The 52,808-nt window shown below is 54.4% G+C and carries 47 protein-coding genes (1 of these 47 only partly in view); 41 read left to right on the top strand and 6 right to left on the bottom strand.

Annotated features, from left to right (window positions below; all coding sequences use genetic code 11):
- The 16 genes from ACYX34_RS07080 to ACYX34_RS07155 all read left to right on the top strand — a co-directional run.
- Positions 1–286: the 3' portion of a hypothetical protein gene (locus tag ACYX34_RS07080; RefSeq protein WP_462075850.1), read on the top strand. 1,184 nt of this gene lie to the left of the window's left edge; only the last 286 of its 1,470 coding nucleotides appear in the window; its start codon lies off the left edge, out of view; it ends in the stop codon at positions 284–286.
- Between the two features lie 76 nt (positions 287–362).
- Positions 363–2,189, top strand: coding sequence for a GspE/PulE family protein (locus ACYX34_RS07085; RefSeq protein ID WP_462075851.1), 1,827 nt, complete (start codon positions 363–365; stop codon positions 2,187–2,189).
- Positions 2,190–2,830: 641 nt separating this feature from the next.
- Entirely contained in the window at positions 2,831–3,328 is a 498-nt protein-coding gene (locus ACYX34_RS07090; protein WP_462075897.1) for a GspH/FimT family pseudopilin, read from the top strand.
- A gap of 22 nt (positions 3,329–3,350) precedes the next feature.
- Positions 3,351–3,857: a type IV pilus modification PilV family protein gene (locus tag ACYX34_RS07095; protein ID WP_462075852.1), complete on the top strand. Its 507-nt coding sequence runs from the start codon at positions 3,351–3,353 to the stop codon at positions 3,855–3,857.
- Positions 3,854–4,990: a PilW family protein gene (locus ACYX34_RS07100; protein ID WP_462075853.1), complete on the top strand. Its 1,137-nt coding sequence runs from the start codon at positions 3,854–3,856 to the stop codon at positions 4,988–4,990. Before ACYX34_RS07095 ends, ACYX34_RS07100 begins: the two co-directional genes overlap by 4 nt.
- A 13-nt stretch (positions 4,991–5,003) precedes the next feature.
- A complete protein-coding gene (locus ACYX34_RS07105; protein ID WP_462075854.1) occupies positions 5,004–5,627 on the top strand; it encodes a pilus assembly PilX family protein in 624 nt (207 codons plus the stop codon).
- A gap of 28 nt (positions 5,628–5,655) precedes the next feature.
- On the top strand, positions 5,656–6,018 hold the full coding sequence (locus ACYX34_RS07110) for a hypothetical protein (RefSeq protein ID WP_462075855.1): 363 nt from the start codon (positions 5,656–5,658) through the stop codon (positions 6,016–6,018).
- Between the two features lie 83 nt (positions 6,019–6,101).
- Positions 6,102–10,103, top strand: a complete 4,002-nt coding sequence (locus tag ACYX34_RS07115; protein WP_462075856.1) for a pilus assembly protein — start codon at positions 6,102–6,104, stop codon at positions 10,101–10,103.
- A gap of 87 nt (positions 10,104–10,190) precedes the next feature.
- The gene (locus tag ACYX34_RS07120) at positions 10,191–11,138 is read left to right on the top strand and encodes an Ig domain-containing protein (RefSeq protein ID WP_462075857.1); all 948 of its coding nucleotides are present in this window, start codon (positions 10,191–10,193) and stop codon (positions 11,136–11,138) included.
- Positions 11,139–11,235: 97 nt separating this feature from the next.
- Positions 11,236–12,303 (top strand): PhoH family protein, encoded by a 1,068-nt coding sequence (locus ACYX34_RS07125; protein ID WP_462075858.1) that lies wholly within the window; start codon positions 11,236–11,238, stop codon positions 12,301–12,303.
- Positions 12,303–12,797 carry an rRNA maturation RNase YbeY gene (gene ybeY, locus ACYX34_RS07130; protein ID WP_462075859.1) on the top strand — a complete coding sequence of 165 codons (495 nt, stop codon included), beginning with the start codon at positions 12,303–12,305 and terminating at the stop codon, positions 12,795–12,797. The genes ACYX34_RS07125 and ybeY overlap by 1 nt, the downstream gene beginning before the upstream one ends.
- A 2-nt stretch (positions 12,798–12,799) precedes the next feature.
- The gene (gene ftsY / locus ACYX34_RS07135) at positions 12,800–13,735 is read left to right on the top strand and encodes a signal recognition particle-docking protein FtsY (RefSeq protein WP_462075860.1); all 936 of its coding nucleotides are present in this window, start codon (positions 12,800–12,802) and stop codon (positions 13,733–13,735) included.
- 80 nt (positions 13,736–13,815) lie between these two features.
- Complete coding sequence (locus ACYX34_RS07140; RefSeq protein ID WP_462075861.1) at positions 13,816–14,604, top strand: response regulator; 789 nt, start codon at positions 13,816–13,818, stop codon at positions 14,602–14,604.
- A gap of 11 nt (positions 14,605–14,615) precedes the next feature.
- Positions 14,616–16,826, top strand: coding sequence for a M1 family metallopeptidase (locus ACYX34_RS07145; RefSeq protein ID WP_462075862.1), 2,211 nt, complete (start codon positions 14,616–14,618; stop codon positions 16,824–16,826).
- Entirely contained in the window at positions 16,813–17,937 is a 1,125-nt protein-coding gene (locus ACYX34_RS07150; RefSeq protein WP_462075863.1) for a hypothetical protein, read from the top strand. Before ACYX34_RS07145 ends, ACYX34_RS07150 begins: the two co-directional genes overlap by 14 nt.
- A gap of 74 nt (positions 17,938–18,011) precedes the next feature.
- Positions 18,012–19,103, top strand: a complete 1,092-nt coding sequence (locus tag ACYX34_RS07155; RefSeq protein ID WP_462075864.1) for a phosphatase PAP2 family protein — start codon at positions 18,012–18,014, stop codon at positions 19,101–19,103.
- A 102-nt stretch (positions 19,104–19,205) separates the two neighbouring features.
- On the opposite strand, the gene ACYX34_RS07160 is transcribed toward ACYX34_RS07155, so the two are convergent.
- The 4 genes from ACYX34_RS07160 to ACYX34_RS07175 form a co-directional block, all read right to left on the bottom strand.
- Entirely contained in the window at positions 19,206–20,930 is a 1,725-nt protein-coding gene (locus tag ACYX34_RS07160; RefSeq protein WP_462075865.1) for an ArnT family glycosyltransferase, read from the bottom strand.
- A gap of 87 nt (positions 20,931–21,017) precedes the next feature.
- On the bottom strand, positions 21,018–21,308 hold the full coding sequence (locus ACYX34_RS07165; protein WP_462075866.1) for a lipid-A-disaccharide synthase N-terminal domain-containing protein: 291 nt from the start codon (positions 21,306–21,308) through the stop codon (positions 21,018–21,020).
- Positions 21,298–22,107 carry a glycosyltransferase family 2 protein gene (locus ACYX34_RS07170; protein WP_462075867.1) on the bottom strand — a complete coding sequence of 270 codons (810 nt, stop codon included), beginning with the start codon at positions 22,105–22,107 and terminating at the stop codon, positions 21,298–21,300. Before ACYX34_RS07170 ends, ACYX34_RS07165 begins: the two co-directional genes overlap by 11 nt.
- Positions 22,108–22,222: 115 nt before the next feature.
- Positions 22,223–22,786, bottom strand: coding sequence for a hypothetical protein (locus tag ACYX34_RS07175; RefSeq protein ID WP_462075868.1), 564 nt, complete (start codon positions 22,784–22,786; stop codon positions 22,223–22,225).
- Between the two features lie 144 nt (positions 22,787–22,930).
- On the opposite strand from ACYX34_RS07175, the gene ACYX34_RS07180 reads away from it, so the two are divergent.
- From ACYX34_RS07180 to ACYX34_RS07295, 24 genes are all read left to right on the top strand, one after another.
- The gene (locus ACYX34_RS07180) at positions 22,931–24,361 is read left to right on the top strand and encodes an SAM-dependent methyltransferase (protein ID WP_462075869.1); all 1,431 of its coding nucleotides are present in this window, start codon (positions 22,931–22,933) and stop codon (positions 24,359–24,361) included.
- Between the two features lie 77 nt (positions 24,362–24,438).
- Complete coding sequence (locus ACYX34_RS07185; RefSeq protein ID WP_462075870.1) at positions 24,439–24,645, top strand: hypothetical protein; 207 nt, start codon at positions 24,439–24,441, stop codon at positions 24,643–24,645.
- 222 nt (positions 24,646–24,867) lie between these two features.
- A complete protein-coding gene (locus ACYX34_RS07190) occupies positions 24,868–25,140 on the top strand; it encodes an AbrB/MazE/SpoVT family DNA-binding domain-containing protein (protein ID WP_462075871.1) in 273 nt (90 codons plus the stop codon).
- A gap of 3 nt (positions 25,141–25,143) precedes the next feature.
- Positions 25,144–25,533 (top strand): type II toxin-antitoxin system death-on-curing family toxin, encoded by a 390-nt coding sequence (locus ACYX34_RS07195; protein WP_462075872.1) that lies wholly within the window; start codon positions 25,144–25,146, stop codon positions 25,531–25,533.
- 627 nt (positions 25,534–26,160) lie between these two features.
- Positions 26,161–29,343, top strand: a complete 3,183-nt coding sequence (locus tag ACYX34_RS07200) for an alkaline phosphatase family protein (RefSeq protein WP_462075873.1) — start codon at positions 26,161–26,163, stop codon at positions 29,341–29,343.
- Positions 29,344–29,496: 153 nt separating this feature from the next.
- Positions 29,497–30,360, top strand: coding sequence for a hypothetical protein (locus tag ACYX34_RS07205; RefSeq protein WP_462075874.1), 864 nt, complete (start codon positions 29,497–29,499; stop codon positions 30,358–30,360).
- Positions 30,361–30,423: 63 nt separating this feature from the next.
- Positions 30,424–31,818, top strand: a complete 1,395-nt coding sequence (locus ACYX34_RS07210; protein ID WP_462075875.1) for a toll/interleukin-1 receptor domain-containing protein — start codon at positions 30,424–30,426, stop codon at positions 31,816–31,818.
- 114 nt (positions 31,819–31,932) lie between these two features.
- Positions 31,933–34,287, top strand: a complete 2,355-nt coding sequence (locus ACYX34_RS07215; protein ID WP_462075876.1) for an ankyrin repeat domain-containing protein — start codon at positions 31,933–31,935, stop codon at positions 34,285–34,287.
- Positions 34,288–34,375: 88 nt separating this feature from the next.
- Complete coding sequence (locus tag ACYX34_RS07220) at positions 34,376–35,983, top strand: trypsin-like peptidase domain-containing protein (RefSeq protein WP_462075877.1); 1,608 nt, start codon at positions 34,376–34,378, stop codon at positions 35,981–35,983.
- A 417-nt stretch (positions 35,984–36,400) separates the two neighbouring features.
- The gene (locus ACYX34_RS07225) at positions 36,401–36,733 is read left to right on the top strand and encodes a type II toxin-antitoxin system RelE/ParE family toxin (protein WP_462075878.1); all 333 of its coding nucleotides are present in this window, start codon (positions 36,401–36,403) and stop codon (positions 36,731–36,733) included.
- Entirely contained in the window at positions 36,720–37,007 is a 288-nt protein-coding gene (locus ACYX34_RS07230) for a helix-turn-helix domain-containing protein (RefSeq protein WP_462075879.1), read from the top strand. The genes ACYX34_RS07225 and ACYX34_RS07230 overlap by 14 nt, the downstream gene beginning before the upstream one ends.
- Positions 37,008–37,265: 258 nt before the next feature.
- Complete coding sequence (locus ACYX34_RS07235) at positions 37,266–38,915, top strand: AsmA family protein (protein ID WP_462075880.1); 1,650 nt, start codon at positions 37,266–37,268, stop codon at positions 38,913–38,915.
- A gap of 13 nt (positions 38,916–38,928) precedes the next feature.
- Positions 38,929–39,726: a mechanosensitive ion channel family protein gene (locus tag ACYX34_RS07240; protein WP_462075881.1), complete on the top strand. Its 798-nt coding sequence runs from the start codon at positions 38,929–38,931 to the stop codon at positions 39,724–39,726.
- A 222-nt stretch (positions 39,727–39,948) separates the two neighbouring features.
- Entirely contained in the window at positions 39,949–40,566 is a 618-nt protein-coding gene (locus ACYX34_RS07245) for a hypothetical protein (RefSeq protein WP_462075882.1), read from the top strand.
- 165 nt (positions 40,567–40,731) lie between these two features.
- A complete protein-coding gene (locus ACYX34_RS07250; RefSeq protein ID WP_462075883.1) occupies positions 40,732–42,450 on the top strand; it encodes an OmpA family protein in 1,719 nt (572 codons plus the stop codon).
- Positions 42,447–42,968, top strand: coding sequence for a Rab family GTPase (locus ACYX34_RS07255; protein WP_462075884.1), 522 nt, complete (start codon positions 42,447–42,449; stop codon positions 42,966–42,968). The genes ACYX34_RS07250 and ACYX34_RS07255 overlap by 4 nt, the downstream gene beginning before the upstream one ends.
- On the top strand, positions 42,965–44,767 hold the full coding sequence (locus ACYX34_RS07260; protein ID WP_462075885.1) for a sigma-54 interaction domain-containing protein: 1,803 nt from the start codon (positions 42,965–42,967) through the stop codon (positions 44,765–44,767). The genes ACYX34_RS07255 and ACYX34_RS07260 overlap by 4 nt, the downstream gene beginning before the upstream one ends.
- 945 nt (positions 44,768–45,712) lie before the next feature.
- Complete coding sequence (locus ACYX34_RS07265; protein WP_462075886.1) at positions 45,713–46,039, top strand: hypothetical protein; 327 nt, start codon at positions 45,713–45,715, stop codon at positions 46,037–46,039.
- A gap of 56 nt (positions 46,040–46,095) precedes the next feature.
- A complete protein-coding gene (locus ACYX34_RS07270; protein ID WP_462075887.1) occupies positions 46,096–46,329 on the top strand; it encodes a hypothetical protein in 234 nt (77 codons plus the stop codon).
- Between the two features lie 76 nt (positions 46,330–46,405).
- Complete coding sequence (locus ACYX34_RS07275; RefSeq protein WP_462075888.1) at positions 46,406–47,116, top strand: response regulator transcription factor; 711 nt, start codon at positions 46,406–46,408, stop codon at positions 47,114–47,116.
- Positions 47,117–47,350: 234 nt separating this feature from the next.
- Positions 47,351–48,466 carry a DUF481 domain-containing protein gene (locus tag ACYX34_RS07280; RefSeq protein WP_462075889.1) on the top strand — a complete coding sequence of 372 codons (1,116 nt, stop codon included), beginning with the start codon at positions 47,351–47,353 and terminating at the stop codon, positions 48,464–48,466.
- Between the two features lie 46 nt (positions 48,467–48,512).
- Positions 48,513–48,935 (top strand): large-conductance mechanosensitive channel protein MscL, encoded by a 423-nt coding sequence (gene mscL, locus ACYX34_RS07285; RefSeq protein WP_462075890.1) that lies wholly within the window; start codon positions 48,513–48,515, stop codon positions 48,933–48,935.
- A gap of 62 nt (positions 48,936–48,997) precedes the next feature.
- On the top strand, positions 48,998–49,999 hold the full coding sequence (locus ACYX34_RS07290; protein WP_462075891.1) for an OmpA family protein: 1,002 nt from the start codon (positions 48,998–49,000) through the stop codon (positions 49,997–49,999).
- 76 nt (positions 50,000–50,075) lie between these two features.
- Positions 50,076–50,333: a hypothetical protein gene (locus ACYX34_RS07295; RefSeq protein WP_462075892.1), complete on the top strand. Its 258-nt coding sequence runs from the start codon at positions 50,076–50,078 to the stop codon at positions 50,331–50,333.
- Between the two features lie 311 nt (positions 50,334–50,644).
- Here ACYX34_RS07295 and ACYX34_RS07300 read toward each other — a convergent pair whose 3' ends face one another.
- Together ACYX34_RS07300 and ACYX34_RS07305 are read right to left on the bottom strand one after the other, a co-directional pair.
- Positions 50,645–51,079, bottom strand: a complete 435-nt coding sequence (locus ACYX34_RS07300) for a DUF1810 domain-containing protein (RefSeq protein ID WP_462075893.1) — start codon at positions 51,077–51,079, stop codon at positions 50,645–50,647.
- 603 nt (positions 51,080–51,682) lie between these two features.
- On the bottom strand, positions 51,683–51,826 hold the full coding sequence (locus ACYX34_RS07305) for a hypothetical protein (protein ID WP_462075894.1): 144 nt from the start codon (positions 51,824–51,826) through the stop codon (positions 51,683–51,685).
- A gap of 378 nt (positions 51,827–52,204) precedes the next feature.
- Here ACYX34_RS07305 and ACYX34_RS07310 point away from each other — a divergent pair.
- On the top strand, positions 52,205–52,808 hold a 604-nt coding region (locus ACYX34_RS07310), incomplete at its 3' end, for a calcium-binding protein (protein WP_462075895.1).

Here is a 52,808-nt window from a genome sequence, read left to right on the forward strand (position 1 = left end):
CATCAAGGCGCTGAGTCCTCCGCGGACTGATCCAGAGAGCACTGGCGTTCGAACGCCCGTTCAGCTCTCAGGGATTCAGCTCAACGGTGTGCTCTATGCCACCGGCAATATCACAGTGACAGGAAAGGCGAAGGTGTATGGCGCGGTGGTCGTCGGTGGGACGATTTTGGCAACAGAATCACGGGGAACCCTCGAAGTCTGGTACGCCCATGATCTCGGACAAGGGTGGTTTCGTGGTTTGCCGGTCGTCTATCGCGCTCCAGGCACATGGGTGGCCAAATATTGATCGGCCAAAGTGCGCTCCTTTTCCATAACGAATCCAAAAACACATTCTAGCTATCGAGGAACAAGGAAGAGTTACAATGATTGCACAAGCCACTGGTCCACAGAATAAGCAAGAAATCCTTTCCGTTGCGAGCCTGAAAAGACCCCAGATAAGCAAGGCCTCAAGAAAAAAGGCCATGGAGAGGAGTCTCCTGGATTGTATCGCCTATCGGGAGCTCGTCGGTCCGGTCGAATTGGATGCGGCAGTAGAAGAGTCGCTTTCGCGAGAAATCGATCTGGAGACTGTCCTGATCGATACATATCGTGTCCCGAAGCCGGCACTCGGCCAAGCGCTGAGTGAGTTCTATCAGTGTCCCTATGTTCCGTACGACGAACGGACGATCATTGATCCGGAACTCTTGAAAAACCTGAGCTTCGATTATCTCAGGAGGAACGCATGGATTCCGTTGAAACGTCAGGGTACCGTGCTCGACATTCTCATTAATGACCCGCATGATTTAGAGAAAGGCGTGGATATCCGGAGGGCATTCCCTGCAACCACGATCCGATTTTTGGTCGGGCTTCGGCGGGATATCGAACAATACCTGCTCGTGGCAACAGGTCAAGCGAATGGCGGCTCAATCACGGATATCCTTGGAGAACTGGTTGACGAAGCCAGCATCGAAAGGAATGTGGAATTAGAGCGAAGAGAGATCGACGAAAACGATTCTGCCATCGTCCGGCTGGTCAATCAGATTATCGCGGAGGCCTATCGACTGGAGGCCTCGGACGTTCACGTTGAGCCCTATGCAGATCGTAAAGAAACCGCCGTACGGTTCCGGGTTGATGGAACCTGCTTTACCTACATGCGGATTCCTGCCACGTATCGGCGTGCCATCGTCTCGCGCTTGAAGATTATGGCCAATTTGGATATTGCCGAGCGACGGAAGCCTCAAGATGGGAAGATTCGCTTCAAGTTGGCGAAGGACCGTGAAATTGAAGTGAGGGTAGCAACCCTCCCGACGGCGGGAAACAATGAGGATGTCGTGTTACGGCTTTTGACTGCCAAGGAAACCATGCCGTTGGAAGCCATGGATTTCCCCCCTGGTGTGTTGCAGACCGTGAAAGAGCTCTCAGAACAGCCGTATGGCATTTTCCTGTGCGTGGGGCCGACCGGGTCAGGGAAGACTACCACGCTGCACGCCGTGATGAAACACATCAACACGGATGAGCGAAAAATTTGGACAGCAGAAGATCCCATCGAACTTACACAAGAAGGGCTGCGGCAGGTACAAGTGCATCCAAAGATTGGGTTTACCTTCGCCTCAGCGATGCGGGCGTTCCTCCGTGCCGACCCGGATGTCATCATGATTGGAGAGATGCGTGACAAAGAAACAGCGGATACTGCCATTGAAGCCTCACTCACCGGCCATCTGGTGATGAGCACGCTACACACCAATAGCGCAGTAGAAACCGTGACACGGTTACTCGATATGGGGTGTGACTCGTTTAACTTTGCGGATGCAATGTTGGGCGTCCTCGCCATGCGGCTTTGTAAACGTATCTGTTCCCAGTGCAAAGAAGAGTACCGTCCGACCCAACAGGAATATGACGAGCTTGTGCAGGGCTATGGGGCGAGACATTGGGAAAAGCTCGGTATCAGCAATTCCGATCACCTAAAACTGTATCGCGGAAAAGGCTGCGAAGCCTGCAATCACGCAGGATTTAAAGGGCGTGTCGCATTGCACGAACTTCTGGTCGGCTCAGAAGAGGTCAAAACGCTGATTCAAAGCCGAGCGCGCACAGCAGAAATTCTAAATGTCGCCATGCGGGAAGGGATGGTCACTCTATTGCAAGACGGCATTCAGAAAGTACTGAAGGGACTGACGACGTACCGACAAGTTCGCGCCGTGGCTGTAAAGTAACCGACCTCTTCGGCGTGTGGTCAAGGAGTGTGCTCGAGCACGAAGACAAAGGAATCCAACCGGCTCAGCATCTCTGGGGAGATCCGGATAAACTCGAGCCCACAACGTTGTTCAGAAACCAACCGAACTCCAGCAAGCTCAATGTCGATAGGCGTAGTGCTGTCCGGTAAATCAATCCACAGCGTCAGACTAGGACGAAACTGCTGGCGGTTGTGCTGCCAGCACGGCGTAGCCCTGTTTCGAGAGATTCAGAATCGTTCCTTCTGATCGGTAGGTGCGGCTGTTAAGCGTGCATGGCAGTTGGACGGCAAATCGTAATAGCTGTCGATTGTCTCGAGACATCTTTAGATCTTTCCATTAAAGCCATACAGGTGGACGATCTGTTGCCGTAAAAGCGTCAAACATTCCCTCCTGATGAGATAGCAGGTACGCTCGTCATGATCCTGTCGCCATTCTTTTAGATCTCTGATCAGCTTGTACGGAACTGTACAGCCTCTCTGCCGAAAATTGTTGCTCCTAAGTGCGAAAAATGACCGACTCAAACGTGTCGCCTGATAGCCGGAGTCTCATAAAATCAACTAGTTAGAGAGACATGACCCCCTTTCTCTAGCGGCATGCCCCTTGCTGGGTTAGAAGCCGCCATGTGGTATCGCTTCTTACTAGACAGGCAAGGCAAGAACAACCAGCGTGGATTTACGTTGGTGGAAATGATGATTGTTGTAGCAATCATCTCGATCGTCAGCATGCTGGGCGTTCCAAATTACACAAGTTGGAATGCGAGGCATCAGCTTCGACAGGCCTCCACGGAGATTCAAAGCCAGCTGTCTTTTGCACGTGTCAGTGCCATGAGCCGAAACTCTGTCGTATCGGTCAATGTATCAGCAAGCAGTGGGAAAGTCGTACTGACGGCTACAGACGCGTCCGGGATATCGGTGGTCCAACCGGTTACCCTGCCAGGCGGTGTCATAGGAGTAACCCCTCAGCCTGCGGGGGTGACCTTCTCTCCACTGGGAATCAGGTCAGGTGGCGGAACAGGCAATCAACTAATCGTGATTTCCAATAGTCACGGGCTTTCATACTCAGTTCTTGTGACACCTCGAGGGACTGTTCGATGGTGTCCTGCTGCAACGTGCACGTAACCAGAAATCAGGCGAGGGTGGCATGAGGGAGCGGCCTCATCGAATGAGAGGGTATGGTGAAGAGGGGTTTACGCTGATCGAAGGGATGATCGCAACAGTCCTCTTGGCGACCGGATTACTCGGTCTGGCGAGTATGCAGACGATCGCGATGGGGCGCAACGGCGATGCCAATGAAAAGACACGCGTGACGAACTTTGCCGTCGAGATCATAGAGCGGATCCAATTCAACCGGCGCAATGCGCTTGCGTATAACGGGATCGACACTTCGGTTGTGTGCACCATTAACACAACGACTCAGCCGATGGCTCGAGGGGATTGTGATCAGTGGCGAAACTTGCTCACTGGTCAACTTGCAACCGGTTTGCAGAATCTCCGTGGTCAAGTCGTCGTTGCAACCGTGGGTCCCACGCTGCCTCCCCTCAATCAGAATCGGGTCGTGGTGACGATGTCATGGATGGGAGATGCAGGAGAGCAAAAGTTGGCTACGGCAAGAAGTCTATCGATCACCGCCATGGTGGCTCCGGAATGATGATGGATACGGGACAGAAATGGAAGGATGAAAGCAGCGCTCGCAAGGAGTCACCGTCGGTACTTGTGGGTGAACAGGGCATGACGCTCATTGAGCTGGCGGTGGGCGCAGTGGTGGCGATGTTAGTGGTGGCCGGAGCTTATGCCGTCCTTACATCGAGCCAGAAGTCAACCCATGCTAATGATCAGATTGTGGAGACGCAGCAGAACGTGCGGATTGCGATGGACTTGTTATCTCGAGACATCAAAAATGCTGGGTTTGGTTGGGCAGGGCCGGTGCCGGGTCCTGCGTCGACGACCTGCGCGACGCCCATTGTACCACTGGACAAGAATCCGACGGGAAATGATATGGGCCCAGACAGCATTCGTCTTGCGGTCCCAATCGGGTCATCGATCGCGCCGGCCTGGACCTTGACCAATGCGGTCTTGGGAAAGGTCAAGATTACAGGCGTGAGCATGTCCGCCGGGGCTGTCGCCAATATGGCAACTGAGGCGGGAGGGAGCCTGAATGGATCGGTCGTTACGATTGCAGGAGCCTCCACTGTTACGGTGACAGGCGTTACTACGAGCGGAAGTACCAGTATCCTTAACTTTGCATCGACGCTTCTCCCGGCCTATTCAATTGGGATACCGGTCTATCTATCGCAGTGTGTCACCTATTCAATCGGAACCACGGCGGCAGCATGCGGAGGTGTTGGGCCCTGTTTGTTGCGCAACGGTGTGTCGGTTGCCGACGGAGTCGAGGACATTCAGTTTGCCTACGCGTGCGACGGTTGTGTAGCAACGGTGAATTCTGGAGTGGCGGACCGGATCATTGACGATCAGGGGGGAGCGACCGGTTTCGATCAAGCCGACTTTATCACGAACAACCAATGGACGCTGGCTCCCATGACGGCCGACAAGATCCGTTTGGTGCAAATCACCGTGGTCGCCCGCCAAACGGATGCCGACCTAGGGCTAGGCGAGAAACAGACGACCATGACCTTGTCCTCAGCGCCTTTGCAGGTCAGTGACCACAACCATGCTCAGGGCCTCTTCACTGCCGGAGATCTGACAACGATGAACCCACCCTATACACAGTACCGGAGGAGGATGCTGACACGGACGGTGGAGACCAGAAATCAGCGATCCTAGGGACAGAATGACTATGTGTAGATCGAACAGCAGAAGTGTAAAAGGTTTGAACAATGAGCAGGGTATCGCGATGCTGACTGTCTTGCTCGTCATGATGATGATGACGGCACTTGGTATTGCGGCCCTTACAGCCACAGGCCTTGAAAATCGTATAGCAGGATCCATGAGTTCGATTGAAGGCGCAACTGCGGCCGCTGAATCCTGTACGGGCGTCGGTGTGAATATCATTCAACAAACGCTCGACCCGGATGGTGGGGCGGGTACCGTACCTGCAGCTTTTCTTAGCGATGCCGTCCCCGCAGGGCCGGTTTCTCCAGCAGGTCGGGGAGCCTTAACCACGGAAATTATGGGCGGTTCCGATAACAACACCGACTCCCCTACTACGGCCCCCAACTTTGTACTCAGCGTCGGCTCCTACACCGTCAACGGAGATATAGACCGGCTCTATCTCAAGCCACCCGCCGGTTCAGGCATGCAACAATTCGCCGGGTATGAAGGGACAGGTAATTCAGTGGTCGGCACGGCCCAGGCCTACTATCGAGTCGACTGCATTGCACGTAATACAACGACGGGGACATCGGCTCGGGTAACGGCGGTCTATGCCTGTACGAGTAGTGGAGAGAGTTGTCAGAAATAAGAGGAATGGTAGGAGGATGACTATAACCATGGACATTCCAACGAAGCGTGATAAGCACCAAACAAGAACACACTCGTGGGGATCATGGGGCCTTGCTGGGGGTCTGGTGGTCCTGCTTGGCGTGGCAGGACCGGTGTTGTCCGGCAGCCAGGTCTGGGCGCAAGTCATGGACAAGGTGGAATTGGGATTTCCTACCGAGGGCCAAATCACCAGTGTCGGACCGACCTCCATCGAGATTGAGAATCGTCTCTATCGCCTCCATCAGAAACTCAACATCACAAGCGAAGGTGGCCAGCCGTTGGGGGTGCAGGATCTTCAAATCGGACATGGCGTTCAGTTCTGGTTAAAAGAGGGAGCCGTCGCCAAGATTATCGTAAGAAATCCAAGATAAGGGTAAAGAGACCGGTGCCTGTCAACCCCAGTGAAGGAACCGATCCTCCATTGGGTGAGTGCCGATAGGAACGGGAGGAGTACATGAAAAAATACGAAAAATGGTGGAAGACCTCCTTTGTTGCAGGAGTAGGATGCCTGTCCGTCCTGGGTGCCCTCTGTGTCCCACAGTCGGCTCATGGACAAAACATGGCGGACTATACGGCGATGCCGCCCTTTATCGCCGACGCCGTCCCCCCGAACGTGCTTCTCCTGATGGACAACTCAGGCAGTATGAATCTCTCGGCCTATCACCTGTCCGGCGAGGCTTATGTCCCAACGAAGGAATACCAAGGCTATTTCAAGTTCGACAAGTGTTACAGCTACGGGTCGAATAAATTCACGCCCGGTCCAGATCGAGCGACTACGGGAAACCCCTGCGCGTCAGGCGCACCCTGGCTGGGGAACTTTCTGAACTATCTCGCGATGACCAGATACGAGATCATCAAATTGATCATGATGGGCGGCAAGTGTGCTCCTCGCGCGACCAATGGAACCTGTTATCCCGGCGGGACCTTGAATTTTGAAACAACGGAAGATGTCGACGGCATCACGATGGATGGGACCGGAATCAGCCCCTATTCATCGAGCAAGTGTTTTAGGCGAGACGGGAATTCACTCGAGGTGCGGTCTTCAGGATGTAGCGGCGGATCGACTGATTATACGTTAAAAACAGAAATTGCGGCTGAACCCGCTGGGGTAATCCAGGCCGTCGGAAACAAGGCACGTTTTGGCCTGATGCAGTTCAAGAGCGCTGGGGATGGCGGAAAGATTATGGCCGAGATCGGCACCAATGTGGTGAGCATGGTCAATGCGATCGAAAATACGGACGCCGCGACGTGGACCCCTTTGGCCGAGTCTCTGTACGAGGCGACACGCTATTTTGCACAGGTGCAACCTGCCTTTAGCAATTCAGACTACTCGTACACTGTCGAAGCCAAAGATCCCTATTACTTCAAAACCCCGGACTGGAGCACGAAGAGCCCCGGTGAATATGTGAAGTGCTGCAAAAGCTTTATCATGGTGTTTACGGACGGGGCTTCGACACAGGACACCAATGTCCCGTCCGCCTTGCAAGACTTTGCGCATGGTCATCACGGAGTCCACTGCGTCGGGATCACTACAAGCGCAACTTGCACGGGCCACAAGACCAACTATTCCGACAACGGCAACCACTATCTTGATGATGTGGCCTACTATGCCCACACGACCGATCTGCGGCAAGCCACCTTGCCGGTGTTGAACATCGCGGGGAAAGATTTGGCCGGGTTTCAAAACATCACGGTGTACACGTTCTATGCCTTTGGGGAACCAATCGGACGAGAATTGTTGAAAACAGCGGCCAAGACCGGAGGGTTTGAGGATCGTAACAATAATAATCAGCCGGATCTAGTCGAAGAATATGATAGAGCGAATAACTACACCGGTGCACAGGGAGCCGATGGGCTTCCTGATACCTACTTCGAGTCAGCGGATGCCGATGATCTTCGGGATAAGTTGTTGGCTGCGATCACCAGTATCTTGCAGCGCAGCGCCTCAGGAACCGCGGTGTCGGTACTTGCGACATCTTCGACGGGTGATGGGTCCCTCTATCAATCGTTTTTCTATCCTCTTATCTACGAAGGAACGAGAGACATCAAATGGACCGGCTATACGCAAGGGCTGTTTCTCGACACCTTTGGAAATCTACGAGAAGACACGAACGACGATGGGCGGTTGATCTATAACCAAGATAAGATCATTCGGACCAGGTTCGACGCGGCGACGAATAATGTCTTGGTCGATCGGTTTCACGACAATGACGGAGATGGAAAGGCGGATAGTACGACGCCGTTTGAAACAATCGGACTACGCGATATCAACGGTATCTGGGAGGCCGGTAAGCAGTTAGCCTTGACGAATCCGGACGATCGGAAGCTCTTGACGTGGGTCGATGATGGAGACGGGGTGGTCGAATCAGGAGAACAAATTGCTTTCACCACTGCCAATGCCTCAGCCTTGAGTCCCTTCCTGAGAGCGGGAACAGCTCCGTATACGGCGAACAATATCATCAACTTCATTCGCGGCACCCAGGTGGCCGGCATGCGAGATCGGCAACTCACGGTCAATGGATCGTTAGTGGTCTGGAAATACGGGGACCCCATTCACTCGACGCCGACCATCGTTGGTCCGCCGAGGGAACGGTTCGATTTCCTCTACGGAGATGCTACCTACACGCCATTCTTTCAGAAGTACAAGAACCGTCGTCAGGTGGCCTATGTTGGTGCCAACGATGGGATGCTGCACGCCTTTAATGGCGGGTACTATCACCGGGGAGACGATGCCTCAGCTGGATCGCCTGGCGTCGAACATGGGTGGTACACCAAGACGGAGACTGGTAACTCAAGCGGCAAGGAATTGGGACAAGAACTGTGGGGCTTCATCCCCTATCAATTGCTGCCCCATCTCAAGTGGCTCACACAGGCGGACTATACCCATGTCTATTATGTGGACCTCAAGCCGAAAGTCACGGACGTCAAGATCTTTACACCCGATGATGACCACCCTAACGGCTGGGGCACGATTCTCATCGGTGGGTTCCGCATGGGAGGGAGTTGCCAGGCCTGTGTGGCCTCGACCGGTGCTCCCACGATGACGGTCAACATCTCCGGGACGCCCAGGAACTTTTATACAGCTTATTTCGTGCTGGACATTACTAATCCAGAAGTAGAACCAACATTACTGTGGTCGTTTAGTTCGGCCGATCTTGGGCTTTCCACGAGTTATCCCTCCATTGTCCGGACGAGTCCCGCTAGTGATGCTAAAGCGGACCATACGAACGCCAAATGGTACGTAGTATTCGGCTCAGGCCCCACCGGTTATGACGCGGCTGTCAAGACCGGCGGAACGAACGGCCAATCGGCAAGTCTGTTTGCGGTGGATCTGATATCCGGTCCTGGGGCGAACAACAGTCTGGTCAAGAAACTACCGGTGGGCGATTGGACCTCCTTCATGGCTGATCTCATTACTTTGGATAAGGATTTAGACTTTCGATCGGATTCCGTCTATGTGGGGAGGGCGATCGATCCGAACGGATCAAACGGGCGAGGGAGTGGCATCCCGTGGACCGGGAAAATGTATCGGCTCACGATGGGGTCTTGCGGTGGTGCCGTAGCCTGCTCGACTTTGACCTGGGGGGTTCAAGATGGGAGCAATCGTGTACCGACAGAAATTCTTGACACCTTCCCTCCGTCAGGTACGTCGTATTACATGGGTCCCATTGTATCGGCACCAACCACGACACTCGATGATGCAGGCAACGTCTGGATCTACTTCGGAACGGGTCGCTACTTCAGTGCGGCCGATAAGACTAACGCAGAAACACAATTCTTTTTCGGCATTAAAGACTCCGTCCTAAGCGGGAACTGCTCACAGACCAACGATACAAATTGTCGCGATAACGATTTAGTGAATGTCTCCAATGCACAGGTCTGTGTGACCGGAGTTGGGAGCTGTACGACCTCAAGTCAGGTAAGTGGCATGGGAAGTACCACAACCTATCAAGGGTTAGATGACTTGATTAACAAACCGCAGGGAACGAGCCCTGAAAAGGACGGGTGGTTCACGACGCTTCCAGGATCGCGAGAGCGGGCATTGGCGAATCCTACGTTGATCGGAGGGATCGCCTTCTTCCCATCGTTCACCCCTGACAATGATCTCTGCACGTCTTCGGGCAGCAGTAATCTTTACGCGCTGTTCTATCGCACCGGCAGCGCGAATAAATCACCGGTTATCGGAACCACGACCTCGGGTACCAATCAGGTCGTCAATCGATCAATCGGTCTTGGTACAGGGCTTGCCGCTCAAATGGCGATCCACCTTGGAAGTCAAGGCTCAGGTGGACAAGGTGCCTGGGGTGCGGGCGGTGGCGGTGGTGGCGGCGGTGGTTGTCAGAGCGGCGTCGGAGGTTTTATCAACACCAGCTCCGGAAACATTGTGCAGGCCTGTGCGGGCCTGGCTTCCAACGTGCGGAGCAGATACGTATCTTGGATTAACCAGCGGGAGTAGAGACGGGACCAAGGAGTGAATGGATTCCATCCTAGGTGGTCACGATATAGGCGGAAGGGAATCCTTCCGCCTATGCTGTTTGGAGGCATGATGAGGGTGTCCTTTCTGCTGATCCTGGTTCCACTGATCAACGGATGTACGGCTGAAGCGCCGCATGAAGGTGCCGTGACCTCACCCATACGGGGCAATCATGTCCCTGTCATTCATGAGGCCACGATTACGCCGGCTCCCCTCACACTTGATGCGCCGATATCCGTGCATGTTACTGCAGACGATGCGGAACGGGATCCCTTGACGTTTGCTTATAAGTGGGTGGTCAATGGGCACCCGCTTGAAGGGCAGACGGGTGGTCTCTTGCCGCCACAGCTTCTCAAACAAGGTGATAAAGTCAGCGTGGAGATTCTCCCCGGCGATGGAAAGGCAAAAGGTGCAATCTATCGTTCCCAGGTTGTGACCGTGATGAACACTCCTCCGATAATCTCGTCACTCTTGGTGAGTCCTCAGCCTGGAGTTCCGGGAGACAAGCTGGAGGCGCGCGTCGAGGTGACTGACCCAGATGCAGATCCGACACATATCATGTATCGTTGGTGGCGGAATGGGGCAGTTGTGAAGGAGGGGGAAGACCCGACACTTGACACGGATGGCTTTTTAAACACCGATCAGGTGGAAGTGGAGGCCATTGCTCGGGATCAAAAGGCTGCGGGCAAGAGCGTGAAATCTGGCAGGCTCCTCACGTCCAATAGCCGTCCGGCCATTACCTCGACACCGACGGTCCCTAGTGCAGGAGCACCATTCGAGTACAGAGTGACGGCGGTTGATCCAGAAGGGGACCAGTTGAGTTATCGGCTCGAAACGGCTCCTGCAGGGATGGTCATTGACGAAGCGACTGGGCATATTCGTTGGCCAGTTGCACAAGCGTCCACGGGTACCCATCACGTTCGTGTGGTCGTGGAAGATGCAGGCGGAGGTCGGGCGTTCCAAGAATTCGACCTCAACATTCCATCACCGCCGCCTGCGAATTCGAATGGTACATAGTTCGCCGAATGGACTGAGACATCAGTTCTTGCCAGAGCTTCTCGCCGTTTGTTAAGATTTTGTGCAGGTCTCTAGGGAGGGATACCACCTCGCGCTCGTGCGTAAACTCAAACTACGAGAAGGTACCAATACTGCCGTCCTGTTCGGTCATCATGACCGGCACCTCAAACTTATTGAAGATGAATTGGGCGTACGGCTCTCCGCACGGGGAGAAGAACTGACGCTCGACGGTTTGCCCGAACCTATCCGCCAAGCAGAGCGCATTCTCCTCGAACTTGCATCCCTGACGAACGAAGGCATTACCCTCCAGGCAGAGGATGTTACTCATGTGCTCACCGCGTTGCGTCGAACGCCTGAGGCATCCCTCCGAGACCTTCTTGATAAGTCGGCGATGATCGTCACCAAGAAACGATTCGTCGGCCCGAAATCCCCGACACAAAAATCCTATATCGAAGCGATCGAGCAGCACGATATCGTTATCGCGATCGGGCCGGCTGGGACGGGGAAGACCTATCTCGCCATGGCCATGGCCGTGAGTGCGCTGCTGAATAAGGAAGTCAGTCGAATCATCCTTGCCAGGCCTGCGGTCGAGGCGGGGGAAAAGCTTGGTTTTCTGCCTGGTGATATCTATGAAAAGGTGAATCCCTATCTACGGCCTTTGTACGACGCCCTCTTCGACATGCTGGAGATGGAGCGGGCGAATCGGCTGATCGAACGGGGCGATATCGAGATTGCGCCGCTGGCGTTCATGCGCGGACGAACACTGAACGACTCATTCGTGATTTTGGATGAAGCCCAGAACGCGACGGCTGAACAGATGAAAATGTTTCTGACGAGACTCGGATTTCACTCGAAAGTGGTCGTCACCGGCGATGTCACGCAGGTGGATCTTCCGAATGACCGAGTGTCCGGACTGATCCAAGTCAAGGACATCCTTCGTGGCATTGAAGGGATTGCCTTTGTCTACTTTGATGAGAAGGATGTCGTACGGCATCGGTTGGTGCAAGAGATTATTAAGGCCTATGATCGTCACCAGACCGTGCAGAATGGTGATCCTCGAGAGTCGCGAGAACCGCGCCCATCCTCCCAGCGCCACAATTCCCGATCACGCGTGCCCCCCACGACGGAGTCAGCGGCGTCAGCTGATGCGGGAAGTTCGGATTGATGGCTATTTATCTTCGCGTGAGTCTCACGCGGCACCTCATACGGCAGATGCGGTTGATCGAATTGGCTCAACGGGTGCTGTTGGCGGCTGGAGAATCGCGATCGGAACTCAGTCTCGAACTCATCGGTGATCGTCGTATGCAACGGCTCAATCTTGACTTTCGCAAACGGGATCGAACGACGGACGTGCTGGCATTTCCTACACGCGAGGCCATTATGCCGACGGGGCTATCAAGCCCGACAGGCCTGCTCGGTGATGTCGTGATCTCGCTGCCGACGGCCATTCGCCAAGCCGGTGAGGCGGGCCGATCCGTTGATGATGAGTTAGCGACACTCTTGGTACATGGGGTGCTTCATCTGTGTGGCTACGACCATGAACGGAGCGTCCAAGAAGCGGAGCGAATGTCTCGTCGGGAGCGGGCCGTGATGCGTCGTATCTCTCCGATCCCTCATATTGTGACCCTCCGCGCAGGACGACGGAGAAGGGGCAACTGAGTATGGGATGGTTTCAGCGACTGAGTGACGGGCTTGGTAAGACACGGCATGTGGTTCAGCAATCCCTTGATCGCTTTCTCGGACGCACACCTGACCAAGAACTCCTGGAAGACCTCGAAGCCGCATTGCTGGCGGCCGATTTGGGAGCCCGGGTCGTTGACCGCTTGATGCGGCAGGTCAACGAGGAAACACGTGGAGCTGAGGCGAAAACAACGGAGGGGCTTCAGGGGGTCTTGAGCCGAACGCTCTACGAAATCTTGAAGCCCGTTGCGGATGCTACGTTGGATCGTCTCATCGCTGATGGCCCGACACCATTTGTGCTCTTGATCGTCGGCGTGAACGGGGTGGGCAAGACCACTACGATCGCCAAGATGGCGCAACGGTTGGTGCAATCGGGGCGGAGGCCCCTGTTGGTTGCGGGAGACACCTTTCGTGCAGCGGCGATCGAACAGCTGCAAATATGGGGGGATCGTATCGGCGTGGAGGTGGTTCGTCAGCGACATGGGGCCGATCCCGCGGCAGTAGCCTTTGACGGGATTGTTGCAGCAAAGGCTCGCAAGGTTGATGTGGTGTTGATCGATACCGCCGGACGACTGCATACGAAATCAAACTTAATGGATGAGTTGCGGAAAGTGAAACGGGTCATCGGTCAAGAGTTACCTGGTGCGCCCCATGATGTGCTGTTGGTCTTGGATGCAACGCTTGGGCAGAATGCGCTGGCACAAGCACGTCAGTTTCACGAGGCGGTGGGAGTCAGTGGTCTTGTGCTGACGAAACTCGATGGAACGGCCCGGGGCGGGATCGTTGTGGCGATCGCCGAAGAGCTGAAGATTCCCATCCGGTTGATCGGTGTTGGAGAGGGCGTGGAGGATCTGCAAGACTTCAATGCCGAGGCCTTTGTGGCAGCACTGTTTGGGCAGACTGAAACCCGCTCGTAAACCGCGCATTGTCTTCTCTCATTCCCACACTCATGCTAGGCTTGTTCGTGGCAACCGACCGTTCCTGAGCATGAGGGTGGATGATGACCAAGCTCTTGATCGTCGACGACGATCAAATGAATTGCGATCTGCTGCAAGAGTTGTTCAGCCGTCAAAGCTATGATGTCATCATCGCAACGAGCGGGAGGGAGGGACTCGATCTGTTCCGCACATCCAATCCGAAAGTGACGCTGCTGGATCTCCGTATGCCGGAGATGGATGGGTTGACGCTGTTGAAGGAAATTCGAGCCATCGATCCGCACGCGCGGGTGATCATCTTGGGAGGCGGCGCAACCGAGGTGCATGAAAATCAAGCGCGAGCGCTGCAGGCCACCGATTTTATACGGAAAGGCTTGTCGCTGGATATTCTTGTTGAAGCAGTCAATCGAGTCTCGAAGCTTCCAGAGCCAGCGATGGTCACACAGCCCCCGATTCCGAACGGGGAGAGCGGACAGCAGAGCGCGGAGTCAGTGCTGGTGGTGGACGATGAATCCCTCATCTGCGATCTGCTCGTCCAGTTCTTAAGTCTTCGCGGGTATCGTGCATTTGGCGTGAGAAACGGACAGGATGCGCTCCGAATGGTCGACGAGGTGCATCCGGATGTCGTGTTGGTCGACATGATCATGCCGGGGATGGCGGGGATCGATGTGCTTCGAACCCTACGGGATAAGGGCTATCCTGGTGGCATCATCATCATGACCGGAAGTCACAACGAAGAGTTGCTGGGAGAGGTGTGGAGCCTAGGCCCCCATGAACTGCTGCTCAAGCCGGTTGACCTGGATCGTCTTTTGATGGCGATCCAGCTTGTACTCGTCTGCCGTGAGTGTTAAAACGCTTCCTGATGTACATCAGGACACAAGCGTTTCTCTTCTGCCTCCTTACACTGGTCTTGCCTGGCGCCGCCGAAGCACAGAGTGTTGGGGCTTCTCCTGTCGATGACGATAGTGCACTTCTTCGTCATCACCTCTCAGTTGGGTTGGCACCAGGTACGCATGAAATCACGGCAACCGATCAGATCGAACTGGAGGTTGAGCCGACCTGTTCCTCTCTCAGCTTCACCCTTGCACCGACGTTGCGCATCGAATCGATCAAAATGGAAACGCCTTCAACCATAGGTACAGAAGGGACGGCCGGTATGGCCGTATCATTCACCAGGATGCGTTCCGGGGAAGCTGCGGGTCAGCAAGTGATCGTGGCCCTTCCGACGGATCATAGTAGAAAGATGACACTGACCTGGACCTATCGAGGGATCATCCATGATCCGCCGAAGGAACCTCGCCACTTGCGCTTCGTCACGCCGAGCGAAACGGCGGGACATATTGGGGAGGAAGGGGTCTACTTGAGCGGAGAAACTCAATGGTACCCTGACCTGCCCGGATCGTTCGGGACCTATCGCGTGACGGCTTACGTTCCACAGGGATGGACGGTTGTTGCGTCCGGTCGGAAGGAAGGCGAGGTGGCGACCGCAGGGAAGGTTTCCTCCACTTGGGTTGCAGTGGACCGATCGGAAGCCTTCACGCTTGTGGCAAACCACTTTGTGACCAAGTCACGAGTATGGCAAAGTGGCACCGGGCAACGGATCGACCTCCAGACGTACTTCTTTCCAGACAATGCTGCGTTGGCTGATGAGTATCTTGATGCGACCGAACAGTACTTGGAGGCCTATGTCAGGATTTTGGGGAACTATCCCTTTGATGCCTTTGCCGTGGTAGAAAACTTTTTCGCCAGTGGCTTGGGGATGCCTTCCTTCACCCTTCTTGGCAGTGGCAGCATCAAGCGGCGTTATGTGCAGCCCTATGCGTTAGGGCACGAAATCGTCCATTCCTGGATCGGCAATTCCGTATTTAATCGGGATGGCTCCGGGAATTGGGTCGAAGGGCTGACCACGTATTTGGCGAATTATTACTGGTATGAACTGGGTCGTGACGATCGGCAAGCGTTGGAGCAACGTCGCATGATGCTGCAAGGCTACAATCTCTATGTCAGTCCAGAGGATGACTACGCGATCTCCCGCTTCCTCAGAAAACACGACGAACGGGATAACGCCATCGGGTACCAAAAATCCGCGTTTGTATTTCATCTGCTCCGGCAAGAGATCGGGGAGGAACCGTTCTGGCGTGGCCTTAAGACGTTCGTGAGGGAGTATCGCAACCAGCCGGCTGATTGGGTGGCGATCGAAAAGGTATTTTCTCGGGAAAGTGATCGGAACCTCCGATGGTTTTTTGAACAATGGGTCGAGCAGTCCGGTGCACCGGTCATATCGTTGGGAGACGCCTACGCTCGTCCGGTGACGGGGGACGGCGGCACAGAAGCCTGGCAGCTGACAGTCCAGATTCATCAGAATGAGGGACCCTTTCGGATGACGGTCCCCATCCGCATCACCACGAAGGGATCGACCGAGAGCAGGTCGATCCGGCTCAGCCTCTCGCAGTCGAGCGTTGCTGAATTTGTCCTTCCCGATCAGCCCTTGAGGGTTGAACTGGATCCAGACCTGATGACGTTTCGCCGCTTGGCAAGACACCAGTTGCCGCCGGTGCTGAACGGCTATGTCACGGATCCACACAAGGCCGTTCTACGGGCGTTTTCAGATGCCGCCTCTCCCTTGCAACAGGTCGTCTCGCGCATTGCCGATCATGAACTGCCGGGATCCAAACGGGCGACGAGTATCGTGTCAGAGGAGTCCTCGCTTCCTCAAGAGGGATCGGTGCTCGTCCTAACTAGTGCTGGTCAGCCTCAGGCCGTTGCTAAACTCGTACGAGACTCTTGCGGAGACCGCGTCGATCTCAGGGAGACGGGGTTCCAGATTGATAGCCAAGCGTATGAAGGACCGAAGATGGCCGTCCTCTTCTCCTGTCCCCGAGCACAGGTATCGGGCAGCGTGATCACAGTTCTGTATGGCGTGACTCCAGGTGCAGTCGAGAAACTGTCACGCTTTCTATTCTATTATGGGTGGCATAGTTACGTGCTCTTCCAGGATGGGGCCGTCACAAAGCGCGGTCTCTGGCACGGAACACCGGATGTGAAGGAGGTACGAGTTGATGCGACGTCGTAGTACCGAACGGCTTTGTCTATGGGGGCTCTGTCTCTTGATGGGGGTGCCGTCATGTGCTTTGGCGGGTGAGCGATCTCAAGATTCGGCTCCTCAGATTCGGTCTGCCGAGCGGCACTTGGCCAACATTCGTCAATTGACCGTTGGGCGACAAAACGCCGAAGCCTATTTCTCCTTCGACGGGACTAAATTGATTTTCCAATCGACCAACGATTGGTCGAAGGATTCACAGGCGACCACGCGTAGGTCGGCGGACAGCGGCCTGGGCTGCTATCAGATGTACGTGATGGACCTGGAAAGTGATACGGTTCGTCTCGTCAGCACGGGGAAGGGAGCCACGACCTGCGGGTATTTTTTCCCGGGTGATCGCCGGGTATTGTATTCCTCAACCCATGCCGTGGGGAGTGAGTGTCCACCGAAGCCGAAACGGGACGGTGCCTATCGCTGGGCCCTCGACGATTACGATATCTATTCCGTTCGACTCGATGGGCAACAGATGCAACGGTTGACCTCTTCGTCTGGGTATGATGCAGAGGCGACCATCTCGCCCGACGGGAAGACCATTGTGTGGACATCGGTCAAGGACGGGGACCTTGACCTCTATACGATGAATGTGGACGGGACCAATGTGCGACGACTGACGAATGACGTGGGCTACGACGGTGGTGCATTTTTTTCTCCGGACAGTACCAGGGTCGTCTATCGCGCGGCCCATTCGAGCGATCCAGCTGAAGTGGCCAAATACAAAGACCTGCTGGCCCAGCGGCTGGTCGAACCGGGACAGCTTGAGATCTTTGTGATCAACGCCGACGGCTCGCACAAGCAGCAGGTCACATCAAACGGCGCGTCGAATTTTTCTCCCTATTTTCACCCCGATGGGAAACGCATCATTTTTTCCTCCAATCTCGAAACGAGAGGGGACGGCGGTCGCCCCAGTTTCCATCTGTACCTTGTGCGTGATGATGGGACGGGGGTTGAACGTCTCACCACCGAAGGGCATTTCAATAGCTTCCCCATGTTTTCACCGGACGGCAAGCGACTCGTCTGGGTCTCCGATCGACATGCGACGGCACCGGGTGAATTCAACGTGTTTCTAGCCGATTGGGTTCCGTAAGCCGCGGTGATTCGGAATGAGCGAGCGGTAGGGAGTTTCAGGACTTCAGAGCCTTCGGTTCAACTCGCAGCTCGATGAGTGTTCCGTCCCAATCATCCAGTCAGACGGCGGCAGTACTCGCCCAGGTTGGTTGTTCCTGCCTGGCACTGGGCATCAGCCTGTTCGGTTTAGCCCGCTTTGATCTGCCGATCACCAAGTATGTCCGTTCGGTGACGATTCACCTGCCCTGGGATCAACTGACCATCCCCTGGATGGCGTTTACCAGCAACCTGGGAGACTGGATCGGCCAAGGGTGGCGGCTCGTGTTCTTGAGCCTGTTCCTCCTCGCCATCGCTTGGGCCTTTGAAAAACCGCATATCAAGAGCGTGGCGATCCAGACCCTGATTGCCCACGGTATTGCGGCGTTGCTGGCCAATGTGCTGAAGCACGTCATCGGCCGGCCCCGTCCGAAATTTGTGCACGCGGGAGATTGGGAGATGAGTTTCTCCTTGGTCTCCGGCCTCGATTCCTTTCCGTCTGGCCATAGCACGGCGAGTTTTGCTGTCGCAACGGTACTAGCGAAACGATTTCCGCTGGCTGGACCGCTCTGTCTGGCCGTCGCGCTGTTTGTCGGGATCAGCCGTGTACTACGGGGGTCGCATTTTGCAACGGATGTGATGGGAGGGGCCATCATCGGAATCCTCAGCGGGTTCGTCGCGCTGGCTCCATTGCGACAATGGCGGACATCACTGCAGGAGGGGCTCTATTATGCCGCAATTGCCGCCGCAAGTATGCTCGGTGTGTTGTGGACCCTGTCTCACCGAATGGACGATGGCATGACTGGTCTCGTGTTCGTAGCCGTGGGGATCATCGTTGTCGCTGGGGGATTGTGGGCCAGGAAAGACCGTTGGCCAAAGGGCGACTGTTCCGACAACAGTTCTTGGCAGGCGACCGGTTCTATCCCACTCATAGTCTTTGGGGTTGCCGCCATGACAACCTCACCGCTCGTGGTCGCGTCAGTGGGCTGTGTCTGTGCGGGGACTTGGATTCGGAATCACCAGCACTCTCACGAATCGGGCGAGCAGGCCACACAATGGGTTCTTCTGCGAGAAGGCGCCATTCTGGGAAGTCTGTCTCTTGCCCTATTGATGCTTGTGGGGGCACGAGGGGTGTTGCCGTTTCAGTAATCCTCGTACCATGCACTGCTCGTTTGGAGCATGCTTCAGGTCAAACAGTGAGGAGGAGTCGATGCCCTTCAGAGAGCTTTTCATCACCGATTCGGCGAAAGGCTAATGACCCAACGTCTTGGCTGGTTGAGGGGGACCGGTATCGACGCCCTGAGGCGCAGCGACGACAGGCTGATTGCTGAGCAGGAGAAAGCCATACCGTTTGAGAATGGGCTGAAATCCTGCTGCCTCCTCTGGCAAGGTATCTTGTAGATATTCCGGCAGCAGAATCATGGTGCGGCCGCTCTTGCCGAGCGCAGTACGCAAGCGGTCCAGCTCATTGGACGGGATGAAGCTCAGGGTGCGTCGTGCGTAAAATGCGAAAGAAGGGCGAGTTGAGCCAAATGCGATGAGTTGATCCTTTGCGTCAAGGTTCAACCCGGCGGCATAGGCCAGCTCTTGCGGCGGCGCAATGGCATACCGGTTGAGCCCTGGAACGACGGTCAGGATGGCTACGAGAAAGACACTGGCCAAGGCCCCTCCAGCCACACCGAAGGCGAGCCCCCGCTTTTCGTCATTCAGGCCGAAATATCCGACCAACCCCATGGCGACCACGACGATCATCGAGCCCACGTAGGGCCCTGGACCAAGATCAAACTGAGCGGCGAGAGGGAATTCCTTCACCATTTTTCCTGAGAATTTGGCGAACAAGGCAGGAGCACTGGCCAATCCAACGGCGAGGAGATATCCGATGCCCATCAAACCGTGAATAGAGGCGCGCAGCCATTTCGTTGCCGGATCCTGTAATCCTTGTGCCCAGTAGGAGGCCGCAAGGATCGCACAGGCGGGAAACAGCGGGCCGATATAATGGGGCAATCGAGTGGACGAGAGGCTAAAGAAGATGAATACGCCGACAATCCAGAACCCCATAAACCAGTCCAGTTCATCGTCAGAAGCCGATTCGGCTGGTGCAGGGAGCTCGCTCTGTTGAGTGCGGAATGTGCGCCAACTGACATAGGCGCGATAGAGCCCGGCTGGCAAAAAGCTACTCCATGGATAAAACCCGAGCAGTAACACAGGAAAGTAGAACCACCAGCCCACTCCATGTCCTTCCATCGGAGCGAGAAATCGTCCCACGGTATGAACTTTTGCCTCCGTCGAGTATGCATCTCCGTGGATCAGAAACATCGCAGCATACCAAGGACCGGCCAGGATGAAAAAAATCAGCATGCCGGCTAGAGGTGCGCCCCGTTCCCAAAAGAGCTGCCACCTCCGTGTGGCGAGAAGATAGAGGAGGACCGTGATCAACGGAACGGCAAATCCTACCGGTCCCTTCGTCAAGGTGGCCAAGGCCATGCCCGCATAAAACCCCCAGATCCAGTGCCGACCTGCGCCGGGTTCGTGAAGGCCGAGCCAAAAACTATAGAGCGACAGAGTGGTGAAAAAGATCAACACGCTGTCGGTGATGGCCATACGCCCCAGCGCCAAGATCTCGATATTCAGCAGTAGCATGAGGGCGCCATACAATCCGATCGTCGGTCCGCGTAGTCGGGTGAGAAACAGATAGTGCATGACGATCAAGCCGACTCCGAACAGCGCGGATGGAAATCGGGCTGCGAACTCATTCACACCAAAGACGTGGTAGGACATGGCCATCAGCCAATAGACGAAGACCGGCTTGGCGACGCGGAGTTCTCCGTTGAAGGTGGGGGTGACGAAATCACCGGAAGCGAACATCTCGCGGCCGGCTTCGGCATTGCGACCCTCGTCACGATCGGTCAAGCCCATGTTTCCGAGGCCGATGAAAAAGAGGAGGCCAGACAGAAGGAGTAGGAGCAGTAGTGGCATGGGCTGGGGTGAGAGTCGATCCATTGTGAGGGTGGCCGCTACCAGTGGGTGAAGAGAGGCATCAAAAGTGGTCTGTTTCCCCACCCGTCATGTCTGCGACGGAGAGTGGTTTTTGGTTTGATCCGCGCGATGAATCAGGACAAGATTCCGCACATAGACGACTGATCCAATGGCTTGACCGGAAATAAACACAGGATCCATCCGATAGATGGCGTAGGTGAGCGTAATCAGCCCTCCAATGAGACTCATGTACCAGAATGAAGTAGGCACACGGCTCTCCGCAGTTCGCTCGGACGCAATCCATTGCACGACCCAGCGGCCGAAAAACAGGGCTTGGCCGAAGAAGCCGATCCCGATCCAGATGGTTTCAGTCGTCATGAGGTGTTGGGAGGGAGATGCTCATGGTCTGTTCTTGCAGCAGCGTTTTGAGTCTGGAGGGGTTCGGTGGCTGGCTCCGGAATTTGTACTGGATCACACGCTGTTGCATCCACCGCACCGCGATCAGATCGTACAACGATTTGAATAAACGATTGCCCATGCCATATTTCGACACTCCATGGATGCGGGGATAGTGACGAACGGGCACTTCGGTGACCGTGAACCCATGCATCAACGCGAGGGCCGGGAAAAATCGATGCATGCCTTCGAAAAGCCGGATTCGTTCCAACACCGGACGTCGGAACACCTTGAGCGGACATCCTGTATCATGGACCCCGTCGTGTGTGAAATGGTTTCGGAATCGATTGGCGATCAACGACGAGAGTTTTTTGACGAGACCATCTTGTCGCTGTTGTCGCCACCCACACACCACGTCGTGCGTCGCGGTGTGCGGAAGCAATTTGAGGATATCTTCGCTGTCCTGTTGGAGATCGCCGTCGATCTGAATGATGATCTTGCCGGACGACTGATGAAAGCCGGCCTCCAGCGCACAGGTTTTGCCGTAATTGCGGTCGAAGTGAAAGACTCGAACTCGTTGGTCTTCTTTGGCCAATCGGTCTAATTCCTCACTGCTGCCGTCGCTGCTCCCATCATCGACGAAAATAATTTCGTAAGGACGGGAGTGTGAGAGCTCGTACGAATCCATGACGTTCGTCAGGCCGGCCATGAGAGGAGACAAGTTCTCCCGCTCATCCTTGATCGGGATGATGACAGAGGCCCAAGGGGATGGTGAGGTCATAGTGCGCACAAACTCGAGAAGGCAATAATTTTATTGGACAGGGCATTCTAGCGGAAGGGGGAAAGGGGGTCAAACTCTAGAAGAGAATGATCCAAGGATGTGGAAGGAACGGGGGTTATTGACCGGGAGACAGGACGGTGAAACGCATCGTGCCCATCAGGCTCATCTCGTTGATTTGCTCGCCGGTGTGGATTTCAACTTTGTACCGTCCGGGCCTCCATCCTCCACTGGGTGGTGACAATCTGAGGTAGCCGCTTTCATCCTCTAAGGCGATGTGCATGGCATCCTCACTCACAACGGTCTCCGATGAGAGCCCTGCTACCCGTTCAGGCATACAACGGCCGAATACCGTAAAGGCCTGATAGTGTTGATGCAGGGCGAAGACAATCACAACCGCGGCCGTATCCGTGGCGAATCGTTCTGTCGGGTTGAGCGGTACGATCTCATGGGTGCGCTGGAAACCCAAGCGCTCCTCAAAATCCTCCGCCAGGGTAATCGAACGAAACAGACCCTGAGGAGGAGCGTCAAAGTCGTAGGTCTTGATGTCTTCCGTTCGGTTCTGGAACTCGGCGATCGGCACATTTTCCGTGAGCGGGAGGTCTTCGCCTGTCACAGCCGTGCTCCAATGGAAGGCTGCCAGGATTATGATGACGGCAACGGTCGATCGTTCAGTGACCATGCCTGTCTGCTACACCCCTCGCTGTCGTGCTGTCAAGAAAACACAAAGTGAGCGGCCCATTGCGGCGTTTTCCAACCATCTGTTAGGATTTCGGCCACTCTTTGTCCGATGGCTCGACAACATTCAAGATCGTGATGGAACAATATGCTGCAAGACGCTGACGCCCTTCCGCAACTGATTGGTGAATACAAACCACTCGACCAGTGGCAGACCCATCTCAACCAGATTTTCTATGGGTTACGGGGAGACCAGCTCCGATCGTACTATCAGACCTTCGCCTCAGCGGATTTCCGTCTGGCACACGCCCTCGCTGCCGACTACTTTGAAAAAGTCAGGCGGCGTGAGACAACCGGCAAGCGCCAATCTTCCGGCCTCGCACCTCACCCCTCACCTTTAACAGTTCTGGAACTCGGTCCAGGCAATGGGAATCTGGCCGCCTGCTTTCTCGGTCATCTCAAAACTCTCGATACACAAGGCACAATCTACCCCCGTGTGCGGTATGTCATGGTGGATTGGGAACAGCCGGTGTTGGATGGCGCGTCGGCCCATCCTGATTTGGCTGCCCACCGGGATCGCGTAGACAGCCATTGCGGTTCAATTGAGCATCTGGCGGGCCTGGGAGATGGGACTGTTGATCGCATCTTCTGTAATGAGTTGTGGAACGATCTGCCGACGAAGTTGTTGGCGAAACACGGAGGGGAGATCGAGGAAGAGTATATCCGGCCCAACTTGAGCGAGTTTCTCCATGCCAAGATTCAGGATTGGTCTGGGTTCGTCCGGGCGTTTCAGGAGAAGGATCTCGAGGTACTCAAGACCTTCCCGCCGTTCTTGGATGAACTGGTCTGGGAAAAGGAGTACCGGAAAACTGAGTGGAAGGATGTGCCCTACCGCAAAACGATCGTGGAATTTCTGCAGGCCATCGATCAGGAAGTCTTAGTGCCGGTGAATCTCGGGGCTTTTGCCACGCTGAAGGAGGCCAAACGATTGTTGGCTCCGGACGCAGTCGGACTCAGCGTGTTCGATGCCGGTACGGGTGACATGAAGGTGCTTAACGACCCGGAGAAACCTTGTTACGGGCAGTTCGGTGGACAATATAGTTTTATGATCAACTTTGCGTTGGTCGAGGCTGTGGGGAAACACCTAGGCTTCAAGCAGACAACCTTGGAGCCTCAGCGGGAATTTGTGGGGCGATCGTTGAACGCGAACGTCATCACGCTGATGGATCTCTTAGCCACCCATCCGTCCGCTGGGCCGAAACTCCAAGCCTGGGAGCAGGACCGTCTTGTTCTGAAAACCATCCGAGCGCTCGACGAAACATTCGAAAGCCCCTATCACCGTCGGCTTGTGTTTCCGCTCGGCACCAATATTCCACCGGAAGAGCGGGAGACCTTGGGGGCGATTCTGCGCTCATTGAAAGAGACCGGTATCCCCGACACGGTGGCCTATCTGAGTGAGGAGGAACTTATGCGCGCGCAGAAGGATTTAGAAGTCATCGGCTATGATCCTGACACGATTGCAATGGCCATGAGCGCTCCTCCCAGCCCGGTCGAATATTGTCACTTCGCTTGCCGGTAACAGGCAGCGCGGATTGGAACGCGGTTGCATTCTGAGTGCGGAAGCATCCAGAATGCGAAACTCAAACGGAGGACGCAATGAGTTCCTTCGGTACAGGCTTAGCCGGACTCGTGGGAACCGTGGTGTTTCTCATGGGGCTGTTGTCCTTTTGCCAAAGAAGATGGCTCGTTGGCTGCGCATGGCTGATCTCGGGTGTGTTTCTGATCGGCCTCTTGACGTTCCTCGACAAGCCGGGATCCCACCCATCAGAGGAACCGACGGCTGTACGACCGACACGCGGGTAGCCTCCACCCCGGCGTAGATAATCTCGTTGAGATCCAATAACTCCGTCAACCGCTTTCCAGGAAACAATCCATAGGCTTCACCGCAAACTGCACATCCCGCTGGAGAGTCTCATCGGCATGGCCGCTTGAAAATATTTGTATTCACACCCCTCATCAAACAAGAGCAGTCTGCCTCCTCGGGCGGCGAATCGTCTCTTTGTTCAGGCTTTACCCTGCTTGAACATGGTGATACGATGGATCATCATTGTGTTACTGATGGAAGGTGTGAAGATGATCAAAAAATTGACCAAACACGGCAACAGTCTGGCTCTCGTGATCGATCGAGGCGTGCTTGAGTTGCTGGACATTGACGCAGAGACGCCGCTCAGCATTAAAACAGACGGGAAGTGCCTCATTGTCACACCTGCCGAGGGCAATGCTCGCCAGAAGAGGTTCCGTGCGGCGCTGGACGAAGGCAATACACGGTATGGAAAGATGCTGAAAAGGTTGGCGTAGTTCATGGGTGAGCCGCGATTTCTCTCGGTGGAGGATGTCATTGATATCCATGCCGACCAGATTGAACGGTATGGAGGAAGTCTTGGCGTTCGTGATGTTGAGTTGCTGCGATCCGCGATCGGAATGCCTGAAGCGGGTTTCGGGAGTCAGTATCTCCATACCGACCTCTTTGAAATGGCCGCAGCCTATCTGTACCACATTGTTCAAAATCATCCCTTCATCGATGGGAACAAGCGAACGGGAACCATGGCCGCATTCGTATTTTTGAAACTCAACGGGCACACCTTGGATGCAGATGAATCCCCCTTCGAATCGCTCGTCTTGAAGGCGGCTCAAGGGCAGATCGACAAATCAGTCATTGCAGAGTTCTTCCGTAAACATTCTCATCAGTAATTTCGGTGCTCATAACTCTGTCATGTTGAGTTTCGGATGTATCAATTCGGCATAACGCACCAGAACGTGGAAGCCATGCTCTGTGGACCGACGTTCCTCGACAAGCCGGGATCCTACTCATCAGAAAAACCAGCGGCTGTACGACCGACACGCGGGTAGCCTCCGCTCCAACGTAGCCCTCCAGTCCCAACCCAATCGATCAGTAAACCACGTTCCAGGAGCTATGCCATAGGCGTCGCCATAAATGCACGTCCTGTTTGAGTGTTTCCCACACATGGCTGTGTCTAACCCTGCAGAACACCCTCGTTCCTCGTTATGATGTCTAGGCAATCTGGGCGAAGGCACGATTTCGATCGGAACTGAGCGGGTGTATCCAAATAGATACGTACAAGTAGAATTAGATACAGGTGTCCATGTAGGATGCAGGGCCATGTGGAACTACGCATGGTCCTAACGGACTGAAAATGAGCAGACAGACCGTCTCGATATGTCGGGCACATGCCTTGCCTTACCGGAGAGAGGTCTGTTGTTTCAAGCAGTATCAGTCATGCAATGAGCATGTTCGCGACCGATGGCGATGAGAGGATGGAGGGCATCGCACATGACTTCACCGAGGAGGAGAGGCCAATGAGTTGGACAGGTCAGAATTGGAGCCCCGAAGAACTGCGCTTCGTCACGGATCTGACTGGCGATGGCCGGGCGGACATCGTGGGCTTCGGCCGCGACGGGGTGTGGGTCGGGGTGAATATAGATGGAAGTACGTTCAGTCAGCCGCACATGGTCCTGACAAGTTTCAATTCCCAAGGCTGGCACAGGGGACAGCACCTCCGGTTGGTGGTCGACCTGACCGGCGATGGCAAGGCGGACATTATCGGCTTCGGCGACCATGGGGTCGGGACGGCGGTGAATAATGGCGATGGGACTTTCGCCTTGGACAAGCCAGTGTTGGAGGAGTTCGGCGTCGACCATGGTTGGCGGGTGGAGCAGCATCCTCGGTTCGTGGTCGATGTCACCGGCGATGGCAAGGCGGACATCGTGGGGTTCGGCAACGACGGGGTGTGGACGGCGCTCGGCAACGGCGATGGGACCTTTCAAGCGCCGAAACTCGTGCTCACGAACTTCGGCGTCAATCAGGGTTGGCGCGTGGAGCAACATCCTCGGTTCGTGGTTGATGTCACCGGCGATGGCAAGGCCGATATCGTGGGGTTCGGCAACGACGGGGTGTGGACAGCACTCGGCAACGGCGATGGGACCTTTCAAGCACCGAAACTTGTGTTGGAGGGGTTCAATGTCAACCAGGGCTGGCGGGTGGAGCAGCATCCTCGCTTCGTCGTCGATCTGACCGGCGATCGCAAGGCGGATATCGTGGGGTTCGGTAACGATGGAGTCTGGACTGCCGTGAGCAACGGGGACGGGACCTTTCAAGCGCCGAGACTGGTGCTGGAGGGCTTCAACGTCAACCAGGGCTGGCGGGTGGAGCAGCATCCGCGCTTCGTCGCGGATCTGACCGGCGATCGCAAGGCAGACATCGTGGGCTTTGGCAACGACGGGGTCTGGACGGCGTTGAGCAAGGGCGATGGCACCTTTGGGGAGCCAAAGTTCTTCGAGGGCTTCGGCGTCAAGCAGGGGTGGCGGGTGGATCAGCATCTCCGGCTACTCGCCGACCTGACCGGCGACGGCAAGGCGGACATCATCGCGTTCGGCAACGATGACGGGCCTTGGGTCGCGCTGAGCAATGGCGATGGTACCTTTCAACCAGCGCAATTCGTGCGCGAGGATGTTGGCCCCCCTTCTGCTATCAAGAAGAAAGTGCTGTCATCGGAATTTTTGCAGCGTAAACTCGACATATTTTTCAATCAACGGTCCCGACCATTGTTTAAGGTACGGCTCCATAACCTTGGGAGTGGTGATCACCGTCATAGCACAGTCGATGTCCTGTTCGATGATCCGTCAAAAGGCTACACGTCTCAATTGCGTGATGGCCAACCTAAGGATCTTGGGCAGCTCGAAGTGTCTCTTCCTTTGGCTCCCGATCCCGATTTTCACTTCTCTGACGTAAACAGCACTACTCTGGCAGCGAATGTTGTTCCTGGCTCACCAGTTGGCATACAAGTAAGGATCGATTTCGAGGTCGATGGCGTTGAGATGATCGTCAATAACTTTCCGGATATTGATTTCGATGGCTTCAATATTCGTGTTGGGTTTCGGTTAGAACACGATCGTGACGCTGGCTTGGTTGATGTTAGAACAGACAAGGGCCTAATCAAGACAGATGTCTCGGTCAATGTGTCTGGCTTGCCAGATGGGGTGTTTGCCTCAGGAGTCGAAGATAAATTTAATGGCAAGATCGCGGATGCTCTGGAGGAAAACCGCGAATTCCTTAATCGTATGGCAACACGGTGGCTCGTTGGCGGAGATTTCACCGTTCTGGGAGTCACAGGCGATGAACAGGCACTCACTATTAGCTACATTATCCCACCGGGTCAACTCGAGCCATTTCCAGAACATCCACAGCCTCCACTCGATCCGGGCCGTCTCGCAAACATCGATCACATCGTAGTGCTCATGATGGAGAACCGCTCCTTCGATCACATGCTTGGCTACTTGAGCAAGGAGGGACATGGTAATGGTAAGAAGCGCATCGATATTGACGGACTGCGTGGAGGTGAGGTCAATGATGACGATAGGGGGCACCGCTACCAATCTTTCCCGCTCCCAGACACCTCCTTCAATGAAAGTCCCGATCACAGTCACCTTCCCGTTGAGAACCAGATCAACGGTGGCAAGATGGATGGCTTCGTGAAAAGTTTCATCGGCAAGTACCCCACGGTCGACAGTCCTGGCAGGATTATGGGGTATCACACGGCGAGCCATGTGCCTGTGTATGACGCCGTGGCTCGGGAATTTCTCATCTGCCACCGATGGTTTGCCGCGCATCCCGGCCCCACATTTTGCAATCGCTTTTATACGTTGACGGGAAGGCTGAATCGCGACTCGTTTGGTAACTTTCAATTCGATAATTTCACGGGCAGTGAGTTCAAGCCGGTGCCGACGAAGACCATCTTCCACCATCTCACGGACCATGCTGTCTCCTGGCATTTCTATGAACATCGCTATTGTTCCCTACGGATGTACGAGCAGTATACCCTAGATGATCACTACATCGTTGATGCGGATGATCCTGTAAAGGGGTTCTTCGCTTGTGCGCAGGCAGGAACCTTACCGGCCGTGTCGTTTATCGATCCGAACTTCATCGACGAGCCAGACGGTGGGGACAATGACGACGGAGCGCCTGCCAATATTACGGCAGGACAAAATCTGATAGGTCGAGTGATAAATGCAGTACTTGGTGGGCCGAACTGGCAGAAGACGCTACTCATTGTCACGTATGACGAGCATGGCGGATTCTATGATCATGTCAACCCACTGGACCCTCGCTATCGAACCAATGCCAAACCAGTGTCGGGTATCGATCATTATGGTGTGCGTGTCCCGGCCCTCATCATTTCCCCATGGGTGGATCAAGGTACGGTGAGCGACGTGGTGTTCGATCATACGTCGATCGCCAAGACGATTGCTCGGCGGTTCATGAGCGCTAATCCCCCGGATTTGGGTGAACGTGTGGCAGCCGCAAACGATATATCGATGGTGCTCCGCGCAACCCCTCGGCAGGACACCCCGAGCATCCCCGTACCCCCTGCACCAGCACCACGATCTGCGTTTAAGAAGCGTGCTGCTTTAGCACCGGATCGAGACGATTTTAAGGAGATCATGCGAACGCTGCGGGATCGGTACCCGATTCGACGGTAGCTGAGGAGAGCAGCAATAGGACAGCAGAATAATTTTGTCGGAACTGAATGATGGCTGGCATCTTCATCTTTTGCCGGAGTAACAACTGCGCCAGCTGCGCTGGCGCATATAGCCAGATGATTCCCACGCATCACCATGGCTTCGTGAACAAACATGATCACTGGTAAACTCGTGCTGGCTCTCCAGTCTGTCCTACGCCTCGTCAAGGCGGTTTTTCATCCTTGCACGCCCAAGAGGTGCACGATTTGTCTCGCCGCAGGTTTTCTTTTGATCCTGATTTGGTCGATCACCAGCACGATGTCTGTCGCATTCGCCAAAAACGATGACTGCGATCCCAGTCTTGAACAGCCCAACGAGAACCCCTATGGGTATCGACAGCGGGGAGACCGTTGCGAGGGCCAGTACATCAAACAGGTTGCCAGCACGACCTTATTGGTGGCTTCTTTTACTGAAGCATTTGGAGAGTTCGATCATAGCTCGAACAAGGATTTGGTGGTGGAATGGAGGACCTTCGGCAGTAAACAGATCAGACTTCGAGCGCATGGGTTGAAGCGTAAGCTTTATTACCGAATGGATACCGTTCGTTCTCCAGAGGCCCAAATATTCAATTGGCCAGTAGGCCTCCTAGCTGCTTTAACAATCCCAAGACAGAGTATCGGTGTAGTTGGGTGGACTCATTATTCGATAGGGGGTGTTGAAAAGGAGGTTTATCTTCCTCTCCGGATTAATCAAACAAAAGCCGTGAGCCAATCAGGCATCTATACGGCCGTTCTTCTCCCTGGAGTCGAATTGTCCGAAGTCTATGTCAGCCTCGCAACAGTCGGAACAAATGGGCATCCCGAGAACTTTCTTCGCGATGGCATCGCACTGGGCAACAATTACTATCCTGCTGATAGGCCGATTGATATTTCAATCTCTGGTCTCAAGGCCCCGGGCCTCTACTACCTGGAAATCGGTGCCACACTAAAAACTGGAGGCTCTGCCACAGTCGAATTCTGGTTCCATCATCCAGGGTGATGATAGCGTTGCGGAGGGGAGGGCGAATCATCTCTTTAGATTGACCGGCCATCAAATAGTAAGATGATCGACATTTTTCTTAGTTACAAAAGAGGGAATCGGTCAAAGGTTGAGTCCCTCGCAAAGGCATTAAGCGCACGGGGGTGGTCAGTCTGGTGGGATTCCAACATCAAGGCGGGCACGTATTGGGATGAGGACATTGAGAGGGCCTTGAACGAAGCCAAATGTGTGGTTGTGCTTTGGTCAAAGGCTTCCATAAAATCTCGTTGGGTTCGTGCTGAAGCAGAGAAAGGTCGGGAAAAAAATATTCTTGTCCCCGCCTTGCTGGAAAAGATCGAGATTCCACCCCCGTTTAATCTGATTCAGGCAGCCGATTTAACCAATTGGCGAGGAGTCGAGCCAGATCAGCACTTCGATGCGCTGGTCAGAAGCATTGCTGCCAAACTCGAACAGCCGGCTCCGCCTCCATCGTTGCCCCCTTCCCCATCAGTCTTGTGGAAGCGGTGGTTGCTGCGCACCATTTCACTATCTCCCTTGCTAGCAGGAATCCTTCTGTCCTACATCCCGATTAGTGAAACAGAGATTGCGTTGGACGCCAACCTCTCAGAGTTCAGTTTCGTCTTGTCAAAGGAACAGGAACTGTCCGACTCATTGATCCTCAAGACATTCGGAGCATCCGGATTCAAGGGGATCCAGCTCCCCCGTGTACGGGGGCGACCTGACCAGCCGAGAGAAGCAGATGAGAGCAGAAAGGTCCTCCGACTCATCTCGGATAGTTCGTCTCGCCAGGGGACGATAACCCTTGCCCCACTGTTGCTTCCGAGTGGGACAGACGTCACAGTCCGTCTTGGAACGGACCCCTACCAGTATAGAGTATCCATTAAAGGGTCCACCCGCCCACTCCGAGTGAACGTCCAAGGGCTGCTCCAGGTGCTGCTTGCCGGTAATCCCAATGAAGCCATTGACTTTGACTCACCCAAACCAATCCTCCTCCAGCCAGACGCAAGCGGCGTTGATCTGGATATCACCCTTCCAGAGCCGTTAACGAACCTGTTGCCGGCCCCTCTCGCTCTGAGTCAGGTCGCACTCTTTCGAGTCGATGAGCGGATTGAAGCTCAGCGAACAGCTATCCGAGAAATATCAACAGTGCGTTCAGGAACGGTCAACTTTGAATTGCTGGGTGGCCAGGTAGTGACCTTACGTTCTGGGGAGGAAATTCGGTTTGAACAATCGCAGGGAGAAATCCGGACGCTGCAATTGAATGAAGGCAGCTTGGGGATCCAGTTCCAAGGACGGATTAAGGGGATGACAACCTGTTCCAACGGTGTGTGCAAAAGTGTGATGCCGACACAGCTCGTGTGGCTATGGGCTCAGCACCGGATACTCCTCCTTGTGACTATCGCGTCATATCTGGGTCTGTTGGTGATGGGAAGTGTGCGGTGGTGGGGTCGGCAATGATGATCCGATTGATCGCGATGGGTACAATCAAAAAAATCTTCATCTGGAGCGTATGTAGCTAGTTTCGATGGTTTGAAACTGTGGCCAGCCAGTGTGGCTCAGGGAGGTGTGAGGATGAGGGGCTCACATTCGAAGATGGGAGTTAGCGCGCTTGCATTTAGTTATTTCCTCCTGTGGATCGGAGTGGATATGGCCTGCGCACAGGTGGCTGCTCAGGAGCCAGATTCAGATACGCAACTGATTGTGATGATCACTGGGAAGCTTGGATCAGAACAGACCTTTGGGGCCGGAATTATTTTCGGCAGGGAGAAAAATCGCCTCTACATTGTAACCGCAAACCATGTTGTCCGAAAAGGTCAGGAGGAAGCTCGAGATCTACAGGTCCGACTAAAATCTTTGCCACAAAAACTTCTTAAAGCGAATTTACTGAAACAAGTCGATTCGGAGTTAGATCTCGCGGTATTGAGTGTCGAAGGGACGACTACAGACGAAATTGATCTCTGTGCATTACGGATGGATCGCCTGGGGCAAACAAATGTGAAACGCGGCGACGCGGTCTATCCAGTGGGTAACCCGAATGGGATGCCATGGGTCATGCCAGCTGTCCCTGATCGGGTCGCTCAGGTCGTTGGAGACCAAGTGATGGTTCAATCGACGGTTATCAGTGTCGGTCATTCTGGCGGCGCTTTACTGGACGAGAGTTCGAACATTATAGGAATGATCACAGCCGATCAACCACCATTCGGACGGGTAGCAAAGATAGATGCCATTCTGAAAATTGTCCAGCGGTGGGGCTATCCGGTACAGCTTCGAGTTCAGCTCGCAAAGGGATGGATGCCTTTGCACGAAGCAGCATATCACGGGGACGCGACAGCGATTAAGAACCTGCTAGCGGATACATGTCGGGTTGATGTGAATGCAAGAACTGATCACGGCTCGACCCCGCTGCACTACGCTACAAAACATGTAGACATCATCCCTATCTTGTTGAGTGCAGGGGCGGATCTGCACGCGACGGACCAGGATGGCGATTCTCCATTGAATTGGGCTGCGGAATCCGGGCAGCTCAAGAGCGCAGAATTGCTAATTAAAGCTGGAACCAGAATAGACACCAAGAACAAAAACCAAATGACAGCGTTGCACTGGGCGATACAAAATGGCCACCCATCGATCGCACGTGTCCTGGTCCTAGCAGGCGCCGACGTCAATGCAGTAACCAAATATCCGGTTGGGGCTTTCCCGGGAAATTACACACCATTGGAGAAAGCAATGGAGAAGGGCGCCGTGGAGGTCGTGGAAATCTTGCTAAAAGCCGGAGCGAATGTGAATGTGATAAGCGAGATATCTTTCTCGCCTCTGCACAGTGCAGCCAGATTTGGACAGGTGAAGGTTCTGAGATTGTTGTTGGAAGCTGGAGCGGCTGTGAATGTTACTGTCGGTGGCAAATGGACACCTCTTCACTCTGCGGCAGAGTCTAATACCGTTGAGGGTGTGAAGCTTCTGCTGGCAGCAGGTGCCGATATCAACGCGAAGAACTACCTGAATGAAACTCCGTTGCACATTGCAGTTCAGGAAAATGCGCTTGAGGTTGTGAAGCTTCTGGTAGCGGCTGGTGCAGACGTCAACACCAAAGGCTACCACGATATGACTCCTCTGCATATAGCAGTAGATCGTAAAGCCGTAGAGATTGCGAAAGTGTTAATTGCAGCCCGAGCAAGTCTGAACGAGAAGGTATATTTTGGGAGCACTCCGCTGTCCTTTGCGGTCTCGCATAACAATGCTGAATTGGTGAGCGCTCTTATAGCAGCAGGTGCCGATATAAATGTGGTGAGAACGGATTCCGGAGAAACCCTATTAGAGATGTCGCCTAATCCTGAAATAAGTAGATCGCTTCTGGAGGCAGGTGCCGACGCAAATTTTGGTGAGGGGTTGAGCAGCGGGACAGTTCTTCACAGCGCAGTACGCAGAGGAAGGGTCGATCAGGTGAGGATCCTTATCATGAAAGGTGCCAGGCTAGATTCCACAGACCACTCCCATCGAACGCCCCTACATTATGCTGTTGGTGGTGAAGCGTTTGGAAAGCCTATCGACATGATAGAGATCGTGAAGCTTCTGCTAGACAAGGGCGCCAATGTAAATGCTGCGGACAGCGGAGGAAGAATACCGCTACACGATGTCGTTGTTTCAGCAAAAAACGTAGCGGCGACGGTGAGACTCCTCATAGAGGCCAAGGCTGAAATAAATGCCAAGGATACCCGTGGAGATACGCCACTTCACGATTTGGCGGGTCGCAGGTTCACGGACGAGAAGGAGAACACAGCGGGAAATGAGATTGCGGAACTGCTTATTATGAATGGCGCAGACATCAATGCAACCAATAATAATTCGAAGACCCCACTTGCGATCGCTATAGAAAACGAGAATATTACGCTTACTCGATTGCTTCGATCTCGCGGAGCGAAGGAATAATGAGACGCCAGCTCAATGTGTAAGAGCGCACGGTATGTTCACGGTTCTTTGCTCTACCTGGCTGATCTATAAGGCAAGAAGAATCCGTATGAAGAGATGGATCGACATGCTTCGATCACTGTTTGCTATTGTGGGAATCCTTGCCGGCCTTTGTCTAATGGCGAGTGAAGCGTTGGCAGGCTCAGAGTCTTCGAAGGGGGTCGAGGACAGTCTCAAGCAATTGGTTGTGATGGTTGAAAGCACGATTGCTGGGCAAGAGCGTATTGGTGCGGGGATTATTGTTGGATTCAGGTCCGGTCAGCTATACATCGTCACTGCCGATCATATCGTTCGGCAGGCCGCGCAAGAGGCGGATGAAGTGAAAATACGGTTTTACTGGTCGCCCGAGACGAAGATCACAGCCAAACTATTAGCGCCGCGGGATATCGATTTGGATCTGGCCGTACTGAGCGTCGGCGATGTCACGTGGTTGCAAAAAAAGCTGGATGAATTGCCCTTCGACCGTCTGGGAGACCCGAAGTTCTCGCAGCGAGGTGATGCTCTCTATTTACTCGGTAATCCCCATGGCAAATCGTGGCGGGTCAATACGACGCCAGAGCGGTTTGCCGAGACAAGGAGAGAATTTGTGGAGTTCGAATCAACTCTGATTGCCCCTGGTCACTCTGGCGGCGCATTACTGAATGGCGAGAGGGAGTTGGTGGGCATGCTAAGAAGTGATCAGGCTCCGTACGGAGAGGCTGTAAGCATCACAAGTGTTATGCAGCGACTCAGGGGCTGGGGCTACCCGGTCATGCTGCGCCAGAATGGAATCCAAGTGAGCAGCGGAGATAACCACACATGTATAGTTTCACAGGATGGGGCGATAAGCTGCCGTGGCCGCAAGATCAAAGCGGGTCAAAGCATCCGCTTCAAATCAATCAGTGGTAAGGGACGCCATGTATGTGGCACAGCAGTGGGAGGAGTGTCTTACTGTGCCGGGAACAATTCTTTCGGTGAGTTAGGCAATGAGACAACTAAGGATAGTGATACGGCAGCCATGCCTGTTCAGGGAGGGCTTACGTTCATTTCGTTAAGCGCAGGGGATGGACATACTTGCGGCGTCACGGTCAATTTCAGTGTGTACTGTTGGGGGTCGGGACGAGATGGCCAACTTGGTAATGATTCAAGAGCGGATAGCCCTGTGCCTGTAAAGGTTTCTGGTGATCTTCTCTTCAAATCGGTCAGCGCTGGAACGAAGTACACGTGTGCGTTAACCGTGAGTGGGACTTTGTATTGTTGGGGAATCAAATCCAATGTTCCTGAGGAAGCCTCTGGGCTAATCTTCAGCTCCGTTAGCGCGGGTTTACGCTATCTCTGTGGCATCACCCCTACAAATATTGCCTACTGCGCTGGAAGCAACCAGTATGGCCAACTTGGTATCGATAGCGATATGCCAGACAGTGGAGAGTTCGTACCGGTTGCGGGTGGACTTACCTTCAAGACCGTGAGTGCCTCGTTCGGCACCCATACCTGCGGGATCACGACAACGGGAGCTGCCTATTGCTGGGGCTCGAATGAGGTCGGTCAGCTCGGCGATGGATCGAAGAAGGATAGTAACCGTCCCGTCGCTGTTTTAGGTGGACTCAGATTTTCATCGATAAGTACCGGAATGCTGCATACGTGTGGCGTCACCACTGAAGATTCCGTCTACTGCTGAGGCTCCCATCATGCCTGGTCAAATCAATCGCTATCCGGGGAGAGCACGATACCAGTCAGGGCATGGTAAAGCACATCATAGCTACAGCTGGCTCATTCAGAGCCGTTGGAGGATGGAGCCACTGTGACACAGCATTGGGATGTGATCTTATAATTGTGCAATGTGAGAACCGACTAAATTCTCAATGTGTGTGCCCCCAAAGCGGACTGGTTAATTTGCTCCTGGCGCCGAGCGGCTGACGCATTTATGCCAGATGCTGGCAATTAGGCCTTTTGGGGCGGCTCGCCGCCTCAGCGTGAGCCTGCCCATTTCTGAAGTCCATCCTACTTCGCGCATTTTCTGTTATCTGCCTTTCGTCGTGCATTTCAATCCTTCACCGAGCCTTGCGAGGGAATAACATATTTGTTATGCTCACGCATGGACTACACGATCGCGTATTACAGCGAGGCTGTACAGAACGACATTCTTGCGCTACCTGACACGTTGGCGGCGCGGTATATCGTCCTCACTCGTCGGATGATCGTATTGGGACCAAATCTTGGAGCCCCGCATACCAAGGCCTTTGGTCATGGTCTATTTGAATTACGCCTGAAAGGCGCGGAGGGGATCGCTCGGGTGTTCTTCTGCACACTGGTAGGTAAGCGGATCGTCATGCTGCACAGCTTCGTTAAAAAGTCCGAGAAGACACCTCTTCGGGATCGTGAAATTGCAGAAATGCGAATGAAGGAGGTCAAGCGTGAGAACACATGAGCAACTCGTCAAGAAGCTCCTTCGTCGGTCTGGAGTACGGGCGGAGGTGGAACGCATTGAACGTGAAGAGTCCGCCCTACTCGATGCCTTGCTCAAGGCACGCCAAGAAGCAGGTCTGACTCAAAGTCAGGTGGCGGCACGGATGGGTACGCAGGCTCCTGCCGTTGCTCGTTTGGAGCGCGCCCTTGCCAGTGGAAAGCACTCTCCGTCGATTGCAACATTGAGAAAGTACGTCAAGGCTTGCGGCAAGCGGCTGGTGCTCCGGGTCGCATGAAAGACTGATGCAGATGATTCGCCTTATAGTCCCTTCCGTATTGGGACGCTTTCCGGAGTCCACGTAGACGTTGCAAGGCATTTCGAACTCAGTCGAGAACAGCTGCTCCATAAGCTGTTCGGCTGACGGGGCATAATCCGCGACAAGGTGCAAAAACCTTGAATGCTGTAGAATGCTCATGATGGTTGCCTGCACTGCTGCTCGTTGACTCACCCGCAATCCATTTATATACTTACGAATCACCCGGAGGCGACTGACATGAAAATAGCCATCGGCTTGCTCGTCCTCGTCGTGCTGCTCGTCGGCATAATGCTCGCGCTTCCGTTTCTGGTTGATCTCAATACGTATCAGGAGCAATACAAGCCGCTCATCGAAGAGGCGCTGAATCGCAAGGTTCAGCTGCAAGAGATTCGTCTCACGGTCTGGCCAAGGGTCGGGGCACGCGTGGCAGGGTTTGCGGTACTGGATGATCCGACGTTCAGTTCAGGCCCGTTTGCGTCGTTGTCGTCGTTGGATGTCGGCGTAAAGATCATGCCCTTGCTGAGCGGCAAGGTGGAGGTTGAGGAGATCACGCTTCACAGTCCGGTCATGACGGTCATTAAGAATAAGAACGGGGTTCTCAATGCCGCCACGATCGGGCGCAAAGGCGTGCCTGTTCCAGAAAAACCGTCACGCGCCCCGATTCCGTCGACAGAGGGCCCGCTTAAGATTTTGGCCTTGCTGGCGGTGGACCGCGTGTCAATCGACGGAGGTAAACTGACCTACCGCGACCTATCCGCCGTCAATCCCACGGAGTATGTCGTGCAAGACCTGGAGGTGCTCCTGCGTGAGGTGCGGCTTGGGCAGACGCCACATCTCCATGTCGCCGCACTGGTGCAGCCCTTCAACATGCCGGTGAAGCTCGACGGCACGTTTGGTCCGCTGAAGGAAGCGATCGATATTGATGCGATCAATTTCCAGTTGGCGGTAGGGAAAACGGACTTTACCATTACAGGAAACGCTGCCGGGAATGATGCGACGATCAATATCAGCTCACCCGTGATCAATACGGCAAATCTCCCGATGAGTCTTCCGCTGAAAAAACCGATCGACATCAAAGATCTGAAGATCACTGCAGAGGTGAAGGGACAAGAAGCCAAGCTCAATGCCTTGTCGTTCCACCTTTTCGATGGCGAGGTGAAGGGACAAGGGAAGATGATCGCTGGGACAGAGGTACCGCCCTTTAAAGGGTCTGTTGCGTTTCAAGGGCTCCAGCTTGGTCCGGCGCTCAAAGCCGTTGCGGAGACACCGGTCTCGATCAGTGGCACTGCCGGCTCCGATCTTTCGTTACAGGGCAAGGGATTTTCCATGACGGATCTGACGAAGGCGTTAGAGGGCGCCGGTCATCTGGCCGTGAAAGATGGGAAGATCGAAGGGGTGAATATTCTCCAAGAAGTGGCCGATGCGCTCAAGGTTGCCGGCATTTCGATGGGTGAGGCAAAGGCCACGGCCTTTTCAACGATCGAGTCCGATCTGATCATCAGGCAAGGCGTGATCAATGTGCAGCGGCTCTTGATGGATAGCCATGATTTTCAGGCGACCGGTGGAGGGACCATCGGATTCGATCAAAAACTGAACTTGATCGTGAACCTCAACCTGTCACAAGATGTCAGTCAAAAGATTTCCGCTGCGTCGCCCGTCGTCAAAATCGCCATGAAAGAGGGCCGGCTCGGTCTTCCTCTCACGATAACTGGAACGGCTCAAGCTCCCTCGTACGGGGTCGATCTGAAGAACCTGACGGGAAAAGTTCAGGAGCAGGTGAAGCAGAAGGTGGAAGAAGCGGTAGGGGGACTGCTCAAAGGGACGACGAAACCAGAAGATTTGAAGAAAGAGGGGCAAGAACTCCTCAAAGGCTTGTTCGGACGATAAGGAAATACCTTTTATGAATACCGTAGATACGCTCACTCAATATGCCGTGCAGTATGGGCTGCAAGCGGCGGTCGCGCTGGGCATCTTGGTCGCAGGGATGATGGCATCCCGCGGGGCAGGGAATGTCGCCCAACAAGCGCTCGAGAAGCATACCCTGGAACCTCCGGTGAGGATGTTGCTTATTCGGATCGTCAAAATCGTGGTGATGCTTCTTACCGCGATGATCGCGCTTCAGACGATGGGTGTTCCCATTGCCCCGCTCATCGCCGGCGTCGGCGTGGCCGGCGTGGGTATCGGTCTAGCCCTGCAAGGTGTCTTGAGCAATGTCATGGCTGGATTGTCGATCATCTTCAGCAAGCCCTATAAGGTCGGTGAACATATCTCGTTGCTCGGAGTTCACGGAGATGTCGTCGTCATCGACATCTTCACCACGACCCTGATGCACGCGGACCATTCCCGTGTCATTATTCCCAATCGCAAAATTGTCGGAGAGATTTTGCACAATTTCGGCATGATCCGTCAGGTGAGTTTGACTATTCCAGTGTCCCACCGAACCAACATTGACGAGGCATTGGCACAGGTGAAGGATATTCTCCAACAGCATCCCAAGGTTTTGAAGGACCCGGCTCCTGGCGCAGGGGTGTCGTCGCTGGGGGAATCATCGATCGCCATTTCTGTGGCCCCCTGGACGGCGGTGGGGGATTACGGGTCCGTTCAAAGTGAGTTGAACAAGCTGATTCTTGAACGATTCCGGGCGCATGGGATCGAGTTACCATCCCCTCGCTACCAGGTTCATCTGGTGAAAGAGTAACGCTTCCAAGTCGCACAGGTCCGGTCTCTCCGAAGGTAAGAGACCAACCTGAGCCCATCAATCCGGTCTTGTTGAATCCAGCCTGCCAATGCTAGGATCATGCCTTCGTCCCTGATAAAGGGGAAGGAAGACAAACGACCGGAGGACCTGGGGGTACGTGTTGATCCTAAGAATCGATCAGGTTTCCTGTCCCATCCATCGTCATTTCATGATGGTGAGGCTATGAGTCGATCAATTTCCGCAGACCAATCTGCGAGCGCTCATCGCAGTCAAGCGCAGAATACTCTTAACGACACTGAGTCGGCTCATCCTGATGATCCATCGGCGAGTGGGAATCTGGACAAGATTCGCGACATTCTCTTCGGCGCACAGGCACGGGAGCATGACCGCCGGTTTGCACAGCTCGAACAGCACTTACTGCGGGAAGCCACCGATCTCCGGAATGATCTCAAACGGCGATTCGAGAGCCTCGAGCTCTACATCAAGAAGGAAGTTGAATCTCTGACAAGCAGGCTATCGAAGGAACAGGACGTGCGCGGAGAGTCCGTGACAAGACTGACGCAGGACCTCATGCAACTGGCTGCGACCTTGGAAGAGAAGGCTCATCGACTCGAACAACAGGCGAACCAGGCGCAGTCTCATGTCTTGCAGCAGTTGACGGAGCGTACCAACGAGCTGGCCGATGATGTTCGTACTCGTCATGCCGAAACAACCTCAGCCTTCGAAGGAGCCGTTCGGGATCTGCGTGCCGAAAAGACGGATCGTGCAGCGCTCGCAGCCATCTTGCTGGAGGCAGCACAACGACTCTCCAATGGTGAGGCATCTTCCAGTCGAGCCTGACGCAGGCTCTGGCTTCCAGCCAACTTGAAGGCATGTGCCCTGCGGCCCGCAAGAGTCAGTTTTACGGTTGCTTCTTCGGCAGCATTTCAAGTGGGACGGTAGTGTGACGGGATGTCGACTAATCCACACAGACCTCGCCAGCATCCTCCATCCTCCGAAGGACGCGTGCCGGTAGACGAAGACTGGGCGCAATTGCGTACGCTGTTGCTGGCTCCGGAACAGACGCAACTCGACGAACTCCGCGAACGGCTTGACACTCGATCCGTTGAACCTTGTGACGTCAGTCGAGTCCTTCCCGAAGCCTTTGCCATACGTGGAGAGGGCGACCAGCAGATATCGGCCGTCCTGACTCCCTATGTCGAAAATGGCTTTATTGCGACCGTGCGGAAGTCGCCGCAGGCGATCGTTGATGCGATCGCACCCATCATGGGTCCGGCCATCCGACAGGCAATTACACGTGCTTTGCAAAGCATGACGGAGGCCTTCAACCACTCGCTGGACGAAAGCCTCTCATTTCGAGGGTTTCAATGGAGACTGGAGGCGTGGCGAACCGGCCGTCCGTTCGCGGAGGTGGTGCTGCTCCATCGACTGCGATACCGGGTGGACCAAGTGTTTCTCATCCACCGGGATACGGGGCTGTTGCTCCATCATGTCGCGGCAGACGGAGTGGTCGTTCAGGACCAGCATGTCCTGTCCGGCATGCTGACGGCGATTCAAGATTATGTTCGCGATTCGTTCGGTGTCTCACAAGACCAGACACTCGACCAGTTCCACGTTGGTGAGTGGACAGTCTGGATTGAGCAAGGGTCCCGCGCCTATCTGGCCGCAGTCATTCAAGGTACCCCTCCGATCAGTCTGAGGGAGACGCTCCGTGATGCTCTCGATCGTATTCATGCCGAACAGGCTGATGCGCTGGTGACGTTTAACGGAGATGCCGTTCCGTTTCAAGCGGTGCATCCTCGGCTCAAGGACTGTTTGCAGGCTCACTATGACTCACCACGGCCGCGAAGTACGATGAAGCTCTGGATTCTTGTAGGTGTCGCTCTGCTGACGTGCTTGTGGTGGGGATGGAATGCCTATCAGGGTCATGCCCGATGGGTTAATCTCCTTGGCCAGCTCAAGATGGAGCCCGGGATTGTGGTGACGAATGCGGGTCCAATGGGGGGAGGGTATCATCTCGAGGGCTTGCGGGATCCCCTCGCCAAAGATCCGCTGTCCGTGATCACCAAGGTCGGCATTGATCCGTCAACGGTAACGACTGTGTGGGCTCCCTATTATGCGCTCGACCCTCAACTGATTGTGACGAGAGCGGAGGTGGCGTTGAAGCCTCCCCGCACCGCGCAGTTACGGGTAGAGGGAGACACGTTGGTGGCGACCGGCTCGGCGTCGGTTGAATGGGCTCAAGAGACGAGACGCCTGGCGACGTTGGTACCAGGCATTACCCATTATCGCGACGACGGCCTCGTCACGGTATCCATCCCCGACCTTCTGAATCGGGTGAACCGTACCGTGATTCGCTTTGCTCCTGGATCAGCAATGGTCGAACCGTCGGATCGACCTGCGTTGAGTGCGCTTGCGGATGTAATACGGAGTCTGGAGCAAGCAGTTGCTCATTCCAGTGAACGCGTACGGCTCGCAATCCTTGGGTTGACCGACGATACCGGTCCGTCTGCGCTGAATCTCCGGCTCAGTAAGCAACGGGCTGAGGCTGTCCTTGCGGTACTTGGAGGAGGGCATCTTGGCTCTTCCACAACGGTCACGACAGGTGTTGGAGGATCTCTCGACAAACGCGGGGTTCCCCCAGAATACGCGACCCAGCGAATTGTAATGTTTCGGGCTTCGATCGAAGCTCTCGGTCATACATCCGACCCCTCTCGGCCATGATGCAGAAAAAGATTTGCATGTTGGGGGGATTTGCCGTTGGGAAGACCAGCCTCGTTCGACGATTTGTGACCAACGTGTTCTCCGAGCATTATCAGACGACGATTGGGGTGACGGTCGAGAAGAAGACCGTCACGGTTGATCATCAGGATGTGATGCTCATGCTCTGGGATCTCTATGGCGAGGATGAATTCCAACATGTCCGGGAATCGTATTTGCGGGGATCATCCGGGTATATCTTGGTGATAGACGGCACCAGAAAGGCCTCACTCGACAAGGCTTGCCTGCTTCAGCAAACCGTTGTGCGGACGGTTGGTCCGATTCCTTTCGTCTCGATCATCAACAAGTCTGACCTCCAGTCCGACTGGGAGATTGATTTGCCGACAATCGAGCAGCTGCGGGAACAAGGGTGGCCGGTCTTCTTCGGTAGTGCCAAGCTTGGGCAGGGCGTTGAGGATCTCTTTGGTCATCTTGCAACGCTGCTCATGAATCCAGCTCCTCGGCCAAGGCCTCACCCATGACAGGCCTTTCCCCACTCCCCTCACCATCCGATACGTCATTCTTCAATCATGTGTTGGCCGCTCTGGATATCGTCGTCTTGGAGTGGGAGGTGGAATCAGGTGCGTTGAGGCTTCAGGGGTATGCCCCAAAATGGTGGCAAGAGTTGCCCGCTGCTTCAGGCGCCGCTGTCCCGGATCTCAATCGCTGGTCGCCATTTTTACCGGAGTTTCTCGCGTATGCCCAAGAAGTCTGGAAAGACGAACCGGATCGGACCATCACGTCGGGTTCATGGACCGAGCCTGATCAGACGAACGGGACGGTGACATTGGAGGCCAAGGCTGTTTCCCTTGGACTTCGCAAGCTGCTGCTCATCGAACGGCTTGGTTCGGACTTTGAGAACATGCGGTCCATCGTCCAGCGGGCTCGCGAGCAGATGTTGGCCGAAGAGGTTTCGGTCAAATCGTATCGGAGCACACAGACCTGCTTGATTGGCCAGCTCGAAGCGAGTGAGCGCACAAAGGACGATGCAGTGGCCTTGCTCCAGCATCTCGGGCTTGCCGCAATGGTGCTGGATGAGTGTGGGGAGATTACGTTTGTGACGGATCGCACACATGAGCTGCTCGGCATGGCTCCTCACGAGACGCATGGTCGGCACTGGGATCAGGTGTTGTCAGTCCGTAAAGAAGACCGTCCGTTGATTCACCACCTCCTGGAGAGCTCCACACAGACTCGTGCAGGCAAACCATTGTGCCTGGAAGGGGGCCGCCCTCGATGGATTGAGCTGGAGATCCATCGAGACTTGCGTCATCCCACACGACGTATTCTGGTTATCAACGATCGCACTGAGCTTCACGCGCTCCGCCAAGCCCTCAATGAACAGTCGTCCTTTCATGATTTGGTCGGGAAAAGCCAGGCTATGCTTCGCGTCTATCAACTGGTCCGCGACGTCGCACAGGTTGATACCACGGTGTTGATCGAAGGGGAGACAGGGACGGGGAAGGAACTGATTGCTCGAGCGATTCATGCCTCCAGCACCCGAAAGAACAAGCCGTTTATCGCGGCGAATTGTGCCGGTCTCACAGATTCCATTCTGACCAGCCAACTCTTTGGGCACAGGCGCGGAGCATTTACCGGGGCCATCCAGGATCAGCAAGGCCTGTTCGAAGCGGCTGAGGGGGGCACGTTATTTTTAGATGAAATCGGAGACATCCCGGCTCAGGTCCAAACTGCGCTGTTGCGGGTCTTGCAGGAGAAGGAAATTACCCGCCTGGGTGAGGCCAAGCCTCGTCCCGTCAATGTTCGCGTTGTTGCGGCTACCCATCACAACCTCAGCGAAGACGTCCTTCGAGGATCGTTTCGAGCCGATTTGCTCTACCGAATACGCGTTGCGCGAGTCCAACTTTCCCCCCTCCGAGACCGACGCGAAGATATCCCGTTGCTGGCACAGTCGCTGCTCGGGCAAATCTGTGCCAGCACCGGGAAGCTTGTTGAGCGATTGCATCCGGACACACTCCGTCTCTTGATGAGCCATTCCTGGCCTGGAAATGTTCGTGAGTTGAAGAGCGCGGTTGAATTCGCCGTGATTAGTTGCAAAGGGAACGAGGTGTGCCCTGAAGATCTTCCTCCGGAGATTGCCGGCACCTCTGTGGTATCAAGTCCGCCCGTCTTTATCCCCTTGTCGAATCAAGATGAGAAAACCCGATTGTTGGTGGCTCTTTCCGAAGCCAAAGGGAATCGGACTGAGGCCGCCAAACGACTAGGGATCAGCAGAGCCACGTTCTACCGCCGCCTCGTCGAGCTTGAGATTCATCCTCGCTAGCAGGTTACGGAAAACCTCTCAGCTACGGTATCGTGATGCTCAGAGGTCTATCCTATACTGCCGAGTACGCGCGGTATCTTCACTTGCCGCAGCCATACTCACGTAAATCCACAATCTCGGCGCCGGCAAACTCAGTCGAGCAACTGTAAAAACCTGACCAGACCTGTTGCAATTGAGTATCGGAGGTTGCAGAAGAAGTATTCATGCAACGTGCGTGTAAGAAGCCATAGAGATACCTCCTGTGCCAGCCAGTCAGTCTCCAGGTCAACAGTGCAAATCTCACTCAGTATTCTGCGGCTGTCTCACAACGTCGTGAAGCTGTCTCATGAGACAGGCCGCTGTTTCAGAATGAAACAGCTCTTCCGCCTCGGCAATTCCGAGAACTACTGAAACCGCTGAATTCCACCAAATAATTCGCTTGATAGGGCTCATGGCGTGAGGATTGCTTCGAGAGTTGGTCGTGCCATGAGTGATCGAGGTGATTCTTTGCTTCCGTTTGTGTGTATGGAGGGCATCGTGGCTCGGGTTGTTTCGGGAAATTGGAGGCGTGGCTGCGGTGGCCCATGGAGCGTACTGCTGTCCTGCTTGGTTACGGTGGTTTCATGAGCGATATCGGTCCGGTATTCGTCTCGTGGGCCGTTGCGCTTATTCGTGCTCAGTATATCGCATGGAAAGGGTTGCCGAGGATTTGAGTGGGTACGGAGGCTGGCCGGATCAATGTGCAGCTGGTTCCGAATCGGCAGGAGCTTCTGCTCACATCCGGCAGAGCGCGTTCCTGACCGTCCAGCCGGACTCCGGAAGAGCCTTGTTACCGTGATTCTCGGGTCATCGATAGATCATGAAGCCAGGGGTGCCGAATAGTGCCGTGAGTTCGAGTAATTGGTCACAACCCCTTGAGTCAGCAATGGGCACTCTGAACCCAATGGACCGTCGTAGGTGAAATGTATGATTGCTCAAGGTCTTCTTGTGAAACGGACAAATGGTGAAGAGTACCTACTCACGACAGAACCCAATCGTGGAACGTGCAGCCATCGACTGGTGGTTGCGACGAAAGTCAACGGCCAGTGGAAGCCGGTGGAAGGTGTTCAGGAGGTGATCTGTCGTGAGGCGCTGATTGGCGCATTCCTCGACTTTGTTGTCGATCTCTGTAGGGTGTTGAACTCCGCTGATCCGCAACAGGTATCCGAGGTTGTGCCTGTTCGACAGCCATCGTCAGGCGTTCGGCACGCGACAGGACCAGCGCTGCGACGACGAGGACGAAATTGTCAATAATGAAGTGAACCGTTCACGACGATTTTGAATATGGACATCAGTAGGGGAGGCATTCCATGCGGTGCAAGCGGTGCAGTGGGTTGATGATAGTGGAGTGTTGTGTCGAAGAAGCGATCGAAGAACAGCAGGCAGGGCGAGGAGCCCTTCGTTGTGTCAATTGCGGAGCGATGGTCACGGTCAGAATGCTCAGAAATCTTGTGGCGAGACAGATGGAGCGGATCAAGGTGCTGCAGTCGACCGGGGGGTACCCGCGACATGCAAAGCGCATGATGCATTTCATGGAGCCATGAATAGAGGAACGTGAAGGATGAGTGCCACACCATCGGTATGGGGTGAGACTCTGTGAACGAAGAGGAGAGAAATCAGATGGTGCGTCACATGCGGGATCAGAAGCCTTGGGTGGGTAAATCGGAACGAAGTGGAGCGCCGCCGATTCGTGTGCTCGTCATTGATCGTTCAGTCATCACACTTCAGGGGCTCAGGGACTTTTTCTCCCGGAATCGTCATGTCACGGTCATTGGTCTCGCCGGCACTCGACAAGAGGCGCTCCAAGCTATTCACGCTGAACAACCGGATCTGGTCTTGGTAGAGGTTCAAGTGGGACAGGACAGTGGGATCGAAATCTGTAGGACCATTCGGGATAGTCATCCACAGGTGAAAGTCCTCTTCTTTACCGCGCAGGATGACAAGGATACCTTGCGTGCGGCCATCATGGCCGGAGCGCACGGATACCTGCTGAAGAGTGCGACAGCCGAGTCCGTCACGAAGAGCCTTGAGGTCGTAGCGAGTGGAGGCGCGATCGTGGATCAACTCTTGACAGAGCAGCTGATCCAATGGTTTCGCAGTGGCAGTACGCCGGATCATGGGCGATGGAGGGAGACCTGCTCAAGGGAAGAGCGACACTTGCTGTCCTTGGTAGCATCCGGGAAGACCAATAAAGAAATCGGCCTGGACTTGAATGTCGCTCACACAGTGGTGGCGTCCCGTCTGCAGAAGATCTATAAGCGGCTCAGAATTTCGAGGCGTGCTGAAGCCGCTCGGTATTACATGGATCTCGAACGGAAGTCGCGGAAATGACAGGATCCACCTTGCAATGTGCGATGATTCCGGTCCATTCAGAGACAGCAGCGAGCGTCCAATCTCTGCAGCCTTGAGAACGCGATGCGCGGATTGAAAGGCTCGGGATGATGGGTGTGAGTGTCACTGACCGGCAAGGCACAAAAGGATCTCTTGCAGTGTTCGTGCAAACGCGATATATCACGTAAGTCTGACTAGTGTTGTGCAAATACGTACCCCGAAAAAGGAGGACCGATGAGGCCATCGATAGTTACAGTTGGGTCAATCGTGGTGTGGTGCCTGATAACAACGGTGAGCGTTGCCTTTTCCGCTGATGACACAGCGATCGTGTCGCAGGCCCCATCGACGCTGGACGTCGTCACTCTGAAAGATGGGAGCATACTACATGGAGAAGTGGTCGAAATGACCGGGGGGCTCCTGGTGATCAAGAGCGCCTTGGCCGCAGACCTCATTAAGGTCAAGTGGTCGGAGGTGAGCAAGATTGCCGTCTCACATCCTATTCCGTTTCATTTAAAGGAAGGGACCATTCTGAACGGGACCGTGGAAGAAGGGGACCCGGGGACGATGAAGGTGAAGGCGGGACCGACCGGAAGTGTTCTCACTGTTCCGATAGATTCGGTGACGCATGTCAATCCGATGGTTCAGCCGCCGGTGATTTACACGGGAAGTCTCAACGCCGGATATTCACAGTCCGTGGGGAACAGCCATCTTCGGAACGTCAGTATCTTGGGAGATCTTGTGGCTCGGAGTGAGCAGCTCCGATTAACCCTCCTGGGCCGCTACGTCAATGGGGACAACCATGGCAGCCTGCAAGTCAGGAATGCCAGAGGAACCATTAAGTTGGACTTCTTCATTACCAAGCGGTTGTTCTGGTATGCATCAGCCTACGTTGAAAACGATTATCTCCAAAACCTCAAGCTGCGAACGGCCATCTCCAGTGGACCGGGATACCAATTCATCGATCGCGGAGACTTTAATGGTATTTTTAAGGACATGACGTTTTATGCCGAAGCCGGTCCGACGTATTTCAATGAAGACTACCGTGACAATAGCATCACCGGTGATCGGGCAAGCTTTCGTGCACGCATCGCAATGAAATGGGATTGGCCGCTCTTCGATGGTCGAGTGACGCTCTACCACTACAACGAGATTTTTCCTTCAGTTCAGAACGCGTCGGATTTCTTCTTCACGATGGATAACGGCGTTCGCATGAAGATTTTGGCTGGTCTGGCAAGCGGGTTCCAAGTGACCACGCGATACAACAATCGGCCGCCTGCGGGAACGGGCGATACCGATAACTTATACTTGCTCACGTTAGGCTATGCATTCGACACGACCCGCAAGCGTTAGGATTCTTGTGGGATCGTAGGGACGCGAGCTATTGAAGGAGGACGGCATGTTAAAGGAATTCAAAGAATTCGCCATGAAAGGGAATGTCCTGGATATGGCGATCGGTGTGATTATCGGTGGGGCGTTTGGGAAGATTGTGTCGTCACTGGTCAGCGACGTGCTCATGCCTCCGATCGGCTTACTGATGGGCAAAGTGGATTTCTCCAGCCTGTTCATCGATTTGTCTCGCACAGGTCCGCCATCCCTCGCAGCGGCAAAGGCTGCGGGTGCACCGACGCTTAATTATGGAGTCTTTCTTCAAAGCGTGTTTGACTTCATTATCGTCGCGTTCGTCATCTTCATGTTGGTCAAGCAGGTGAACCGGTTTAAAAAAGAGGCGCCGGCACCACCGCCACCTGCGCCGCCGGAACCAACCAATGAAGAGAAATTATTGAGGGAGATCCGGGATCTACTCAAGAACCGTCAGTAGAATCCGTATCTCAACCAGTCCGGAGCGGGACGATGCCGCGCAACTGAGAAGGAGGAGACATCATGCGAACACTCAAAACTGCCATAGTTGTGACAGGGTTGGTTGCCTTAGTAGGTTGTTCTTCATCCACCAGGCACTCAGCTTCATATATTAAGCAGCCGGAAGTGTGCATTGACAAGAAATGGTATGGCTATCACCTGGGCAGCGGGTGTCCTTCAACTGTGAAGGCAGCGGCATCCGATCCTGCGGCTGATCGTCTTGCGGCTCTCGAGCGGGAACGTCAACGACTGGCCGACGAACTAGAAGCAGCACAGAGACACAATGGAGTCCTGCGCAGCCGGGTGAGTGAAGTGGAGCAACAGCTGGCAGACCGTGACCATGAGATCGCCCATCTCCGTTCCGGAGCCGGTGATCATGAAGCCCTCTCAAGCCAGCTGTCGTCGGCCAAAGGCGACTTAGGCCAGTTACAGAGCGAACGGGACAGGATCGCGGCGGAATTGGCTGCGGCAAGACAACACAGTGATGATCATGACGGGCAGATTAGGGACTTAGAGTCGCAATTAGCGGTGGCGAAGAAACGGATTGCAGAGCTTGAAGGGCAATTGGGGGAGAGTAAGGGGAGTCTGGCACAGGCTGAGCGGGATCTCCTGAAAGCACTGCGTCCCGAGATTTCAAAAGGAACGGTGTCGGTCAATCAAGCCGGAGATGCGCTCACGATCAATCTGGCGTCGAGTCTCTTGTTTGACTCGGGTCAAGGTCAGCTGAAAGCAGCAGGGGCCGATGCCTTGAAACGTGTCGGGAATGTGCTCAAGGATTTCCCGGAGAAGTCGGTGCATGTCGCGGGCTATACCGACAATGTGGCGATCAAGGGTGCGCTTGCCAAGAAGTTCCCATCCAACAAAGAGCTCTCAGATGCTCGGGCAGACAGCGCGGCGCAGGCTCTCAGGGACGGTGGGGTTGCCAATCTGACGGCTGCCGGTCATGGGGAAAACGACCCGGTTGCCAGCAACAATACGGCGGCAGGTCGGGCGAAGAATCGCCGGGTTGAGGTGGTCGTGAAGTAATAAATTATTACGTCGGTAGAGGCAGGGGAGGAAACCATGCTTCTGCCGGCCCCTTCTCTATCTTGGGAGATTTGTCATGAAAACAAAATCGACTCTCGCGTACGCAGTTTTGGTGGCTTCCTTGGTCGGTTTCACAACGTCAACCTGGGCAGTTGATATGGGTGCCATGAAGCAGAAAGTCGAAACCGCGAAAGGTCAAGCCGAGAACGTCAAGAAAGAAGGCGGTGAGACCGCCCAGAGTGCGAAGGACATGCAGGCGAAAGATGCCATGAAGAACGCCGGAGAAATGAAAGACGAAGGGAAGAAGCTCAAAGATACGGTCACAGGAAAATAGTGAGTGAGACCTGTTTCTTGATGCCTAGGCTGGTGCGTCTATGACGCGCCAGCCATTCCAGCCTTCTAGTTTTTCGGGGTTGGCGCGGTGCAGCCGTGCCGAGTCTTCTGTGCATCACCATATCAATAGATCCTTTCCTTCTGGTTCCTTGAGATAAGCCCGTCATTAGAGCCCCATGCGGTCGATGCCGTGGATCTTCTTCGTGTGAAGGAGGTGGTCGTTGAGGGGTGTCGCGTGGAAAAGCTGGAGCAATATTCCTCCGCCATACACAACACAAGATTCGCGCCCCCCATCTGCCACCCTTATCTGCTCTAAAACGATTGCTGTGCCAGGATGTCGAGGGTCAGTTGGTCTGGCTTGCCGTCGAAGTATTTGTGCAGGGCGTTTTTGAAGAGAGTGTTGTCGGTGGTCGCGATCAAAAATAAGGTCATGCAGGACCGGAATTTCAAGTTGTCAGGATAGCCGAAGATCTCTTCGGCACTGCACCCTTCTACATTCAGGACCAGCTGCGTACAGGCTCTGAGCCTGGGACCTAGGATTGGGTGTTGCAGATAAGCTTTGGCTTCGTTGAGCGAGGCGATGGCGAATTGCTGTGCCATGGCACTGTGACCGAGACCAGCGATCTGCGGAAAGATGAACCAGATCCAGTGGCTGGATTTTCTTCCTGCCCTTAGTTCAGCGAGGACTGTGTCGTAGATGGGCGTCTGGGCGGTGAGGAAGCGGGCGAGGCTGTAGGTATCACTCATAAACGATCTGTGGCCAAGTATATTCCTTCCTGGGCCTATATCATGCTTGGCAATGTTTGATTGCAAGGCCTGACAGGATTTTTTTCAGAATTTTTAGGTTGGTCTTGTATGGCCTCATTTGGGTGAGCCCGGCCCTGTTCATCGATCTGATCTTTGAAATCTGCGAGGTCGTCTTTGCTCTCGCCTTCCCCGATGATCTACTTTTTGCTGAGCCTCCTCGTGGCGGCGACTCTGGGCCTCCTGCTCTTAGTGCCCTGCTTCATCCTGCTGCCCTAGGTGACTCGGCTCTTACATTTTGGTATCGCATCGTACTCTGTCCGATTGTGGCGAAATTTCACCCTGTGTTTGTGCCGAGCTGATCGAACAGGGCTTCGCAAGTCCCGCCAGTATCAGGAGGTCATCCTGCCTGCCGTGCCTATGTATTGAAGTCTCGCTGGTTCAAGAAACGGGAAGCCATTGCACTTTCGAATGCTACCGATCAACGGATGGTGCGTTCGCTTCGGGTGAAGCGGCGTACGAGGCAACTATGTGACGGGAATGAACAGGTATGGCTGGGCGGCCTTAGCGTGGATTGAGCTACGCGTGGTAAACAAGGACGGACAACTATCGGACCAATACGCGCTCCCACTGTCGATGCTGAAAGACTCCGGTCAGCTGCTCATCTTCCTCCGTACAACCGATGCAGGCTGGTTCGGAGCCATGAAAGCTCTCCGCATGATGGCCAAACTGGCGAACAGTACAGTGCATCGTCGGTCTCAATCGTCCAGTCGATGCCCTCCTAGATTACTTGAGATTCTGGCAGCATCCAATCTCACTAAACAACGATACATCTCGCTGAATCTATTCAGATACAGGGGGAGTCGAACGAGATCCACTACGGGCGGTTCTTTCTGAATAACCACACTGGCCGATCAGGCTATTCTCCTCGTTTTCCTCGCAGCGTGGTCTTTGCGTGTGAACGAGCCGTGTTGATCAGGTACTGTCTAGTAGAATTACTAGTTGCTCTCTAGGTTTATTAGGTCTATAGGGTTGGAGCCCATACGGTCAATCACAGGTGCGTCATGCTAGTGGACGGTGCATGGGCGACACTACGCTGGACGTAACCAAAATAGGAGGAGGTCTGGTATGGATTTTTTCGGTACAAACGGTAATGACACTATCGTTGGTAGCAATGGTGATGATCGCCTATTTGGCCTCAATGGCAATGACTTTTTAGATGGAAGGTTCGGTTTTGACCTCATTGATGGAGGTGCGGGAGTTGATACGACTTCTTATGCATTCTATGCCGGACCGATTAACGCGAACCTCTCGACAGGTGTCGTGAGTTTCCCAGGGAACTCTGTTTTGACAGATACTCTGGTCAGTATTGAAAATGTAATTGGCACGGCTGGCAATGATGTAATCACAGGCAGTGCTGCAAATAATTCATTGTCTGGCGGCAATGGCAACGATACGCTTAATGGCGGGGCAGGCAATGACTTTTTAGATGGAGGGTTCGGTTTTGACCTCATTAATGGAGGTGCGGGAGTTGATACGACTTCTTATGCATTCTATGCCGGACCGATTAACGCGAACCTCTCGACAGGTGTCGTGAGTTTCCCAGGGAACTCTGTTTTGACAGATACTCTGGTCAGTATTGAAAATGTAATTGGCACGGCTGGCAATGATGTAATCACAGGCAGTGCTGCAAATAATTCATTGTCTGGCGGCAATGGCAACGATACGCTTA

Source organism: Nitrospira sp. CMX1 (assembly GCF_054902215.1).

Excerpts from the sequence above, each read along its gene's own strand:
- ACYX34_RS07085 (WP_462075851.1), top strand. The coding sequence starts at position 363 with ATGATTGCACAAGCCACTGGTCCACAGAATAAGCAAGAAATCCTTTCC.
- ACYX34_RS07090 (WP_462075897.1), top strand. The coding sequence starts at position 2,831 with ATGTGGTATCGCTTCTTACTAGACAGGCAAGGCAAGAACAACCAGCGT.
- ACYX34_RS07095 (WP_462075852.1), top strand. The coding sequence starts at position 3,351 with ATGAGGGAGCGGCCTCATCGAATGAGAGGGTATGGTGAAGAGGGGTTT.
- ACYX34_RS07100 (WP_462075853.1), top strand. The coding sequence starts at position 3,854 with ATGATGATGGATACGGGACAGAAATGGAAGGATGAAAGCAGCGCTCGC.
- ACYX34_RS07105 (WP_462075854.1), top strand. The coding sequence starts at position 5,004 with ATGTGTAGATCGAACAGCAGAAGTGTAAAAGGTTTGAACAATGAGCAG.
- ACYX34_RS07110 (WP_462075855.1), top strand. The coding sequence starts at position 5,656 with ATGGACATTCCAACGAAGCGTGATAAGCACCAAACAAGAACACACTCG.
- ACYX34_RS07115 (WP_462075856.1), top strand. The coding sequence starts at position 6,102 with ATGAAAAAATACGAAAAATGGTGGAAGACCTCCTTTGTTGCAGGAGTA.
- ACYX34_RS07120 (WP_462075857.1), top strand. The coding sequence starts at position 10,191 with ATGATGAGGGTGTCCTTTCTGCTGATCCTGGTTCCACTGATCAACGGA.
- ybeY (WP_462075859.1), top strand. The coding sequence starts at position 12,303 with ATGGCTATTTATCTTCGCGTGAGTCTCACGCGGCACCTCATACGGCAG.
- ftsY (WP_462075860.1), top strand. The coding sequence starts at position 12,800 with ATGGGATGGTTTCAGCGACTGAGTGACGGGCTTGGTAAGACACGGCAT.
- ACYX34_RS07140 (WP_462075861.1), top strand. The coding sequence starts at position 13,816 with ATGATGACCAAGCTCTTGATCGTCGACGACGATCAAATGAATTGCGAT.
- ACYX34_RS07145 (WP_462075862.1), top strand. The coding sequence starts at position 14,616 with ATGTACATCAGGACACAAGCGTTTCTCTTCTGCCTCCTTACACTGGTC.
- ACYX34_RS07150 (WP_462075863.1), top strand. The coding sequence starts at position 16,813 with ATGCGACGTCGTAGTACCGAACGGCTTTGTCTATGGGGGCTCTGTCTC.
- ACYX34_RS07155 (WP_462075864.1), top strand. The coding sequence starts at position 18,012 with ATGAGTGTTCCGTCCCAATCATCCAGTCAGACGGCGGCAGTACTCGCC.
- ACYX34_RS07160 (WP_462075865.1), bottom strand. The coding sequence starts at position 20,930 with ATGCCACTACTGCTCCTACTCCTTCTGTCTGGCCTCCTCTTTTTCATC.
- ACYX34_RS07165 (WP_462075866.1), bottom strand. The coding sequence starts at position 21,308 with ATGACGACTGAAACCATCTGGATCGGGATCGGCTTCTTCGGCCAAGCC.
- ACYX34_RS07170 (WP_462075867.1), bottom strand. The coding sequence starts at position 22,107 with ATGACCTCACCATCCCCTTGGGCCTCTGTCATCATCCCGATCAAGGAT.
- ACYX34_RS07175 (WP_462075868.1), bottom strand. The coding sequence starts at position 22,786 with ATGGTCACTGAACGATCGACCGTTGCCGTCATCATAATCCTGGCAGCC.
- ACYX34_RS07180 (WP_462075869.1), top strand. The coding sequence starts at position 22,931 with ATGCTGCAAGACGCTGACGCCCTTCCGCAACTGATTGGTGAATACAAA.
- ACYX34_RS07185 (WP_462075870.1), top strand. The coding sequence starts at position 24,439 with ATGAGTTCCTTCGGTACAGGCTTAGCCGGACTCGTGGGAACCGTGGTG.
- ACYX34_RS07190 (WP_462075871.1), top strand. The coding sequence starts at position 24,868 with ATGGTGATACGATGGATCATCATTGTGTTACTGATGGAAGGTGTGAAG.
- ACYX34_RS07195 (WP_462075872.1), top strand. The coding sequence starts at position 25,144 with ATGGGTGAGCCGCGATTTCTCTCGGTGGAGGATGTCATTGATATCCAT.
- ACYX34_RS07200 (WP_462075873.1), top strand. The coding sequence starts at position 26,161 with ATGAGTTGGACAGGTCAGAATTGGAGCCCCGAAGAACTGCGCTTCGTC.
- ACYX34_RS07205 (WP_462075874.1), top strand. The coding sequence starts at position 29,497 with ATGATCACTGGTAAACTCGTGCTGGCTCTCCAGTCTGTCCTACGCCTC.
- ACYX34_RS07210 (WP_462075875.1), top strand. The coding sequence starts at position 30,424 with ATGATCGACATTTTTCTTAGTTACAAAAGAGGGAATCGGTCAAAGGTT.
- ACYX34_RS07215 (WP_462075876.1), top strand. The coding sequence starts at position 31,933 with ATGAGGGGCTCACATTCGAAGATGGGAGTTAGCGCGCTTGCATTTAGT.
- ACYX34_RS07220 (WP_462075877.1), top strand. The coding sequence starts at position 34,376 with ATGAAGAGATGGATCGACATGCTTCGATCACTGTTTGCTATTGTGGGA.
- ACYX34_RS07225 (WP_462075878.1), top strand. The coding sequence starts at position 36,401 with ATGGACTACACGATCGCGTATTACAGCGAGGCTGTACAGAACGACATT.
- ACYX34_RS07235 (WP_462075880.1), top strand. The coding sequence starts at position 37,266 with ATGAAAATAGCCATCGGCTTGCTCGTCCTCGTCGTGCTGCTCGTCGGC.
- ACYX34_RS07240 (WP_462075881.1), top strand. The coding sequence starts at position 38,929 with ATGAATACCGTAGATACGCTCACTCAATATGCCGTGCAGTATGGGCTG.
- ACYX34_RS07245 (WP_462075882.1), top strand. The coding sequence starts at position 39,949 with ATGAGTCGATCAATTTCCGCAGACCAATCTGCGAGCGCTCATCGCAGT.
- ACYX34_RS07255 (WP_462075884.1), top strand. The coding sequence starts at position 42,447 with ATGATGCAGAAAAAGATTTGCATGTTGGGGGGATTTGCCGTTGGGAAG.
- ACYX34_RS07260 (WP_462075885.1), top strand. The coding sequence starts at position 42,965 with ATGACAGGCCTTTCCCCACTCCCCTCACCATCCGATACGTCATTCTTC.
- ACYX34_RS07265 (WP_462075886.1), top strand. The coding sequence starts at position 45,713 with ATGATTGCTCAAGGTCTTCTTGTGAAACGGACAAATGGTGAAGAGTAC.
- ACYX34_RS07270 (WP_462075887.1), top strand. The coding sequence starts at position 46,096 with ATGCGGTGCAAGCGGTGCAGTGGGTTGATGATAGTGGAGTGTTGTGTC.
- ACYX34_RS07275 (WP_462075888.1), top strand. The coding sequence starts at position 46,406 with ATGGTGCGTCACATGCGGGATCAGAAGCCTTGGGTGGGTAAATCGGAA.
- ACYX34_RS07280 (WP_462075889.1), top strand. The coding sequence starts at position 47,351 with ATGAGGCCATCGATAGTTACAGTTGGGTCAATCGTGGTGTGGTGCCTG.
- mscL (WP_462075890.1), top strand. The coding sequence starts at position 48,513 with ATGTTAAAGGAATTCAAAGAATTCGCCATGAAAGGGAATGTCCTGGAT.
- ACYX34_RS07290 (WP_462075891.1), top strand. The coding sequence starts at position 48,998 with ATGCGAACACTCAAAACTGCCATAGTTGTGACAGGGTTGGTTGCCTTA.
- ACYX34_RS07295 (WP_462075892.1), top strand. The coding sequence starts at position 50,076 with ATGAAAACAAAATCGACTCTCGCGTACGCAGTTTTGGTGGCTTCCTTG.
- ACYX34_RS07300 (WP_462075893.1), bottom strand. The coding sequence starts at position 51,079 with ATGAGTGATACCTACAGCCTCGCCCGCTTCCTCACCGCCCAGACGCCC.
- ACYX34_RS07305 (WP_462075894.1), bottom strand. The coding sequence starts at position 51,826 with ATGCACTGTACTGTTCGCCAGTTTGGCCATCATGCGGAGAGCTTTCAT.